Below are 55804 nucleotides of genomic sequence, written 5' to 3' on the forward strand. Positions count from 1 at the left end.
GATCTGCGAGAACACCCGTGTCGATGCGCTGTCGGGGGATGTGGATGTGGTTGTCTATGCCGAATTCCCGGATGCCAAGGCACTGGCCGCCTATAAGGCGCATCCGATCTACCAAGAATCCATCGATATCGTGCGGCCCCTGCGCGATATGCGCGTGCCTGCGGACTTTTAAGGCCCGCCATGACTGCCGCTCGCGTTCTTTTCGACACTGGCCCGCTGGGGCACGGCACGGCCTTCACCGCGCCGCGGCGGATCATCAGTGCCGAGACCCCGGCTGAGGTGCCTGCCGCCTTTGCGGCACTTGAAGCGGCGCAGGAAAGCGGCGCGTGGTTGGCGGGCTATGCGAGTTACGAGTTGGGCTATCTTGGATCGCACAAGCTGCACGAGTTAATGCCTGCGGCGCGCGGGCTGCCCCTGCTGCGCTTCGGCGTTTTTGATGCGCCCGAGGCTTATGGCTTTGCCGAAGAGGCGGGTGATGCCAGCCTGTCGGACCTCACGCCGGATTGGGATTTTGCGCAGTATCAGGCCGCTTTTACTGAGGTGCAGGACTTCATCAGCGCCGGGGACATCTATCAGGCCAATCTCACCTTCGGGATGGAGGGGCGCTATACCGGGACGCCCGCCGCACTTTATGCCCGACTGCGCCAGCGGCAAAGCGTGGCACATGGCGCTTTCGTCGATCTTGGCGGGCCTGTGCTGCTGTCACGCTCGCCGGAGCTGTTCTTTGCGCTCACTGCCGAGGGGCAGCTCACCGCCCGTCCGATGAAGGGCACGGCGCGGCGTGGGCGGGATGCTGCGGAGGACGCGAAGCTGCGCGGCGACCTTGCGGTTTCGGAAAAGAACATGGCCGAGAACCTGATGATCGTGGACCTTTTGCGCAACGACATCAGCCGGATCGCCGAGGTGGGCAGTGTCAAGGTGCCGAAACTGTTCGAGATCGAGACCTATGAGACCCTGCATCAGATGACCTCGCGCATCACGGCGCAGGTCTTGCCCGGCAAGCGGCTGACCGACCTCTTTCACGCTCTGTTTCCCTGCGGCTCGATCACCGGAGCCCCCAAGATACGCGCGATGCAGATCCTGCGCGCTTTGGAACCGGCCCCGCGCGATGCCTATTGCGGGGCAGTGGGCTGGATCGCCCCCACGGGTGCGATGCAGTTCAACGTGGCGATCCGCACGGCGACCTGTTACCCGGAGGGGCGGCTGCGGCTGAACGTGGGCGGCGGCGTGGTGCATGACAGCACGGCCGAGGATGAATATGCCGAAGCGCTGCTGAAGGCGCGTTTCGCCACGCTGGCTTAGAAACGATAGCGGTGCAGCCCGCCGCCGTGGTCGCGCAGCCATTGGCGCGGCGCCTGATAATCGCCGTAGATCCGCGTGACCTCGGCCCAGAAGGCGGGGGAATGGTTCATCTGCGCCAGATGCGCGACCTCATGGGCGGCGACATAGTCCAGCACCTCGGGCGGGGTCATGATCAGCCGCCAAGAGAACATCAGCGCCCCGTCGCTTGAACAAGACCCCCAGCGAGAGCGCGTATCGCGCAGGGTGATGCGGGCATAGGACTTGCCCAGCAGCGCGGCATAGTCGTCACAAGCCCCGGCGAGGCGGTCGCGCGCCACTTCGCGCAGATGCGCCGCCAGACGTTTGCCCAAGCTTTCCTCGGGGCCGGGCACGAGGATCTCTTCGGGGCCGATCCGCACGCCCCTCCCCTGCCCGCCGCGCACGCGCAGCAGCTTGCCGCCCACCGGAAGCTCTGCGCCGGGGGCCACGATCACATCCTCGCCCCGCGCGGCGAGGTGTTGGCGAATCCAGTCCTGTTTGCTTTCGGCAAAGGCCAGCGCCTCACGCTCCGCCAGCCGTTTCGGCATCGTCAGAGTTACCCGCCCGTCCAATTGCGAGATGCGCAGCGAGATGCGCCGCGCGCGCGCCGAACGGCGCAGGATCAGCGGAATCGGCGGGTTGCCGGGCAGCACAGGGTCTTTCATTACCGGAGCAACGTCCCTAGATAGAGGCCAAAGCCTTTGACAGTGCCCCCCTCATATGGCACTTGGCCGGAATCATCTACACGCAACAGCAATATTATAAAGGGGTGTTTCATGCCCAACGAAGAATGGGGAACCAAGCGCCTGTGCCCCACTACGGGCAAGCGCTTCTATGACCTCAACAAGAATCCGATCATCAGCCCCTACACGGGCGAAGAGGTCGAGGTCGACAACGCCAAGTCGCGCATGATCGCGGCGGACGCCGAGGATGCGGTCACAGCCAAAGCCAAGAAGGGCGACAAGGTTGATGAGGAATCCTTGGTCGATGACGATGACGCGGTCGACGTGGATCTGGACGACGACATCCTCGACGATGACGACGATGATGACGATACAGTACCGCTCGACGACCTCGCCGATGTGGCGTCGGACGACGAAGATTAATTAATCGGCGGCGGGGTCAATTTTCCGCTTGATCCCGCCTCCGCCAGCGCCTAGACAGCGCCACAGAACGACCCGGATCACACGATCACGATCCACGATGGGGCCTTAGCTCAGCTGGGAGAGCGCCTGCATGGCATGCAGGAGGTCAGCGGTTCGATCCCGCTAGGCTCCACCATCATCCACTGCTTCGAATCTTGATATGCTTCGCCCGATAGATGGGCTGACTGACGCGCATCCGCTGCGCGGCTACTCTGAGTCAGCGGTTCGATCCCGCTAGGCTCCACCAAGCCTTTTGCAAAGCAAAAGGCGTCGCGCGGCAGTCGCTTCGCAGAAGCGATGAGAGCGCAAATTCACCCTACTCAAAATCGGACACTGCTAGCGCCTAGCTGCATACGATGCTTTGCGATCGTTTCCTGAGGGTCATCTCCTGCCCGCAGGCAGGCGATGGCCCGGCGCCTGCGACTTGTTTCCGGCCCGGGGGGCAACTTCAACCGATTAAAAAATCGCCCGCCGGATCAGGTTCAACCCCGCCACCATCAAGACCACCAAAGTCATCTTGCGAAACAGCACCGGATCGACCCGATCCATCACCTTGCTGCCGAGCCAAACGCCCAGCATCACCGGCAGAATCAACAGCGCCGAGAAGGGCCAGGTCTGCGCGTTCAGAACGCCCGAGCCGATATGCGCGACGAGCAGCGCCACCGCGCCCAGCCCGTAGATCACTCCTTGGATCCGCATCTGGTCATGTTTCGCGGTCCCGAGCGCGGTGAGATAGGCCACCGTGGGCGGCCCCCAGATGCCGGAAATCCCCCCGACGGCCCCGGCAAATCCGCCAACCAGCGCCTCGACCTTCGTCGACCGCTGCGCCAGATGGAACTGATGTTTCGACAGTTGCAGCAGCGCAAAGAGCACCACCGGCACGCCGATCATCAGCAGCATCACCGTCGCTGGCACCAGCCGCACCATCTGGGCCGACAGCACCAGCATCACGCCACCGCAGAGCAGAAACACCCAGAACAGTTTGATCGACCGCAACGCGGCCTGCGGCCCCTGCCGCAGCGCTTGGAAGGCATTGGCCAGCACCGTAGGCAGAATCAGCCCGGCCAAGGCCAGATCGGGCGCCATGAAGGTCGTGAGACCGGAAATCAGCACCAATGGCAGGGCAAAGCCTACCACGCCTTTGACGAAGCCGCCGCAAAGACCGATTGCAAGTGCAGCATAAAATTCGAATGGGGTGAGAAAGGGGAAAATACTGTTCATACCGTTACATAGCACCCTCCTCCGGGGCCGCACGCGAAAAACGACTGCGCAAGATTAGAACAAAACGCCGCAGCAAAACGTATCTTTGTTGTGCTGCGACTGCGAAAGGGCTATGCCTATCCCAAGCAAGAAAGGACAGCCCATGGCACATGACGGTCAGGACATGACGATGCATCGCGTAATTCTCGACGATCTGATCGGGCAGACCGGCGCGGCCTTGCCGCCGCTCGACCAGTTGCTCGAAACCGCCACCGCCGCCGTCCGTGCGCAGGTGAGCGACAGCGGTCGCGTCTCGGCCAAACTGATTGAGGCCAATCAGACCGCCGCCCACGGGCTTGCTTGGCTCGCCACCTATGTCCAAGCCCTTCGGCAGATGCAGCTTTGGGCCGAACGGCTGCAAGCCGAGGGGCGTTTTGGTGAGGTGGAGCAACTGCTGCACCAGATCGCCTTTGGCGAATACCTCTGCCAAATCTGCGGCGGCATCCAGATGAACCAAGGGGAGATGCTGCGCCTGCAAGATCTGGGGCTGAATGCCGAGGATGAGGCGGCACTCGACAGCCCTGCGATCAGCAGCCTGACCCGCGCGGGCAACACCCAAGCCGCGCGCAGCCGTCTGGTCGAACTGATGCAGGAACGCAGCGCCGATGTGACCTTTGGCGTCAGCGGTCTGGATGAAGAGCTTGAGATGATCCGCGACCAGTTCCGCCGCTACGCGGTCGAAAAGGTCGAGCCGCACGCCCATGATTGGCACCTCAAGGATGAGTTGATCCCGATGGAGGTGATCGAGGAACTGGCCGAGATGGGCGTCTTCGGCCTGACCATCCCCGAAGAATACGGCGGTCTGGGCCTGACCAAAGCCTCGATGTGCGTAGTCAGCGAAGAACTGTCGCGCGGCTATATCGGAGTCGGCTCGCTCGGCACCCGCTCGGAAATTGCCGCCGAACTTATCCTCTGCGGCGGCACCGAGGCGCAGAAAGAGAAATGGCTGCCCCGCATCGCCAGCGCCGAAACCCTGCCCACGGCGGTCTTTACCGAGCCGAACACCGGCTCCGACCTCGGCAGCCTGCGCACCCGCGCGGTTAAGGACGGGGATGATTACAAGGTGACCGGCAACAAGACATGGATCACCCATGCCGCACGGACCCATGTGATGACCCTGCTGGCGCGGACGGACCCGGAGACGACAGACCACCGTGGGTTGTCGATGTTCCTCGCCGAGAAAACGCCCGGCGATGATGCCAATCCCTTCCCCACGCCCGGCATGACCGGCGGTGAGATCGAGGTACTGGGCTACCGCGGGATGAAGGAATACGAGCTTGGCTTCGACGGTTTTGAGGTGAAGGGCGAGAACCTCCTCGGCGGCGAAGAGGGGCGCGGCTTTAAACAGCTGATGGAGACCTTCGAGAGCGCCCGCATCCAGACCGCCGCCCGCGCCATCGGCGTGGCACAATCGGCGCTGGATATCTCGATGCAATACGCCCAAGACCGCAAGCAATTCGGCAAATCGCTGATCAACTTCCCCCGCGTCTCGGGCAAACTGGCGATGATGGCGGTGGAGCTGATGGTGGCGCGGCAGTTGACCTATTACAGCGCGTTTGAGAAGGACGCCGGGCGCCGCTGCGACGTAGAGGCGGGCATGGCCAAACTGCTCGGCGCGCGGGTCGCATGGGCGGCAGCCGACAATGGCTTGCAGATCCACGGCGGCAACGGTTTTGCTCTGGAGTACAAGATCAGCCGAGTGCTTTGCGACGCGCGAATCCTCAACATTTTTGAGGGTGCCGCCGAGATTCAGGCGCAGGTTATCGCCCGCCGCCTTCTGGGCTGATCTGCCGGGGTTGCAAGCGCCGCGGATGTCAGGGACATAGGCGGCGCTTCACTCCAAAGGACAGCCCATGCGCAGCTTTCTGATCCTCGCCGCCCTCAGCGCCCTGCCGCAATGCCAAGGCGATGAAACCGTCCGCGCCTATGGCGCGGGCGACAAGACTTGGCATCTGGTGGAGTTGGACGGCGAGCCCTTCGACGCCCGCGCGACCCTGACCTTCCCAGAGACCGGCAAGATCGCCGGGCAGGCCCCCTGCAACGCCTATAGCGCCGCGATGACGGTGCCCTACCCGTGGTTCGACACAGGCCATATCGCCGTCACCCGCCGCGCTTGCCCCGACCTTGCGGGCGAGACGGCGTTCTTGGATGCGCTGACAGAGGTGACCATTTCAGACGTGCTGGGCGACACGATGATCCTATCGGACGACAGCGGCGAACGTCTGGTTTTCAAAGCCGCCGACTAAAGGCATCGACAAAGCGTGCGCGGGCTTCCGGCAGGGGTTTGCCGCCCAAGTCCCGCGCCAGATGCACGGTCAGGAAATGCCCCGTCGTCCGCAGCCCCTGCGCCACCTCAGCATCATTGCCCGCGCCGCCGCGCAGCACAGGCGGCAAAGGCAAAAGCCGGTCCGCCCACTCCCCCGCCCCCTTGGCCGAGACTGCGCGCCCGGTCTTGGGGGAGACATAGATCAGCCCCTCGGTCGCCCCTGTCACCGCACAGGCATCGAGGTCGAGCGCATAGCCCATTTCCTCCAGCAACCGCAGTTCCCACTTGAGGTAGGCCAGCGGCCAGACATCGCCCTGCCCCAACATATCCAGCAGCGCCTCGGTCCGCTGGTAAAGCGCCGGATGAGGCTCGCGTTCGGGCAGGCAAAAGGCCAAGAGCGCGGTGACCGCATTCAGCCCCGCCAGCGCCAGACGGTCCTGCATCGCCACGGCGGCACGGCTGCGCAAAGGCTCGACGGTGAAGGCGCCGATGTGGTCCTCCAGCCGCGCGCGCCACGCCACGTCAAGCTGCGCACCAGGTTGTAGGCTGGGGGCGATCTTGCGGCTGGTGCCGCCACGGACGACGCCCGCGTGGCGTCCCTGAGCGGGGGTGAAAACCTCGATGATGGCAGAGGTCTCGCCATGTCGCCGCGCGCTCAGCAGGATGCCCTGATCGCGCCATTCCATCAGGCGAACCCCGGCTCGTCCAGAAGGTGCCGGCCCTGACGGTCCTCGACCTCGATCACCCAGAGGTCCGGGTCGAAGCTGCGTTGGCGGGTGACCGTGGCATCGACCTCACCCTCGTCACCCGCGGCCAATTCGACCCAACGGCGCGCGCCGCTCATCAAATCGAAAGACCGCTGGAACAGCACCGCGCGGCCATTGAGGGTGGAGAGTTTCACCAGCACCGCGCCGCCGGTGTCATCGCCATGCGCGACAACGAAGGCGGGGATGTCCTGCAACCTGAGCCGCGCGAGATAGGCATCGACCCAGAAGCGCGCAGTCAGGCGGGCCATGGCAGACCTTTGGCGTCAGTCATTGCCATCTTTGAAATCCAGGCCCATCTCGGAATAGCGCTCGGCCTCTTCCAGCCAGTTGGCGCGGACCTTCACTTGCAAAAACAGATGCACCTTGCGGCCAAGGAACTCTTCAAGCTCCTCGCGCGCGGCCTTGCCCACGGCCTTGATGGTCTCGCCGCGGTTGCCCAGCACGATGCCCTTGTGGCCGTCGCGCACGACATAGACCAACTGGTCGATCCGGGCGGAGCCGTCCTTGCGCTCTTCCCAGTTCTCGGTTTCGACCGTGAGCTGGTAGGGCAGTTCCTGATGCAGGCGCAGGGTCAGCTTCTCGCGCGTGATCTCGGCGGCGATGTTGCGCATCGGCAGGTCGGCGATCTGGTCTTCGGGATAGAGCCACGGGCCTTCCGGCACCTCGCCCGCCAGCCATTCGCGCAGCGTGTCGGTGCCATGACCGCGCTCGGCGGAGATCATGAAGGTCTCGGCAAACTCAAACCGCTGGTTCATCTTCTCGGCCAGCCCCAACAGCACCGGCGCCTCGACCCGGTCGATCTTGTTGATCGCCAGCGCCACCCGGCGGCCCTTGGCGATGTTGCCAAGCTCTTCGAGGATGCGTTCCACGCCTTCGGTCACGCCGCGGTGCGCCTCGATCAGCAGCACGATCACATCGGCATCCGCCGCGCCACCCCAGGCGGCGGCGACCATGGCGCGGTCCAGACGGCGGCGGGGCTGGAAGAGGCCCGGCGTGTCGACGAAGACCAATTGCGCATTGCCCTCCATCGCCACGCCGCGAATGCGGGCGCGGGTGGTCTGCACCTTATGCGTCACGATCGAGACCTTGGCCCCGACCATGCGGTTCAGCAGGGTGGATTTGCCCGCGTTGGGCTCTCCGATCAGGGCGACGAATCCGGCACGGGTGGTCATGTGTTGCTCTCCAATTGCCGCAGCAGCGTGCTGGCGGCGGCCTGTTCGGCGGCGCGTTTCGAGGGCGCGGTGGCGGCCGCCTCGGCCCCGTTGTCCAGCCGCGCGGTAATGGTAAAGACAGGCGCGTGATCCGGCCCGCTGCGGCCGGTCTGCACGTAGCGCGGCGGGTTCAGCCCGCGCGCCTGCGCCCATTCCTGCAAAGCGGTCTTGGCGTCGCGCGCATCTTCCTTAACGGTCTTCAGCCGGTCGCCCCAAAGCCGCAACACCAGTTCCTTGGCCGCCTCGAAGCCCCCGTCGAGGTAGACCGCCGCGATCACCGCCTCGATGGCGTCGCCCAGAAGCGCCTGCTTGCGCCGCCCGCCCGAGATCATCTCAGACCGACCGAGCTTGAGCACCTTGCCCAGATCAATCTCACGCGCCACATCGGCGCAGGTTTCCTTGCGCACCAATGCGTTGAAACGCGGGGCCAACTGCCCCTCGGTGGCACCGGGATCAAGCGCCAGCAGCGCTTCGGCCATGACGAGCCCCAGCACCCGGTCGCCCAGAAACTCCAACCGCTGGTTGTCGTCGCGGTTGGCCGAGGACATGGAGGCATGGGTCACCGCGCGCACCAGCAGCTCCGGCTTGGCAAAATGGTGGCCAATCCGTGTCTCGAAGGCTTTGAGGTCTCCGCTCAGTTTCATCTGACTGCTTCGAAGAAGCGATCGCCGCGCCATGTCCAGAAGAACAGCATCGAACGCCCGGCAGAGCTGAACATGATGCGATCCGCGCGGCCAATGAGGTTTTCAAAGGGCACGAAACCCACACCCCCGGCGCGCTGCGCCAAGCGGCTGTCGGCAGAGTTGTCGCGGTTGTCGCCCATGAAGAAGTAATGCCCCTCGGGCACGGTGTAGACGCCCGTGTTGTCCGACTGCTGATTGGTGATGTTCAGGGTCGGGTAGGACACGCCATTGGGCAGGGTTTCAATCTGGCGGCTTTTCACGCAGGCCGCCCCCTGGCCCACGGGGCCGTTCTCACAGCGCGGGCGCAGTTGTTGCGGGCCTTGCGGGGCCATGACCTCTTCGAAAGTGCCCGCATCTTCGACCTTAACCGGGGTGCCGTTCAGGCTGATGACACCGTTTTTGATCTGCACTTTGTCCCCCGGCAGGCCAATCAGGCGCTTGATATAGTCGCGGCCCGAGACAGGGTGACGGAAGACCACCACATCGCCGCGCTCTGGCTCAGAGCCGAAAAGACGCTCGTTATCGCCATCAAAGACACCGCAGACATCCTTGGCGTCAATCTCGATCCCGACACCGGGCAGCATCAGGCTGGGGCATGAGGCATAGGAATAGCCGTAGGCCATCTTGTTCACGAAGAGGAAATCACCGATCAGCAGCGTCTCTTTCATGGAGCCGGAGGGGATCCAGAAGGGCTGGAAGAACAGGGTCCGAAAGACACCGGCGATCAGCAGCGCCCAGAAGATTGTCTTGATGGTTTCGACAAAGGCGTTGCCGGTTTTTTCCTTAGCAGCCATGCGGCGCTCCTGACATATCGATTTGGGGTTACATGCGGGGCCGTGCGGGCCAAGTCAAGTGACGCGGGGCCGGATCGGCCTGCACCGCGTGCATATGACGCGAAACGGCGGCGCAGGCCACCCTAACGGACCGGATCGGCAAGAGGGCGCGCTTCGATCACCACGAAAGCCTGCGCCCAAGGGTGATCGTCGGTCAGGGTGACATGGATGATCGCCTCATGCCCCGGCGGGGTCATCGCGGCGAGACGGTCGGCGGCCCAACCGGTCACCTCCATCACGGGTTGGCCGGTGCGCAGATTGCTGACCGCCATGTCGCGCCATGCAATGCCCATGCGCAGCCCGGTGCCAAGCGCCTTTGAGCAGGCCTCTTTCGCGGCCCAGCGTTTGGCATAGGTGCCCGCCACATCGCGCCGCCGCTCGGCCTTGCGTTGCTCGACCTCGGTGAACACCCGATTGCGAAACCGGTCGCCGAAACGATCGAGCGTGGCTTGGATACGCTCGATATTTGCCAGATCAGTACCGATGCCGAGGATCATTGAGTGCCATTCTTGCCGCGAGACGGGGCCGATGGCCCTTTGCCCACAGTAGATCACGCGGCGTAAGCGAGGAAAAGCGGCAATCCAACGCGAAAACGCCGCCCCGCTGAGGCGGGACGGCGTTCAAACGCGCGGCAAAGCGCGGCGCTTAGGCTGCGGCGTGGCGGGCCTTCTGGGCTTTCGCCTCGTCGATGGCGCGCTGAACGGCGGCGCGCTGTTCGGTCAGGAACTCATAGCCGGGGCGGCCAGCCGTGGCTTTGATCGCGTCGTCGTAGTTTTCGACCAGAGCGGATTCGCCATTGACGATCTCGTCATAGACCGCCTCGTCATCCCCGGTCACCGCGTCGCGCAGTTTCAGCCATCCACGGTGGGCTGCTGCGGCGGCGGAGCCTTCTTCCGAGACATCGACGCCATCGGCGCCAAGCTGGCGGTGCAATTCTGTATGGAACTTCTCGCGTTCCGCGATGCGCTGGTCGAAGAAGCCGACGAAAGCCGCCTCATCCGAAACCTGCTTGCGGGATTCACGATAGCCGTCGCGGCTGTCGATCAGGCGGGTGTGCAGTTTCTTCAGTGTGTCGATATGGTCGCTCATTGGTGCCTCCTTAGGTTTGTTAACCAGTCTGGCGGCCCAACGCAGTCAAAGCCGCTTTAGGTCCAGAGGGAGGCACCCTTTGAGAGATTTTCCGCCACCGGCGGGGGCCGCGCTCAGCCCTCGCGGGCCTCATCCATCAGGCGGCGCATCTCGGAAATCGCGGGTTCCAACCCGAGAAAGATCGCCTCTCCGATCAGGAAATGCCCGATGTTAAGTTCACGCACCTCGGGGAAAGCGGCGATCGGAGTGACGGTGTCATAGGTCAGCCCGTGGCCCGCGTGCACCTCAAGCCCGAGAGAGGCGGCGAAACGCGACATTTCGCGCAGCTTGTTAAGCTCGACATCCGCCTCATCCCAACGGCCCTCGGCGAAGGCATCGCAATAGGCGCCGGTGTGCAATTCGATCACCTCTGCGCCGATGCGGTTGGCGGCTTCGATCTGTGCACGCTCGGCTGCGATGAAGATCGACACCCGGCTGCCCGCCTCGCGCAGGGGCGCGATGAAATGGGCCAGCTTGTTCTCCTCCCGCGCGACTTCCAGCCCGCCCTCGGTGGTCCGCTCTTCGCGCTTTTCGGGCACGATGCAGACAGCGTGGGGCTTGTGGCGCAGGGCGATCTTTTGCATCTCCTCCGTCGCGGCCATCTCGAAGTTGAGCGGGACCGACAACACCTCCATCAAACCTTCGATATCGGCGTCGGAGATATGCCGCCGGTCTTCGCGCAGATGCGCGGTGATGCCATCGGCCCCGGCCTTTTCCGCGATCTTGGCCGCGCGCAGCGGGTCGGGATAGGCGCCGCCCCGCGCGTTGCGCACAGTTGCCACATGGTCAATATTCACGCCCAATCTCAGCTTTGGTTGATCCGCCATCTCGATTCCCCTTGCATCTCTTGCCCCGACCATAGGTCGGAACTTTCGCCAACCCCATAGGGGGAAGCGGTTTTTCCCGAAAATTGATGGCGCGACAGGATCAGTCGGCGTGGCGCTTGGCGTCGGCCTTTTGCGCGGCCTTATGTTTGAGCGCCTCGAACTTGGCTTTGATCATGCCGCGCCGCCGCTTTTGATAGGCGCGCAGCACCGGGACCGAGATGTAATAGGCGATGGAGGCGCAGATTATTCCCGGCAGGATGCCCCCGATCAGATAGGGATAAAAGACCTGATGGAAAAACACCGTCAGCCCGGTCCAATCCATCTGGGTATCGGTAAAGATCGCGACGAAATTCTCTTGCAGATCGCGCCCGGCGTCGAGAAACTTCCCCCCGAACGAGCGGTGCGCCGTCGGTGCCACGGGCGCGCCGAGGATCCAATGCCCGGTTTGCAGGGCCGCGATGCCAATGGGCACATAGGTCAGCGGGTTGCCAAAAAAGGTGGCCATCAGCGCGGCAAGAATATTGCCGCGCATCACCCGCGCGATCAGCGCGGCCACGATGAAGTGCAGGCCGTAGAAGGGCGTGAAGGTGGTAAAGACCCCGGCCCAGATGCCGCGCGCAATGCGCTCGGGGCTGTCGGGCAGCCGCCGCATCCGGTGTTTGACATAGTGAAACGCACGCGTCCAACCGCCGCGCGGCCACAGAAACTCGGCCAGCGCGCGCAGGGTCGGTTTCGGATCGCGGCGTTTGAAAATCAAGTCTCAGGTCCAGTATCGGCGTTTCGTCTGCGCAGGGTCAGGCGGTCTTTCCCATGCTCATATTGCGGTGCCTGCTGACATCGGCGACCTCACTCTCGGCTTCGAGCGTGGACATCAGCGAATGCAGGTGACTTACGTCTCTGAGATCCACATAGACCACCAGCCGGTAAAAGTCAGGCTTGCGCTCCACAAACTCAAGATCCGAAATATTGGCCGAGGCTTCGCCGATCAAGGTGCAGACCCGCCCAAGTACGCCCGCGCCATTGCCGATGGTGATGTCCAAGGCGCAGGTATAGACCGCCGGGTGGCTGCCATCGTGCCAACGCAGATCGAGCCAGCGTTCGGGCTGGTCTTCGTATTCCGACAGGCGGTCGCAGTCGATCGAATGAACGGTCACGCCCTTGCCGCGGAAGGTGATGCCGACGATCCGCTCACCGGGCAGCGGGGTGCAGCAGGGGGCGCGGTCAAAGCTCTGCCCCGGCTCAAGCCCGACGACCGCGCGGCGCACGTCGATCTGTTCGCCCTTTTGCGGGGCAAGGTCGGGATAGACGCATTCCACCACTTCGCGGCCCGTGAGTTCGGAACTGCCAAGCCGCGCAAGCACCTCGTCGGGGCCATTGAGCCGCATGTTCTTGGCCACGGTATGCAGCACCTTATCGGTGGCCTTTTTGCCAACCTGCGCAAAGGCCGAGCGCGCCAATTCGCGGCCCAGTTTGATAAAGCGTTCGCGGTCAACCTCGCGCAGGGACCGCCGGATCGCGGACTTGGCCTTGCCCGTGGTGGCAATGTCGAGCCATGTCACCTGCGGCGTCTGACCCTGCGCGGTGGTGATCTCAATCGACTGGCCGTTCTTGATCCGGGTCCAAAGCGGCACGCGCATCCCGTCGACCTTGGCCCCCACACAGGCATTGCCGATCCGGGTGTGGATCGCATAGGCGAAATCAATCGGCGTGGCGCCGCGCGGCAGTTTCACCACGTCACCTTTGGGCGTGAAGCAAAAGACCTGATCGGCGTACATCTCAAGCTTTACCGCTTCGAGGAAATCTTCGTGATCGGTCTCGGCGTCGAACTGCTCGGTCAGCTGGCTGATCCACTTGGCGGGATCGACGGCAAAGGGGTTTCGGCTGCGCACACCGTCGCGGTAGGACCAATGCGCGGCGACGCCGGTCTCGGCCACATCATGCATCTGGCGGGTACGGATCTGCACCTCGACCCGCTTGCCGTCGCGGCCTGAAACGGTGGTGTGAATGCTGCGATAGCCGTTGGTCTTGGGCTGGCTGATGTAATCCTTAAACCGCCCCGGCACCGCCCGCCAGCGGCGGTGAATCGCCCCGAGGGTGCGGTAGCAGTCTTCCTCAGAGGCGGTGATGACCCGAAAGCCGTAGATGTCGGACAGGCGCGAGAAGCTTTGCTCCTTCTCCTCCATCTTGCGCCAGATCGAATAGGGTTTCTTGGCCCGGCCAAAAACCTCGGCTTCGATATCGGCCTTCTCCAACTCCACCCGCATGTCGCCGGTGATGCGCTGGATCACATCGCCGGTGTCGCGTTGCAGGGTGATGAAACGGCGAATGATGGAGGCGCGCGCCTCGGGGTTGAGCACCCGAAAGGCGAGGTCTTCGAGTTCTTCGCGCATCCACTGCATGCCCATACGGCCCGCCAACGGCGCGTAGATGTCCATCGTCTCCCGCGCCTTTTTGATCTGCTTGTCCGGGCGCATGGATTTGATCGTGCGCATGTTGTGCAAACGGTCGGCGAGTTTGACGAGGATGACGCGCAAGTCCTTGGACATCGCCATGAAAAGCTTGCGGAAATTCTCGGCCTGTTTGGTCTCGGTCGAGTTCAGCTGAAGGTTGGTCAGCTTGGTGACACCATCGACCAATTCCGCCACTTCGCCGCCAAAGAGGCTTTGCACCTCGGCATAAGACGCTTTGGTGTCTTCAATGGTGTCGTGCAGAAGAGCGGTGATGATCGTCGCATCGTCAAGCTGCTGCTCCGTGAGGATCGCGGCGACAGCGACGGGATGGGTGAAATAGGGCTCACCGGAATGACGAAACTGCCCCTCATGCATCCGCGCCCCATAGTCGAAAGCGGCGCGGATCAAGGGTTCGTTGGTACGCGGATTGTAGCCTTGAACGAGAGCGATCAGGTCGTCGGCAGTAATGTCGGCGCTGTTCATGCCATCTGCCTCATAGCCCCGGCCGGGGCGCGGGGGTTAGCCCTGCCCCTGTGCGGCCATCAACTGGCGCAGCAACATTTCTTCGGACATGCTGTCTTCTTCGGGCTTGTCCTCTTCGGCACCCATCAGAAGCGCCATGGCGTCTTCTTCGGGCTCATCGACTTCGATCTGGCTTTGGTTGCTTTCGATCAGCCGCTCGCGCAGGTCATCGGCCGACTGTGTTTCTTCGGCGATTTCGCGCAAGGAAACGACGGGGTTCTTGTCGTTGTCACGGTCAACGGTCAGCTGCGATCCGGCAGAGATCTCTCGGGCACGATGCGCGGCCAGCATGACGAGTTCGAAACGGTTCGGAACCTTATCCACACAATCTTCGACGGTGACGCGGGCCATGAAGCCTCCAATATCTCATTTGCTGCCAGAAGTGCGGTATTTAAGCCGCCTCGGGCAGATTTACAAGCCGTTATTGCAGCCGCCGCACCTCGGCACGATCCCGCTTAGGCAGGGCTTCGAGCAGGGCGCGCACCGGCTTTCCAAGCAGCGGATGCACCCAATCGGGGGCCACATCAGCCAGAGGCACCAAGACGAAAGCGCGATCCTGTAGCCGGGGATGTGGCAGGATCAATTGATCCGGTGTGCGGCCGATCTGCGCCTCCAAGGGCAAATCGCGCCACATCTTGTGGGTCTGGCGGTCAGGCAACACGATATCATCGCAGGCCAGCAGATCCAGATCCAAGGTCCGCTGCCCCCAGCGTTGCACCCGTTCGCGCCCCATCTGCGCCTCAATCCGGTGCAAGACGCCAAGCGCCTTTTGCGGTTCCCAGGGCGCTTCGAGCCATGCGGCGGCGTTCACATAGTCCGGCCCCGCCCCTGCGGGAAAGGCCGGTGTATGATAGAATGCACTAGTGGCGCGAATCACCGCGCCAGACGTTTGCAATAGCTTTAACGCCGATTTCAGCGTTTCCCGAGGGTTACCCACGGATGATGCAAGGTTCCCGCCAAGCGCAACCAGAAGACTATACTTTCGTATAGGCTCTCTACTGCTTAATTCCATATCCCCGGGGTCTTGCGACATCGTTAAAAAGCCTTAGTTATGCACCCTGATGTGGGGGCATCGCCAGAGGTCACGGATTTGTTAATCCGCGGCAATTACAGTTCAAACCGGGAATACGGCGAAGCCTGCCGAAAGGATAGTTTAATGTTCTACAAAGATGAGCGGTTGGCGCTTTTTATAGATGGCTCCAACCTCTACGCCGCGGCAAAGACGCTGGGCTTCGACATCGACTACAAGCTGCTGCGGCAGGAGTTCATGCGCCGCGGCAAGCTGCTGCGCGCCTTCTACTACACCGCGCTGTTGGAAAACGATGAATATTCGCCGATCCGCCCGCTTGTCGACTGGTTGAACTACAACGGCTTTTCCATGGTCACGAAACCGGCCAAGGAATACACCGACAGCATGGGCCGCCGCAAAGTCAAAGGCGACATGGACATCGAACTGGCCGTCGATGCGATGGAACTTGCCCCGCGCGTCGATCACATCGTGATCTTCTCTGGTGATGGTGATTTCCGCCCGTTGGTAGAAAGCCTGCAACGCCAAGGCGTGCGCGTCTCGGTCGTTTCCACGATCCGCAGCCAACCGCCGATGATCTCGGATGACCTGCGCCGCCAAGCAGACAACTTTATCGAGCTTGACGATCTGCGTGATGTGATCGGCCGCCCGCCGCGCGACCCCGCACCGCACGAATAAAAGACGCAACTCCGTTTCGCGCAGAACCATGCCGCCCCCGTGCGGCAGCGGCCTTACTGTGCGTAGCGTCAGGATGATGGGCATACAAATACCAGGCCAGCGACTGCGGCGTCACTGGCCTGTGAAATTTTTAAAATACCCCAGGGAAGATACAATACAGCACATGAACCCATGCGTTCCCCTTGATCCCATACTACCTGCTCCCGTAGAAGTAGACGATCCCCCGAAAAAGGGGGGAAAGTGAGGGAAGATGCTGTTCGATGCCGCAGTACGTTTGGAAAAGCTGCAAGATGTAAGCGCGCTTTGGGATGGGATCGTAAAGACTTTCCGAGAGGCCGGCTTTACCCACGCCGTCCACATCAGTGTCGGGGCGGATTTTAAAGATGCCCAGTTCCTGTCCACCATCCCCGATCTCTACGATGATCTCCCGCCCGAGGATGACCCATTCCTGCACCATTCGTGCAACAGCTATGATGTCCTGACGATCGGCCAAGCCTTCGTGCACCTCTACCCCGATGTCACCCCGTCCGAGCATTCGCTAATCGCCCGCGCAGGCCGCGAAGGGCTGCATGCCGCCTTTGCCGTGCCGATGCGGCTGAAGGGCTCCGAACGTTTTGGCGGTTTCATCGTTGGCAACGGGATGGAGGCCGAAGCCTTCGAACGCGCCTTTAGCGATATTGCCGAGGATCTGCGCCTCTTCTGCCTGCTGATGCACCGCCGGATCGAAGACCTGACCGGCACCGCGCCCCTGCCCCTGCCCGAGAACCCCTCTGCCTTCGGCAAACTCAGCCCGCGCGAAGCCGAAGTGGTGAACCTGCTGGCCCATGGCTACTCCCGCCAGCAGACCGCGCATCGCTGCAACCTCTCGATCCATACCGTGTCGGACTATGCGAAATCCGGCTACCGCAAGCTTGGCATCCGCAACCGGGCGCAGGCGGCAGCATTGGTCCACGCCACGGCGGGCGAGCCTGCGCCCAAGTCGGACTGACGGGCTGGACGAAGCGGGCCCAAGCCCTTACCTCTGCGCCAACCGTCCGGAGATTTCGCCATGACCAAACCGCCTCTTACCCTCTACCTCGCCGCGCCGCGCGGATTCTGTGCGGGCGTGGACCGGGCGATCAAGATCGTCGAAATGGCGATCGAGAAGTGGGGTGCGCCGGTCTATGTACGCCATGAAATCGTGCACAACAAATTCGTCGTCGACGGGCTGCGCGACAAGGGCGCGGTCTTTGTCGAGGAACTCTCCGAATGCCCCGACGACCGCCCGGTGATCTTTTCCGCCCATGGGGTGCCGAAATCCGTGCCCTCGGCGGCGCAGGCGCGCAACATGATCTATGTCGATGCCACCTGCCCGCTGGTCTCCAAGGTGCATATCGAGGCGCAGCGGCACGCGGATGCGGGCCTTCAGATCATCATGATCGGCCATGCGGGCCACCCTGAGACGATCGGCACCATGGGCCAGTTGCCCGAAGGCGATGTGCTGCTCGTGGAAACGCCTGAGGATGTGGCCAGCGTCACCGTGCGCGATGAGGAGCGTTTGGCCTATGTCACCCAGACCACGCTCAGCGTCGATGACACCGCCGATATCGTGGCCGCCCTACAGGCGCGTTTCCCCGCCATCATCGGCCCGCATAAAGAAGACATCTGCTACGCCACGACCAACCGTCAGGAAGCGGTCAAGGCCATGGCGCCCAAATGCGACGCGATGCTGGTGGTGGGCGCGCCGAATTCCTCGAACTCCAAACGGCTGGTCGAAGTCGGCGCCCGCGCGGGCTGCGCCTATGCGCAACTGGTGCAGCGGGCCGAAGACATCGACTGGCGCGCGCTGGAGGGCATCGGCAGCATCGGCATCACGGCGGGCGCATCGGCCCCCGAAGTGCTGATCAACGAGGTGATCGACGCCTTCAAAGCGCGCTACGACGTGACCACCGATCTGGTCGAAACCGCGCAGGAAAACGTGGAATTCAAGGTGCCGCGCGTTCTGCGCCAACCCGCCTGATTGACCGCCGCGCGCCAGCCGCCTAAACCGCGCTGGAAACTGCCGGAGATACCCATGCCTGACCTCTACGCCTATACTGACGGTGCCTGTTCGGGCAATCCCGGCCCCGGCGGCTGGGGCGTGCTGATGCGCGCGAAGGAGGGCGACAAGATCGTCAAGGAACGCGAGTTGAAGGGCGGCGAGGCGCAGACCACCAACAACCGCATGGAGTTGATGGCCGCGATCTCGGCGCTGGAATCGCTCAGCCGACCGACCGAGATCACGCTGGTGACCGATAGCAACTACGTCAAGAACGGCATCACCGGCTGGATCTTCGGCTGGAAAAAGAACGGTTGGAAGAACGCGGCCAAAAAGCCGGTCAAGAATGCCGAGCTTTGGCAACGGCTGGACGCCGCGAACGCGCGGCACAATGTGACGTGGAAATGGGTCAAGGGCCACGCCGGCCACCCCGAGAACGAGCGCGCCGATGAACTGGCCCGCGCGGGCATGGCGCCGTTCAAACCCGGTGGCAAGAAGTGACCCTGCTGGCCCTGCTGGACTATGCCGCCGTGCTGGTCTTTGCCATCACCGGTGCGCTTGTCGCCAGCCGGGCGCAGCTTGATATCGTGGGTTTTGCCTTTATCGCCTGCCTAACCGCCGTGGGCGGCGGCACGATCCGCGACCTCTTGCTCGACCGCAACCCGATCTTCTGGATCGAGACGCCCAGTATGCTCGGCGTGGCCATCGTGGCGGCGCTGGTGGTGTTTTTCACCGCCCACTTGCTCGAAAGCCGCTTTCGCACTCTGATCTGGCTCGACAGTCTGGCGCTGGCTGTCGCTGTCGCGGCGGGTGTCGGTGTGGCGATGGCGCAAGAGCAATCCGCGCCGATCATCATTGTCATGGGCATGATCACCGGCTGTATGGGCGGTCTGATGCGCGATGTGGTGGTGGGGCAGCTGCCGCTGGTGCTGACCCAAGGCGAGCTTTACGCCACCGCGGCGCTCTCTGGTGCCGCCGTCGCCGTGCTGCTGGCGCCCTATTTCGATGGCACGCTCTACCCGCTGCTGGCCTGCGCTGCGACGACTTGGGTGCTGCGTGCCGGGTCACTCTATTTTGGCTGGCATCTGCCGGTCTACAAAAGCACCCCGCCCAAAAGCTGAACGCTCGGCCTTAGCTCAGACGCACACCTGTCGCGATCTGCGCCCCGCGTTGGAACACATCCGCCTCCTGCACGCCTTTGCCCGCGCGCTGTAGCCGCGTCAGCCGCACCGCCCCGTCGCCGCAGGCGATGCGCAACGCCTCCGACAGCACCTCGCCCGGCGCGCCGGTGCCCTCGTCCAGCACCGAGCCGAGGACTTTCACCCGCTGGCCGTCAAGCTCGAACCACGCGCCGGGAAAGGGCGAGAGCCCGCGGATCAGACGATCCACCTCGACCGCCGGGCGGGTCCAGTCGATGCGCGCTTCGGCCTTGTCGATCTTGGCCGCATAGGTGACGCCCTCTTCGGGCTGAGGCTGCGGCGTCAGATCGGTCAGGTGCGACAGCGCCTTGTTGATCGCCACCGCGCCCATGGCGCTTAGCCGGTCATGCAATTGCGCCGTGGTCTCAGCCTTGCCGATCTCGGTCTCTTCGCACAGCAGCACCGGTCCGGTATCAAGCCCCGCTTCCATCTGCATGATGCACACGCCGGTCTTTTCGTCGCCCGCCATGATCGCACGGTGAATGGGCGCCGCCCCGCGCCAGCGCGGCAGCAGGCTGGCGTGGATGTTGAGGCAGCCATGTTTCGGCGCGTCGAGAATGGGCTGCGGCAGGATCAGACCGTAGGCCACGACCACCGCCGCATCGGCCTCAAGCGCGGCGAACTCCTCCTGCGGCTCGGGGTGTTTGAGCGATACCGGATGGCGCACCCGCAGACCAAGCGCCTCGGCGCGCTGCTGCACCGGGCTGGGACGGGGCTTCTTGCCGCGCCCGGCGGGGCGGGGTGGCTGGCAATAGACCGCGCAGATCTCATGCCCGGCCTGCACCAGCGCATCGAGGATCGGCACCGAGAAATCGGGCGTGCCCATGAAGATCAGTCGCATCTGTTCACTCCTGCCGGACAGCACCTTGGAGAGCGCCGTCAGCCGTTCTGTTTGCGGGCCTTGCGCAACAGCATGTCGCGCTTGGTTTTGCTGAGGTTGTCAAAATACATCTTGCCCGCCAGATGGTCGATCTGGTGCTGCACGCTCACCGCTTCCAGCCCGACGAAATCACGCTCCACCTCGGCCCCCGTCTCATCGAGAAAGCGCACCTTCACCCCGCGCGGGCGGCGGATCACGGCGCTGAAACCGGGCAGATTGGGGCTGGCCTCCTCGTAAGGATGCAACACGGCAGAGGCATCTACGATCACCGGGTTCGCCAGCCGGATGCGTTTGTTGCGCGCTTCCGAGGCATCGACGACGGCGACCTGCAACATCACCCCAATCTGCGGCGCGGCAAGGCCGACGCCGGGCATGGCGTCCATCGTCTCGATCATATCATCCCAGAGGGTGCGGATTTCATCCGTCACCGTCTCAATCGGGGCGGCGGGGCTGCGCAGGCGTTTGTCGGGCCATGGAACATAGCGGCGTAGGGTCATTGGGCGTTGAACTCCGCAATCTTGGCCGCGCGGGTCTCCGCATCGAGGTGGTCGAAGGTCACCACGCCATCGAGGTGATCCATCTCATGCTGCGCGATCAGCGCAGAGGCGCCTTCCATGCTCTGCACATAGCGGCCACCGTTGAGGCCGGTCCAGACCATCTGCACCTGCGCGGGGCGCGAAATATCGGTGCTGATGCCGGGGATGCTAAGACAACCTTCGGTATTGGTCACCCGTTCTTCGCCGATCTCTTGAAACATCGGATTGATGCAGACCAACGGGTCGGACTTGCCCTCTTTCCACCCCGCATCCATCACGAAGATACGCAGCATCGCGCCCACCTGCGGCCCGGCAAGGCCACGGCCCGGGGCGGCATACATCGTCTCAAGCATATCTGCGGCGAGGCGTTCGATCTCTGGCGTGATCTCTTCGACCGGGGCGCAGATTTCGGCCAGACGCGGATCGGGCCAGCGGAGAACCTCCAGCACGCTCATCCGCGCGCCAGCTCGCGCTTCAGCTTGACCATCTTGCGGGTGATCATCTGACGCTTCAGCGGCTTGAGGTAGTCGATGAAAAGCTTGCCGTCGAGGTGGTCGATCTCATGCTGAACGCAGGTCGCCCAAAGCCCGTCGAACGCCTCCTGCTGCTCTTTCCCATCGCGGTCGAGCCAGCGCACCTCAACCTCCGCCGGGCGGGTCACCTCGGCATATTGATCAGGGATGCTGAGACACCCTTCTTCATAGGTGTTGAGCCCGTCCGAAGAAGCCACGATTTCGGGGTTGAACATCAGCAAGGGCCGGGGCGCTTCGCCCTCTTCCTTGACGCAATCCAGCACGATGACCCGGCTCGACACGCCGATCTGCGGCGCGGCAAGGCCGATGCCCGGCGCATCATACATGGTGGTCAACATATCATCGCCCAGCACACGCAACTCGTCGCTCAGATCGGCGACGGGGGCTGCGGCTTTCTTGAGCCGTGGATCGGGGTGCAAAAGGATCGGGCGTTTCATCCCGCTCATTTAGGCCATGCCCGTGCATCGCGCAACCGGGGGCTTGCAGCGCCTGCGGCAGCCGTTAGCTTGGCCGCAATATCAGGAGAGACCAGCATGAGCTTTGACGACATCATCGACCGGCGCGGCACCCATTGTGCGAAATGGGACAAGATGGAAGCGATCTATGGCGTGCCTGCGGATACCGGCATCGCCATGTGGGTGGCCGACATGGATTTTCGCCCCCCGCAGGTGGTGCAGGACGCGCTTCAGGCCCAGATCAACCACGGGGTGCACGGGTATTTCGGCGACGACAGCAAATACCTTGCCGCGATCCAATGGTGGATGGAAAACCGCCACGGCTGGAAGGTCGACGCCGAGGCGATCTTTACCACGCATGGCTTGGTGAACGGCACCGCCATATGCGTCGATGCCTTCACCCAGCCCGGCGATGGGGTGGTGCTGTTCACCCCGGTCTATCACGCCTTCGCCCGCGTGATTAACGCCGCCGAGCGCCGGGTGGTGGAATGCCCGCTGACCAATGCCTCGGGCCGTTACGAGATGGATTTCGACGCCTATGACGCCTTGATGACCGGGGATGAGAAGATGGTGATCCTCTGTTCGCCGCATAACCCCGGCGGGCGGGTCTGGAGCCGTGAGGAACTGCAAGGCGTGGCCGACTTCGCCAAGCGGCACGATCTGGTGCTGGTCTCGGATGAGATCCACCATGATCTGGTGATGCCGGGGCACAAGCATATCCCCATGGCCCAGATCGACGGGATCGAGGACCGTCTGGTGATGATGACCGCCACGACCAAGACCTTCAACATCGCGGGCGGCCACACCGGAAACGTCATCATCCACGACCCCAAGCTGCGCGCGCGCTTTGCGCGGCGCATGGCGGCCTTGGGCGTGTCGGCCAACTCATATGGGCTGATCATGGCAACCGCCGCCTATTCGCCCGAGGGGGCCGCTTGGGTCGACAAGCTGACCGCCTATCTCGATGGCAACCGAAAGCTGTTCGACGAGGCGGTGAACGCGATCCCGGGGCTGCGCTCGATGCCGCTGGAATCGACCTATCTGGCTTGGGTGGACTTTTCGGGCACCGGCATGGCGCCCGCAGAGTTTCAGGACCGTGTCGAGAAAAGCGCCGCCATCGCCGCCAACCACGGCGCCACCTTTGGCACGGGGGGCGAAAGCTTCATGCGCTTCAACCTCGCCACCCCGCGCGCGCGGGTCGAGGAAGCCTGCGAGCGGCTGGCCAAAGCTTTCAGCGATTTGCAGTAACGAAACGGCGCGGCGGGGCGGCCCCGCCGTGCCGCCCTTTCAGGCGCGGCTGTCTTCGATCAGACCCAGCGGCGCATCGGCGGGGCGCTCGAAGTCAAGCGGCGGACGGTCCGCCACGGCGGTGGCGCGTTTGAACTCATAGCGCATCTCGCCCGCTTCTTCCTCGCTCGCCACGATGAGACATTGGAACAGATGCAGGCTGCCGTCATAGAGATCGACCAGCCCGCGCAGCTTCGGCGCATCCTGTGCATCGACGGAGAAACCGGTCTTCCACATGCGCAGCACGCGGTAGACATCACCGCCCACCTCAAGCCGCAGGCGCGCCCCTTTGCGCAGGCTTGCCATCCGCGCGGCATCCAGCCCCGCCTGTATTTCTTTCGACAGAAATTCTTCCATGCGCAATCCCCCCACTGATGCCTCTAAGCTGGCGGATAGCGTAGAAAATTCAAGTTAAGAATTGATGACGTATGGGCAGTCTGCATCAGCGCAGAGCGGCTGCGCGCCTATGAAGATGGGCGGCCCTCGCGCCCTGCCCTAGATATACCCTCAAACGCGGAAAGGAGAACAAGATGGGCCTATTGGTTGACGGCAAATGGCAAGACAAATGGTATGACACCAAATCCTCGGGCGGAAAATTCGAGCGCAGCGAGGCCAAGTTTCGCAACTGGGTCACCGCCGATGGCAGCGCCGGACCAAGCGGCGAAGGCGGGTTCAAGGCAGAATCGGGCCGCTACCATCTCTACGTCAGCTATGCCTGCCCATGGGCGCATCGCGCGCTGATCTTCCGCCGGTTGAAGGGGCTTGAGGATCACATCGGCGTCTCTGTCGTACATCCCGATATGCTGGGCGAGGGCTGGACCTTTGACACGGATTTCCCCGGTGCCACGGGCGACACGCTCTTCGGCCTGCCCTATGCGCGCGACATCTACACCCGCGCCGATCCCAATTTCACGGGCCGCGTCACCGTGCCGATCCTCTGGGACAAACAGCGCGAGACCATCGTCAGCAATGAAAGCGCCGAGATCATCCGCATGTTCAACAGCGCCTTCAACGCGATCACCGGCAACAGCGATGACTATTACCCCGCCCCCCTGCACGACCGCATCGAAGAGGTGAACGCCCGCGTCTATGACACGCTGAACAACGGCGTCTACAAAGCTGGCTTCGCCACCACGCAAGAGGCCTATGACGCTGCCGTGCACCCGCTCTTCGACACGCTGGATTGGATCGAACACATCCTGTCGCAGAACCGCTACCTTGCGGGCGCGCAGATGACCGAAGCCGACTGGCGGCTCTTCACCACGCTGGTACGCTTCGACAAGGTCTATCATCTGCACTTTAAATGTAACCGCCACCGGATCGTCGATTACCCGAACATCTGGGCCTATACGCGCGAGCTCTATCAGGTGCCGGGCGTGGCCGAGACGGTGAACTTCGACCATATCGTGCGGCACTATCACTACAGCCATGACACGATTAACCCGCACCGCATCATCCCGATCAATCCGGTGCTGGACTTCAACGCGCCGCACGGGCGCGGCTAACCTCCCCTCCCCCTGCCCCCGTGGAAGGCGCTTGATCGCGCAGCGCTTTTGCGCTTTCACCGCAGCGACGACGGCAGGGGGATGATCATGCAAAAGCCAGACCAGCGCGACCACGGCGGCGGTGTCGATGCGGCAGCGGCGCGTTTCGGCGGAGCGCGGTCGGATTGGATCGATCTTTCCACCGGGATCAACCCCGCGCCCTACCCGATACCTGCCCTGTCTGCGGGCGCATGGACCGCCCTCCCCGATGCCGCGGCGCAAGACGCGCTGCTGACCGCCGCCCGCGGCTTTTGGCAGGTGCCCGAAGAGGCCGCGATCCTTGCCGTGCCGGGGGCCTCCTCGGCCATCGCGCGGATCCCGGCGCTGGCCCCGAAGGGCCGCGTGCGCATCCCCGGGCCGACCTATAACGAACATGCCGCCAGCTTCGCCGAGAATGGCTGGCAAGTGGTCGAGGCGGGCGAGGCCGAAGCCGCCGTTCACGTCCATCCCAACAACCCCGACGGGCGGTTGTGGTCCTTGGCACAGACGACAGCCCCGCTCAGCATCATTGATGAGAGCTTTTGCGACATCACGCCCGATGCCACCCTGATGGCGCAGGCCACGGTGCCCGGCGGGCTGATCCTCAAAAGCTTTGGCAAGTTCTGGGGTCTGGCCGGGCTGCGGCTGGGGTTCGTGATCGGCGATCCGGCCTTGGTGGCGCGGCTTGAACAGATGCTGGGGCCGTGGCCGGTCAGCGGCCCCGCGCTGCATATCGGCGCGGCGGCGCTGCGCGATGAAACATGGGCCGAGGCCACGCGGGCGCGGCTGGGGGCCGAGGCCACGCGCCTCGACGGGCTGATGACCACAGCAGGCGCGCAGATCGTCGGCGGCACCCCGCTTTTCCGGCTCTATGAGGTCGATGAAGCGCAGGCTTGGCAAACCCGCCTCGCCCAGCACCAGATCTGGAGCCGCGTCTTCCCCTACAATCCGCGCTGGCTGCGCCTTGGCCTGCCGCCCTCGATAGGTTGGGCGCGGCTGGAGCGGGCGCTGGCATGAGCACAGCGGCGATCCTCGCGCTGGCCATGCTGCTGGATGCAGCACTTGGTGAGCCGGACTGGCTCTGGCGTCGCCTGCCGCATCCGGCGGTGCTGATGGGGCGGCTGATCGGCTGGGGAGATCGTCGGCTGAACCACGGCCAAACCCGCCGCGCCAAGGGCGTGGCGCTGCTGCTGGCGCTGATGATCGGGGCCGCGCTGCTTGGCTGGGCGCTCAGCCTTGCTGGCCCCCTCGTCGAGATCATCCTCACCGCCATCCTGCTGGCGCAACGTTCCCTCGTCGAGCACCTGCGCGCCGTGGCCGACGGGCTGCGCCAATCCTTGCCCGCAGGGCGCCGCGCCGTGGCGATGATCGTCAGCCGCGACACCGCCGCGATGCCGCCAGAGGGCGTCGCCCGCTCGGCCATCGAAAGTGGCGCGGAGAACCTCAGCGATGGGATCATCGCCCCTGCCTTTTGGTTCCTGCTGGGCGGTCTGCCGGGGCTGCTGGTCTACAAAATCGTGAATACCGCCGACAGTATGATCGGCTATCGCACCCCGCGCTATGCCGATTTCGGCTGGGCCGCGGCGCGGATGGACGACCTTCTGAACCTCGCCCCCGCACGGCTCACCGCGCTGCTGATCGCCCTGCCCGGCGGGGTTTTGCACCGCTGGCGCGACATCAAAGCCGATGCGGCGCTGCACCGCTCGCCCAATGCCGGTTGGCCGGAAGCCGCCATGGCGCGGGCCATAGGTGTGGCCCTCGCCGGTCCGCGCAGCTATGATGGGCGGGTGCAGCAGTTTCCTTGGGTGCATGGCGCGGGGGCGCGCGTCATCGGACCTTTGGAGATCGATGCGGCCATCACCCGCCTCTGGCAGGCATGGTTGGTGATGTGGGCAATCGCCCTAGTTCTGGCCTGTCTGTGACAAAGAGGTATCCATGCGCCCCACGTTTCTCGCCGCTGCCCTTGCGGCCCTCACCCTTCCCGCCAGCGCCTATGCGCAAGCCAAATGCGGCGGGGATTTCTCCAGTTTCATTGCCGATGCCAAGGCCCAGGCCGTGGCGAACGGTGCGGACCCCGCCAAGGCCGAGCGGTTCTTTGCCGGCCTGCGCCAAGACCCCGCCGTGCTGCGGGCCGATCAGGCCCAAGGGGTGTTTCAAAAACCCTTCATCGAATTCTCGCGCCGCCTGATCTCGGAAAACCGGATCAACCGGGGCCGCGCCATGGCCGAGAAATACGACACCGTCTTCGACCGGGTAGAAGCCGAGTATGGCATCAGCCGGGGTGTGCTCTTGGCCTTCTGGGCGTTCGAGACGGATTACGGCGCAATCCAAGGCGACTTCAACACCGCCAACGCGTTGGCGACCCTTTCCCATGACTGCCGCCGCCCCGAACTGTTCCGCCCGCAGCTTTTCGCGGCGCTGGAGCTTTTCGAGCGCGGTGCGTTCGACCCCGCCACCACCACCGGCGCTTGGGCCGGTGAGATCGGGATGGTGCAGATGCTGCCCCGCGACATCCTAGAGAACGGGGTCGATGGCGATGGCGACGGCGCGGTCTCGCTCAAGACCTCCGCCCCCGATGCGCTCTTGTCCGGTGCCAAGATGTTGCAAAGCCTCGGCTGGCGCGCGGGCGAGCCTTGGTTGGCCGAAGTCACCCTGCCGCAGGATTTCGACTGGTCGCAAACCGGGCTGGAGACCACGAAACCCGTCAGCGAATGGCAGGCGATGGGTGTCTCTCCCCGCAACGGGCCGTTGGCCGAGGGGCTGACCGCCTCCGTCCTGCTGCCGCAGGGGCGTGGCGGGCCTGCTTTCGTCGCCTATCCGAACTTCCGCGTTTATTTCGAGTGGAACCAGAGCTTCACCTACGTGATGACCGCCGCCTATTTCGCTACAAGGCTGGAAGGCGCGCAGGTCTATGACGCGGGCCACCCGGCCCCCGGTCTCGACGGCGAGGCGATGAAAACGCTGCAACGCAAGCTGCAGTCCATGGGCTATGACGTGGGCGATGTGGATGGCATCCTCGGCTCCGGCACCCGCGGTGCGGTGCGGGCCGAACAGGAACGTCTCGGCATGCCCGTCGATGGCTGGCCCACGCCTGAGTTGCTGAACAAACTGTAAGGAGAAGACCCCGATGGCCCTCAAGAAAACCGCCGCGCAAATGGTCGCCGAAGCCCGCGCCCGGATCGAAGAGATCGACAGCCCCGAGGCCATCGCCATGCTCGACGACGAAAACGTGCAATTCGTCGACCTGCGTGACCCCCGCGAACGCGAACGCACCGGGTTCATCCCCGGTGCCTTCCACTGCCCGCGCGGCATGTTGGAGTTCTGGGTCGACCCCGACAGCCCCTATTTCAAAGAGGTCTTTGCCCAAGACAAGAAATTCATCTTTCACTGCGCCTCTGGCTGGCGCTCGGCCATCTCGGTCGCGACGCTGCAAGACATGGGGTTTGACGCGGCCCATCTGAAGGACGGTTTCGGCGGCTGGGAAAAAGCGGGCGGCCCGATCGAGAGATCTTGATGGACAGGCTTTGATCTGGCCTCCCCCACGTAAAGCTGCCACAAGTTTTGCAACGTCAAAGGAGAGACAGAATGACCGAGATCAAACGCCACCACACCAACACCCGTATGAGCCAGATCGTCGAGCATGGCGATGTGATCTACCTTGCCGGTCAGGTCGGTACGGCGGGGGCGGATGTGGCCCAACAGACCCAAGATTGCCTTGATAAGGTCGACGCCCTGCTGGCCGAAGTCGGCAGCGACAAGACCCGCATCCTGCAATCGACCATCTGGCTGGCCGACATGGCCGATTTCGAAGCCATGAACGCCGTCTGGGACGCATGGGTGCCCGAGGGCCAAGCCCCCGCCCGCGCCTGCGGCGAGTCCAAACTCGCCACGCCGGAATATCTGGTCGAAGTGCTGGTGATCGCCGCCAAGGCCTGAGCCATTCCCCCGCGCCCTGTCACGGGGCGCGGGGCTTTGCCGGACCCCCAGATGACCCCCTGCACCCTCACCGCCCTGTCGGACCTCGCCACGCTCAACGTCGATACGATCATCGACGTGCGCGCGCCAAAGGAGTTTGCCGAGGATCATCTGCCCGGGGCCATCAACCTGCCCGTGCTGTCGGATGCCGAGCGCGCCGAAGTGGGCACGATCTACAAGCAGGTCAGCCCCTTTGACGCGCGCAAGATCGGCGGGGCGCTGGTGGCGCAGAACACCGCGCGGCATTTGCAAACGGCGCTGGCGGATAAAGACGGCGGCTGGCAGCCGCTGGTCTATTGCTGGCGCGGCGGGCAACGGTCGGGGGCATTCTCGACGATCCTCGATCAGGTCGGTTGGCGCGTGCAGCTTCTGCGCGGCGGCTACCGCAGCTATCGGCGGCTGGTGGTCGCGGCACTCTACGACACGCCCCTGCCGCATCGGCTGATGCTCATCGAAGGCGGCACCGGCACGGCCAAGACACGGCTGTTGCATCATCTGGCGCAGGTGGGCGCGCAGGTGCTTGACCTCGAAGGGCTGGCGCAGCACCGCGGCTCGCTTTTCGGTGCGGTGGACGGCGGGCAGCCGCATCAAAAGATGTTCGAATCCCAGCTCGCCCAAGCGCTATTGCCGCTCGACCCCGCGCAGGTGACATGGGTCGAAGCCGAGAGCAGCAAGATCGGTGACATCACCCTGCCGCCCGCGCTGTGGGCCGCGATGCGCGACGCGGCGCGGGTTGAGATCGCCGCCTCCTTGGCCGCGCGGGCGGATTTTCTGTGCCGGACCTATGATGACCTGACCACCGACCCCGCCATGCTGGAAAACCGCATCGACAAGCTGCGGCCCTATCATAGCGGTGAGACGATCACCCAGTGGCAGACCCAAGCCCGCGCGGGCGATTGGGCCAGCCTCGCCGAAGGGCTGATCGGCCAGCATTACGACCCGCGCTATGCCAAGGCCGCCAGCCGCAACCCTGCCCCGCGCGCCCGGCTGACGCTCGACCGGCTTGATGACAGCACATTGGCCGAGACCGCCGCCACGCTGCACAGCCGTTTCACCGCAGGCGGATAGAGGGCAGGCCCGTCTCAAGCCGCCCGATGATATGGCCCGCCAAGCCTTCGGCCATGAACCGCGCCTGCGCCGCTTTCGCGGCATCCTCGGGCAAGGCCGCCAGCAGCCCCCCGGCGGTTTGCGGATCGTGGAAAAGCGGGTTCACCGGGTCTGCCGCCGCAATCGGGGCATCTGCCTGATTGACCGCCAGCAAGGAAGAGGCCACCCCCTGTTCCGACAGCGCCTGCGCGCCGGGGTAGATCGGCACCGCCTCCGCCCAAAGCTCTGCCGCCAATCCCGAGGCACGGCAGATCGCTTGCACATGTCCGGCAAGGCCAAAGCCCGTCACATCCGTCATCGCATGGGCCTTGCCCAAAATCTCCGCCGCCCGCGCCTGCGGTCTGGCCATGACGCCAAGCGCTTCGGCCACCACCCGCCCCGGCGCGGTCCCTGCCATATGACCTGCAAGGATCACCCCCGACCCGATGGGCCGGGTCAGCATCAGCACATCGCCCGGCTGCGCGCCGCCGAGGCCGATGGGCCTCGCGCCCCGCGTGCCGGTGACCGTAAAGCCGATGGTCAGTTCCGCGCCCATGGTCGTATGGCCACCCACGATCTGCGCGCCTGCACCCGTCATCACCTCCTGCGCGGCCACCGCGATCTCGCGCAGGGTCCGGGCCTGCAATTCGGGCGACATGCGCGGCAGGATGATCGAACTCAACGCTGCCTGCGGCGTGGCGCCCATCGCCCAGACATCGCCCAGGGCGTGCACCGCCGCGATCCGCGTCATGAGGGCCGGGTCTTCGACAAAGCCGCGCAGGTGATCCGTGCTCATCACCTGAAAGCCGCCGCCGGGGCGGCGCAGCACCGCCGCATCGTCGCCCGCGCCGGTGAGCACATCGCCCGAGACGGGCGGCTGCACTTCGGCCAAGAGATCGCCCAGCACCGCGCCGCCCACCTTGGCCCCGCATCCACCACAAAGCGGCTTGCCCGCCAGCGCCTCCTGCACGCCCGAGGCCACCGGGCCCGTCAGTGCATCAGCCTTCATCGCGGGCAGGTCATCGAGCCCGTCCATGAACTTCCGGTCGATCCGGTCCTTCCACCGCCACAGCAGCGCACCGCCGAGGGCCAGCCCGTTCCGCTCCGCCACGGCGGCTTTCTTGCCGAGTGAGATCAGCTTGAGATAATGCCGCTGCGGTTTGAACGCCCGCCGTGCCCCGCCGCTGAGCGCCGCGCGCAGGTTGTCGTGCAGCACCGGCGCCGCCCGCACGGCAAAGACACCGGCCTTGGGGCGCGGGCTGGCCTCCATATGCGCGCAATCGCCGACGGCGAAGAGCCTGTCATCCTCTACCACCCCCAGATCGGCCCCGACGCGGATGAACCCCGCGTGCAGCGGCAGATCGGTCTGGGAAAGCCAGCCCTGCGGCACCGCCCCCGCCGCCCCCACACAAAGCGCCGCAGGGATCGGCGCGCCATCCGCCAAGAGCACCTGCCGGTCGGTGATCTGCGTGACCTTAGCCTCAAGCGCCACGGTTACCCCAAGCGCCGCCATCTGCCGCCGCACCATCGTCTCGGTCCGTCGGGCCATGCCGGAAAGCTGCGGCCCATGCTCCACCACCGTCACCGCTGGCTGCCCCCCCGCCTCGCGCAGGGCAAAGGCCATCGCCATGGCAAGCTCGCAGCCCGCCACACCGCCGCCGATCACCGCCACCTCGGGCGGCTGCTCCCCTGCCCTGACCGCCGCCAGAAACGCACGCCAACGCGCGGCATAGAGATCGAGCGGCTTGGCCCCGACCGCGTGTTCGGCAAATCCCGGCAGGTCCATCTTGGCCGTGATGCCTACGTCGATCGACGCCACATCATAGGCTACGGCCCCCCGCCCTTCGACCGTGATCTCCCGCGCCGCGCGGTCGATCCCCGTCGCTTCCCCAAGGATCAACCGCGCCCCGGCGTGGCGACAAAGGCGCATGAGGTCGATCTCCAAGGCATCGCGGTCGTAATGCCCGGCGATATGACCGGGCAGCATGCCGGTATAGGGCGCGGTGGGACCGGGGTTGATGACGGTCAGCCGCGCGCCGGGCAGCGGGTCCATCCCCCATTTGCGCAGCACCAGCGCATGGGCGTGTCCGCCCCCCACCAGCACCAAATCTCGCGTCAGGGGCAGATCGCTGTGCACCAGATTGCCTCACTCTCTCTTTCCGCTTTGGCTTATAGCTACCCCAAGCCGCCCGCCCGCGCCATCGGCCTTACCGAGATGTGAGCGGGCCGGATCAGAGCTAAAATGGCACTTCCCCGCCCATTCGGGCCCGGAAAGCCGCCAAACCGGTAAAAAGGGTGACAATTCGCCACAAAACCCCCATGTACATTCCATTCCCGACCCTCTACCGACGGTCGGATTCCTTGCCGTGGCTGGTAGCACCCCACGTGCCCGCCCCCCGCACAACGTTCAAGACAGGACAGCCTTCGTGATCCAGACTATTGCCGATGCCCTTGCCCAACAGGGTTATGAAACACTTACCGCCGTACAGGAGGCCGTCACAGACCCCGCGCTGAACGATCAAGACCTTCTGGTTTCGGCCCAAACCGGGTCGGGCAAGACGGTGGGCTTTGGCCTTGCCATCGCGCCGACGCTTCTGGGCGAGGACACGCATTTCGGCCAAGCGGGCGCACCGCTGGCGCTGATCATCGCGCCCACGCGCGAATTGGCCATGCAGGTCAGCCGCGAGCTCACATGGCTGTACGGCAAGGCGGGCGCGGTGGTCACCACCTGTGTCGGCGGCATGGACAGCCGCACCGAACGCCGCGCGCTGGAGCGGGGCGCGCATGTGGTCGTCGCCACGCCGGGGCGTCTGTGTGACCACATCAAGCGCAACAACATCGACCTCGATTCCCTGCGCGCCGTGGTGCTGGACGAGGCCGACGAGATGCTCGACCTCGGCTTTCGCGAAGACCTTGAGTTCATCCTGTCGGAATCCCCCGAGGAGCGCCGGACGCTCTTGTTTTCGGCCACGGTGCCGGCGGCCATCGCCAAGCTGGCGCAATCCTACCAGCGCGACGCGCAGCGGATCACCACCGTGGGCGAGACCAAGCAGCACAGCGACATCGAATACCGCGCGCTGAACGTGCATCCGCGCGGCACCGAGAACGCAATCATCAACGTGCTTCGCTTCTACGAGGCCAAGAACGCCATCGTCTTTTGCAACACCCGTGCCGCCGTGGCGCGGCTGACCACGCGCTTCACCAACCGCGGCTTCTCGGTCGTGGCGCTCTCGGGTGAGCTGACGCAATCCGAGCGCACCAATGCGCTGCAGGCGCTGCGCGACGGGCGCGCCCGTGTCTGTATCGCGACGGATGTGGCGGCCCGCGGCATCGACCTGCCGAACCTCGAACTGGTGATCCACGCCGACCTGCCCAGCAACTCCGACACGCTGCTGCACCGTTCGGGCCGCACCGGACGCGCGGGGCGCAAGGGGGTCTCGGCGCTGATCGTACCGCCCAAGATGCGCAGCAAGGCGAACCGGCTTCTGGGCTGGGCCAAGCTGAAAGTGGAATGGGCCGCCCCGCCCTCCGCCGCCGAAGTGAACGCCGCCGATGAGGCGCGCCTGCTGGCCGATTCCGCATGGGTTGAGCCTGCGCCCGAGGATGCGGCGGAATTCGTCACCTCGCTGGTCGAGAAATTCAGCGCCGAGCAATTGGCCACCGCCTTCGTCAACCTCTACCGCAAGCGGCAATCCGCCCCGGAAGAGCTGAGCGACCCCGGCGCGCCGGGCGAGGACAAGCCGCGCCGCGATTTCGGCCCTTCGGTCTGGTTCTCGATCTCCACCGGGCGCAAGGATGGGGCCGAGCCGCGCATGTTGTTGCCGATGCTCTGCCGCCGGGGCGACCTGACCAAGGACGACATCGGCGCGATCCGCGTGCAGGACAGCCACAGTTTCGTGGAGGTGGCCGAAGCCTCGGTGCCCGGCTTGCTCGACGCGCTCGGCGGCGACATGAAGCTGGAAGACGGCGTGGTGCTGACCAAGCTGGACAAAGCGCCCGATCTGCCGCGCGGCCCCAAGCCCGGCAGCAAACGCGGCCCGAAACCCGGCGGTTTCAAAGGCGACCGCGGCCCCCGCAAACCGCGCGGCGATTATGACCCGGATGCCGCCCCCGCCCCGCGCAAACCCCGCGCGAAATCCAGCGATGGCCCCGGTGCCGCGTCTTTCGACAAGCCGAAATACGACAAGCCCAAATTCGACAAACCCCGCGCGCCAAAAGGCGAACGCCCACCAAAGTCGCACAAGACCGAGCGTAGCCCGATGAAACCCGGCGCGACGCCCAAGCCCAAATCGGGCGGTGACACGAGCGGCAAGCCCAAGGCAAAGGCCGTTTGGAAAAAGGAAAAGCCCGCGGGCGCTGCGCCGCGCAAGGGCAAAGGCAAACCGACCACCTCGGCCACCACGCCGGGCGGCGAAAAGACCTACAAACGGGCCTCCGACCCGTCCAAACGTTTCACCCCGCCGAATAAGATCGGCAAACAGGGCGGCAAGGGCGGCCCGAAATCGAAATAAGATCAAACGCCGGGGCCTCACCCCGGCGTTTTTGCATCCCGCGCCATTTCCTGAAAGAAATCGCCCCCTCTGGCCTCACCGAAGGGGGCAAACTGGCACTACTGGATCCTATCCATTCGCGGTGTTCTTGGAACAGTATCTCCCGCCTTTGCGCGGGCTTCATTCGTGGGCTCGACCCACCCGTAGAGAAAGGTTTGCCCCATGGACGGCAATTTCAACGAGAACGACATCTCCCGCGTTGTCGAAGCCGACCGCGCGCATATCTGGCACCACCTGAGCCAGCACAAACCCTATGAAACCACCGACCCGCGCATCATCGTCGAAGGCCGCGGCATCCGGGTCTGGGACCAAAAGGGCAAGGAACACCTCGACGCCGTCTCGGGCGGGGTCTGGACGGTGAACGTGGGCTACGGCCGCGAGAGCATCGCCAACGCCGTGCGCGACCAGTTGATCAAGCTGAACTATTTCGCGGGCTCCGCGGGTTCGATCCCCGGCTCCCATTTCGCCGAGAAGCTGCTCGACAAGATGCCGGGGCTGGACCGCGTCTACTATTGCAACTCCGGCTCCGAGGCGAATGAGAAAGCCTTCAAAATGGTCCGCCAGATCGCGCATAAGCGCTACGGCGGCAAGAAGCACAAGATCCTCTACCGCGACCGCGACTACCATGGCACCACCATCGGCTGCCTCTCCGCCGGCGGTCAGGACGAGCGCAACGCGCAATACGGCCCCTTTGCGCCGGGCTTCGTGCGGGTGCCGCACTGCCTTGAGTATCGCGCCTTCGAGCAGGACGGCGCCCCGCTGGAGAACTACGGCATCTGGGCCGCCGATCAGATCGAAAAGGTGATCCTCGCCGAAGGACCGGAAACCGTCGGCGCGCTCTGTCTTGAGCCGGTCACGGCAGGCGGCGGCGTCATCACCCCGCCCGAAGGCTATTGGGAGCGCGTGCAGGAGATCTGCCGCAAATACGACATCCTGCTGCATATCGACGAGGTCGTCTGCGGCGTGGGCCGCACCGGCACGTGGTTCGGCTACCAGCAATACGGCGTGCAGCCCGACATGGTGACCATGGCCAAGGGTGTGGCCTCGGGCTATGCCGCCATCGCTTGTCTGGTCACGACCGACGCCGTCTTCGACATGTTTAAGGACGATGCCAGCGATCCGCTGAACTACTTCCGCGACATCTCGACCTTTGGCGGCTGCACCGCGGGGCCGACCGCGGGGATCGAGAACATGCGCATTATTGAGGACGAGGGCCTGCTCGAGAACACCACCAAGATGGGCCACTACATGCTGGAGCAGCTTCACGCGCTGGCCGACAAGCATAAAGTGATCGGCGACGTGCGCGGCAAGGGGCTGTTTCTGGGGGCCGAACTGGTGACCGACCGCGACAGCCGCGCCCCGGTCGAGGAAAAGCGCATTCAGGCCGTCGTCGGGGACTGTATGGCCCAAGGGGTGATCATCGGCGCCACCAACCGATCCCTGCCCGGCAAGAACAACACCCTGTGTTTCTCGCCCGCGCTGATCGCCACCCGCGATGATATTGATGAGATCATCGCCGCTGTGGATGGTGCATTGGACCGGGTTTTCACTTCGGCATAAAACCGCGCTTTCAGGCGTGTGACAGGCGGCATCGGTTGACCCGGTGCCGCCTTCGTCTATCTAAATCCCTGTCTTGCCCGAACATGACAACAGATGGAAAATTTCCGCGCATATCCGCGTTGAAAATTTTTCTTAACATCCATCGCTTTCGCGGGAACCTCTTCCAATCCCCCCGCGTTGGCAAATGAGTAACTTGGGAGAAAGACATGAAGAAATTCCTTATCGCCGTTCCGCTGGTCGCCACGCTTGCCGCTTGTAACGGCACCACGCCCAGCCAAGGTGCCCTGACAGGTGCAGCCCTCGGCGCAGCCACAGGTGCTGCTGTTTCAGGCGGTGACGACAAGGTTCAAGGCGCAATCATCGGCGGTCTCGCAGGTGCGGCGGCTGGCAACTACATCGGCCAGACACAATCCGGCAAATGCGTTTATCAGAACGCCAATGGCCAGCGCTACGTCGCGGCTTGCCCGTAATCGGCTGACATCGCGCGTTTTCGCGTTATCAGGGCTTCGACCATCGGTCGGAGCCCTTTTTCGTTTCCGCCTCTCCCCCATCTTGGCATCGGCATGATTTGATCCTAACAGGGGTCAAGCGCCCAAGGGCGTGGGGAGGAACCATGACCACATTAACCGATATCGCGATCCTGCTGATCGCGGCCTTTGGCGCGGGGGTGTTGAACACCATCGCCGGGGGCGGCACCTTTCTGACCTTTCCCGCGCTGGTCTTTACCGGCATGCCCCCCGTGGCCGCCAATGCGACCAGCGCCGTAGCGGTGTTTCCGGGCTACCTTGCGGGCGCTCTTGGCTTTCGCCGCGAGCTTGGCTGCATCGACCGCCGCGCCCTGCTGCGGTTGTGCCTTATCACGCTGGCGGGCGGCGTGGTCGGCTCGGGCTTGCTTCTGATCTCTTCCAACGCGGCCTTTTCCGTCGTCGTACCTTTCCTGCTGCTTGCGGCGACGCTGGCGTTTCTACTGGGCGACCGCATCCGCGCCTTCGCCGCCGCCCATGCCCGCTCTGTGACGCCTCAGGGCGCGCTCGGCCTTTTCGTGGTTAGTGTCTATGGCGGCTATTTCAACGGGGGTTTGGGCATCGTTCTGCTGGCCCTCTTCGCGCTTTGGGGGATGACCGATCTACACGGGATGAACGGGCTCAAGACCGGGCTGAGCTTCGTGCTCTCCTCGATTTCCGTGGCGGTCTTTGCTCTGGCCGGTCTGGTCGCATGGCCGCAGGCGCTGCTGATGATGCTGGCGGCCACGGCGGGCGGCTATGCTGGCGCGCCCTTGGCGCGGGCCTTGCCGAAACAGACCGTCCGCTGGCTGATCGCCGCCATCGGGTTCGGCATGAGCGCGGTGTTCTTTTGGCGCCTCGTGGCGGGCTAGCCCACCACCCGCGCCGCGCCGCTTTCGGGATCGAAAAGCACCAAGGGGTGATCCGCCCGTTCGATCCGGCCCAGCCCCATGTCATTGCGCAACAGCGCGACCGGCCCCGAGGTGGCCCGCGCGAGCGCCCCCTCCAGCGGCTCCCCCACCGCATGGGTCAGCACATGCACCGCGCGGCCCATTTCAAGATCCGCCCCCGCCAGCGTGCCATCGGCCAAGGTCAACCGCCCCTCGGCACGGTAAACCTCCCGCTCGTTGAGGGTGAAGCCCGTGATATCCGACCCCGCCGTCGCCATGGCATCGCTGACAAGGAAAATGCCCGAAGGTTTGGCCGCCAGCGCGGTGCGCATGGTCGCGGGATGCACGTGGATACCATCGGCGATCAGCCCCGCATGGCCCCCCTTCCGCGACAGCGCCGCCCCGACCAGCCCCGGCGCGCGATTGCCCATCTGGCTCATCGCGTTGAACAAATGGGTCACGCAGGCCGCGCCCGCGTCGAAGGCCGCCATGCAAGTCTCGTAATCCGCATCGCTATGACCAAGCGAGACTATGACCCCCGCCTCGGCCATCGCGGCGATCTGCGCGGTGCTGGTGTTCTCCGGCGCGACCGTGACCATAAGGTTCGGCAGACGCGCGGCGGCGCGTAGGATCAGGGCGAGGTCCGCTTCACGCATCGGGCGGATCAGCGCCCCGTCATGCGCGCCCTTGCGCGAAAGCGCCAGATGCGGGCCTTCCAGATGTAGCCCAATGATGCCCGGCACCCCTTCTGCGATGGCATCGACAGCGGCCTCGATGGCCGCTTCGGTCTTCTCGGGCGTGTCGGTAATCAATGTGGGCAGCAGCGCCGCGACACCAGTGCTGCGATGCGCGTCGGCCATCCGCCGCAGGGTCGCCACATCGGGGCTGTCATTGAACATCACCCCGCCGCCGCCGTTGACCTGAAGATCGACGAAGCCGGGGCAAAGCACGCCGCCCGCACACCGCTGCGTTGCAACACCCTGCGGCACCTCTTCGGCGGTGAGGATGCGGCGGCTGCCGTCCTGCATCTGCGCCAGCACCTTGCCGGGGTGCAACCGCTTGCCGTCATGGATCTGCGCCCCGGTGAAAACCTTCGCGATCTCGCTCATCACAGAACCTCTTCCGCCGCGGCCTTGCAGGCCAGATGAAACGCCCCGTCCAGCGCCGTGCCCCGCGCCGCGATCCGGCCAGCCAAATGGTCTTCCGGCAGGAAAGGCGCGTAATGCGGGCCGACCCCGCCAAGCAGACAAAGCGGATCGCCGGGCGCAAAATCCAGCGCCTTCAACGCGCGGGTGTAATAGGCGGCACCCTCCCGCAACAACGCCTGCGCGTGATCGTCCCCGGCCTCAGCCGCCGCGATGACTTTGGGCGCGAATGCCGCATAATCCCCCGGCTGCGCCGTCAGGCTGAAGGCCACGAAAGCCTCAGGATCATCTCCGAAATCCGCCATCAAGGCGCGGGTCAGGTCGCTATGGGGCAACACCCCATCATGACATTGCAACGCCAGATCCAGTGCCCCGCGCCCCAGCCAAGCGCCCGATCCCTGATCCGCCAGATGAAACCCCCAGCTGCCGACATAGCGAAACGCCGCGCCATCCGTGGCGGCGACGATCGTGCCGGTGCCGATGGCCAAGACCCAGCCCCTGGCGCCTTCGCCAAGCGCGCCGACCACGCAGGCGGGGCGGTCATCCTCCGCGATGATCCGGGCATAGGGCAACGCCGCGCGCAGCCGCGCTGCGTCGCGGACGACGTTCATCCCGGCGAGGCCGAGAAAGGCGGTGGCCCCGGCAAGCGCCGCGGCAGGCAGCCCAGCCGAGACCGCCGCCGCTTCGACCGTGGCGCGGATATTCACAAGTGTCTGGTCCGGGTCATTGCCGATATTCGCCCGCCCGCCAGAGGCCCGGCCAAGGATACCGTCGCGCTGCGTGCCGATGGCCGCACGGCAACCGGTGCCACCGCCGTCCACGGCGATCAAAAGGGGGGCGGAAATGCTCATGCGATCGTTTTAGGCGAGGGGCCAAGCGAACGGAAGTGCGGGCGCGGCCCCGGGGGATAAATTGGGCCAGCCGTAATGCCAGATTGAACTCCCCCTAAGGCCAGCTTAACCTCGCCCCATGGCCCTGCCCGTCGAAACCTTTTTCCTGCGCCCCGATGCGCAAGGCACCCTGCAACAGCAGATCCAGCAGATGATCGCCCAAGGCATCCTCTCGGGCCGGTTCCAGCGGGGGGAGAAGCTGCCCTCGACCCGCAGACTCGCCGCGCATCTTGGTGTCAGTCGGATCACCGTGACCATCGCCTATACCGAGCTTTTGGCGAATGATTACCTCACCTCGCGCGGGCGGTCGGGGTATTTCGTCTCGGACAACGCGCCCGCTCCGCCCGCTTTCGCCCCCCGGGCCGAGGCGGATGATGCCATCGACTGGACCCGCGCCATCGGGCAGCGGTTCAGCGCCAATGGGCTGGCCGCCAAACCGCAGGATTGGGCCAGCTACCGCTACCCCTTCATCTATGGCCAAGCCGACCCGACGCTCTTTGACCATGCCAACTGGCGGCTTTGCGCCCTGCAAGCCCTTGGCCAGCGCGATTTCACCTCGATGACGACCGATTACTACGATCAGGACGACCCGCAACTGATCGAGTTCATTGCCCGCCATATCCTGCCCCGGCGTGGCGTCTCGGCCCGGCCCGAGCAGATCCTTATCACCCTTGGCGCGCAGAACGCGCTTTGGCTGACCGCGCAGGTGCTGCTGACCCAACGCCGCCGCGCCGTGCTTGAAGACCCGTGCTATCCGGCGCTGAGCGGTATTCTCAGCCAATCCCGCTGCCACATCACGCCCGTGCGGGTGGATCAAGACGGCCTCCCGCCCGAGGCGATCCCCCCCGATACGGATGTGATTTTCGCAACCCCAAGCCATCAATGCCCGACCAATGCGACCATGCCGATGGACCGCCGCCGCGCGCTGCTGTCCCGCGCCCGCGCGCTGGAGGCGCTGATCGTCGAGGATGACTATGAGTTCGAGATGTCCTTTCTCAAACCCGCCTCACCCGCGCTTAAATCGCTCGATGACGAGGGGCGGGTGATCTATGTCGGCAGCTTTTCCAAATCGCTCTTTCCGGGGCTGCGGCTGGGGTATCTGGTGGGGTCCGAACCCTTCATCCGGGAGGCCCGCGCGCTGCGCGCCTCGGTCCTGCGGCACCCGCCGGGGCATATCCAGCGCACCGCCGCCTATTTCCTGTCGCTCGGCCATTACGACGCCCAGATCCGCCGCATGGGGCTCGCGCTGCACGAACGCCGCCGGGTCATGGACGCGGCGCTAGAGACCCATGGTCTGCGCGTGTCGGGCCGGGGGGCCTATGGCGGATCGTCCTTCTGGATGCGCGCACCGGAGGGCGTGGACACGGCGGAACTGGCCGAGAACCTGCGCGCCCAGGATGTGTTGCTGGAGCCGGGCCATGCCTTTTTCGCCGGGGCCGAAAGGGCCACGAACTACTACCGGCTGGCCTATTCTTCGATCCCCGCCGCGCGGATCGAAGAGGGCGTCGGGCTGATCGCGCAAGAGATTGACCGCCTGCGCTGATCTGGCCTTAGGGCTGGCGCATTTCTGGCCCTAACCCCGGCCTGCACCTGCCCGTAATTTGCCGAGAGCTTTGCCCCATGCCCAAAGGATCGCGCGATGAAAATGACCACCGAAGAAGCCTTCGTCAAAACCCTTCAGATGCATGGGATCGACACGGCCTTTGGCATTATCGGTTCGGCCATGATGCCGATTTCCGACCTCTTCCCCGCCGCCGGGATCACCTTTTACGACGGCGCGCATGAGTGCAATTCGGGCATGATGGCCGATGGCTACACCCGCGCCTCGGGACGGATGTCGATGATGGTGGCGCAAAACGGGCCGGGCATCACCAATTTCGTGACGCCGGTGAAAACCGCCTATTGGAACCACACGCCGCTTTTGCTGGTCACCCCGCAGGCGGCGAACAAGACCATCGGCCAAGGCGGCTTTCAGGAGGTCGAGCAGATGGCGCTGTTCCGCGACATGGTCGCCTATCAGGAAGAGGTCCGCGACCCCAGCCGCATCGCGGAGACGCTGAACCGCGTGATCCTGCAGGCCAAGCGCCACTCCGCGCCCGCGCAGATCAACGTGCCCCGCGATTTCTGGACGCAGGTGATCGACATCGAGTTGCCCGCCATCGTCGAGTTCGAGCGCCCCTCGGGCGGGGAGACGGCGATTGCCGAGGCGGCGGAACTGCTCTCGAAGGCGAAATTCCCGGTGATCCTGAATGGCGCGGGTGTGGTAATCGGCGGCGCGATCGACGACGCCCGCAAACTGGCCGAGCGGCTCGATGCCCCGGTCTGCTGCGGCTATCAGCACAACGACGCCTTCCCCGGCTCGCACCCGCTCTCGGTCGGACCGTTGGGGTACAACGGGTCCAAGGCGGCGATGGAGTTGATCGCCAAGGCCGACGTGGTGCTGGCGCTTGGCACGCGGCTCAACCCCTTCTCGACCCTGCCGGGCTACGGCATCGACTATTGGCCGCGGGATGCCAAGATCATTCAAGTCGACATCAACCCCGACCGCATCGGCCTCACCAAGCCAGTGAGTGTCGGCATCGTCGGCGATGCGGGCAAGGTGGCCCGCAGCCTGCTCGACCGGCTGAGCGATAGCGCCGGTGACGCGGGCCGCGAGGAACGCCGCAACGTGATAGCCCAGACCAAATCGGCATGGGCGCAGGAACTGACCTCGATGGACCACGAAGACGACGACCCCGGCACCACATGGAACGAACGCGCGCGCCACCGCGAGCCGGAAAAGATGTCGCCGCGCATGGCATGGCGCGCGATCCAGAAGGCGCTGCCGACCGAGGCGATCATCAGTTCCGACATCGGCAACAATTGCGCCATCGGCAATGCCTACCCGACTTTTGAGGCGGGCCGCAAATACCTCGCCCCCGGCCTTTTCGGCCCCTGCGGCTACGGCTTCCCAGCGATCTGCGGCGCCAAGATCGCCTGCCCGGACACCCCCGTGGTGGGCTTTGCCGGCGACGGTGCCTTCGGCATTTCGATGAACGAGATGGTCAGCGTGAACCGCGACGACTGGCCCGCCGTGACCATGGTGATCTTCCGCAACTACCAATGGGGCGCGGAGAAACGGAACACGACGCTTTGGTTCGACGACAATTTCGTCGGCACCGAACTGGCGCAGGAGGTCTCTTACGCCGGAATCGCCAAGGCCTGCGGGGTCGAAGGCGTTCAGGTCTCGACCATGGAGGAACTGACCGAGGCGCTCGACCGCGCGATGAAGGCGCAGATGAATGACAGCAAAACCACCTTCATCGAGGTGCTGCTCAATCAGGAACTGGGCGAGCCCTTCCGCCGCGACGCGATGAAGAAACCCGTCTCCGTCGCCGGGATCAGCCGGGATGACATGCGCCCGCAACGGGTCTGAGCCATGGCGCTGGTGCTCGTCGTCAATGCAGGGTCGTCGTCGATCAAGGCGGCGGTCTTTGACGGCGGGCTGTTTGAAACCCTGCGGATCGAGGCGCAGGGCATCGGCCAGACCGGCGCGCTGCGTGTGGGAAAGGCTCCGCCAAAGCCGCTTGCGCTGCCCGATCATCGCACCGCCTTCACCGCCATTCTGGCGGGACTTCGTGACGCCGGGGTCGCCTCCGCTGACCTCAGCGCTGCCGCACATCGCGTGGTGCATGGCGGCCCGGACTTGGCCAAGACGACGGAGGTCACCCCCGCCGTGCGTGCCGCCATCGCCGCCGCCGTGCCACTGGCCCCGCTTCACAATCCGCATCACCTCAGCGCCATCGACGCGCTGACGGCGCTGATGCCCGAGCTGCCGCAATTCGCGGCCTTCGACACGGGTTTTCACCGCACCAACCCGGCAGTCGCGCGGCGCTACGCGCTGCCCGAAAGGCCCGCGACCGCCGATCTGCGCCGCTACGGCTTCCACGGCATCAGTTACGAAAGCCTCGTGCGGAATTTCACCGCCCAAACCGGCGCCCCCCTGCCCGACCGCCTGCTGGCGCTGCATCTGGGCAATGGCGCCTCGCTTTGCGCGATCCACGAAGGGCAATCGGTGGCCACGACCATGGGGTTCTCGCCCTTGGGCGGGCTGACGATGGGCACCCGCGCGGGCGAAATCGACGCGGGCGCGGTCCTGCATCTGGTGGGCGATCTCGGGCTCAAAGCCACGCAGAGATTGCTGCACCACGAAAGCGGGTTGCTCGGCCTGTCAGGCCAGACCGCCGACATGCGGCAATTGGCGGAGAGCGACTGCGAAAGTGCCCGCTTCGCCCGCGAACATTTCTGCTACTGGATCACCCGTCAGGCCGGGTCGATGATCGCCGCCATGGGCGGGCTCGACGGCATCGCCTTCACCGGCGGGATTGGCGAGAACGATTTCGAGGTGAGGGAAAAGGTTCTTGCAAACCTTCGCTGGGCGGGAAATATTCCCTTATGGGTCATCCCCGCCGCCGAAGAGAAACATATCGCGCGTCAAGCGCTTGCCCTGCTGAAAGCCCCCGCCCCCTCATGACGCATTCCCAGCCGCCGCTCGATCTGTCGCCCAAGGTCTCGGACGAGGTCCGCCGCACGACCTGCTACATGTGCGCCTGCCGCTGCGGCATCAACGTGCATATGAAGAAGGGCAAGGTCGCCTATATCGAGGGCAACCGCGACCACCCGGTGAACCGCGGCGTGCTCTGCGCCAAGGGCTCGGCGGGGATCATGCAGCACAATTCCCCCGCGCGCCTGCGCAACCCGATGAAACGCGTGGGCCCCCGCGGCTCGGGTGAGTTCGAGGACATCAGCTGGGGGGAGGCGCTGCAGATCGCCACCGACTGGCTGGAGCCGCTGCGCCATGAGGCGCCGGAGAAACTCGCCTTCTTCACCGGGCGCGACCAGTCGCAGAGCTTCACTTCGCTTTGGGCGCAGGCCTTCGGCACGCCGAACTACGCGGCACACGGCGGCTTCTGCTCGGTCAACATGGCCACGGCGGGGATCTACACCATGGGCGGCGCCTTCTGGGAGTTCGGCCAGCCCGATTGGGACCATACCAAGCTTTTCATGCTGTTCGGGGTGGCCGAGGATCACGACAGCAACCCGATCAAGATGGGGCTGGGCAAGCTGAAGGCGCGCGGCGCGCGGGTGATCGGGGTGAACCCCATCCGCACCGGCTACAACGCCATCGCTGACGATTGGGTCGGCATCACGCCGGGCACCGATGGGCTGTTCATCCTGTCGCTGATCCACTGCCTGATGAAGGCCGGGCGCATCGATCTCGACTACCTCGCGCGTTACACCGACGCGCCGGTGCTGCTGAACGGCGACCCGAAGTCGCCCGAGTTCGGCCTGCAACTGCGCGACGCGGAGGGCAAGGCGCTGGTGATCGACCGCAAGACCCGCAAGCTCACCCCCTTCGACCAGCCCGGCGTGCGCCCTGACCTGTCGGCCACCTATCGCGCGGGCGGGATCACGCATCGCCCGGTGTTCCACCAGATGGCCGAAGAATACCTCGGCGAGACCTACACCCCCGAGGCCGTGGCAGATCGTTGCGGCATCCCCGCCCCGCGCATCCGCGCCATCGCCGCCGAACTGGCGCGCGTGGCCTTCGACGAGGCCTTTGAGATCGACCAGCCCTGGACCGATTTCCGCGGCGAACGGCACGAGAAAATGACCGGGCGCCCGGTGTCCTTCCACGCCATGCGCGGCATCTCGGCCCATGCCAACGGCTTCCAGACCTGCCGCGCGCTGCATGTGCTGCAAATCCTCCTCGGCACCGTGGAGGTGCCGGGCGGTTTCCGCTTCAAACCGCCCTACCCCAAACCCGCCACGGCGCATCCCAAACCGCATTGCAAGGCCACGCCCGGCGGGCCGCTCGACGGGCCGCATCTGGGTTTCGTGCAAGGCCCCGACGATCTGGCGCTGTGCCCTGATGGCAGTCCCGCGCGGATCGACAAGGCGTTTACATGGGAGAACCCGATGTCGGCCCATGGGCTGATGCATATGGTGATCTCAAATGCGCACGCGGGCGACCCCTACAAGATCGACACGCTGTTTCTCTATATGGCCAACATGTCGTGGAACTCCTCCATGAACCCCGGCGGGGTGATGGAGATGCTGACCGATACGGATGAGAACGGCGACTACGTGATCCCGCGCATCATCTATTCCGACGCCTATTCGTCGGAAATGGTCGCCTATGCCGACCTGATCCTGCCTGACACGACCTATCTGGAGCGTCACGACTGCATCTCGCTGCTGGACCGCCCGATCAGCGAGGCCGATGCCGCCGCCGACGCGATCCGCTGGCCGGTGGTGGAACCCAACCGCGATGTGCGCGGCTTCCAATCGGTGCTCTGCGACCTTGGCGCGCGGCTGGACATGCCCGGTTTCGTGACCGAGGATGGCAGTCAGAAATACCGCGACTACGCGCATTACATCACCACCCACGAACGCCGCCCCGGTGTCGGACCGCTGGCCGGTTTCCGAGGGGAAGACGGCAGTCAAAGCGGCCGCGGCGCCCCGAACCCTGAGCAGATTGACCGCTACATCGAGAACGGCGGCTTCTCGACTCATCATATTCCCGCCGAGGCGCAGTACTACAAACCGTGGAACGCCGCCTATCAGGACTGGGCCGTGGGCATGGGGATTTATGACGCACCGCAGCCCTATCTCTTCTCGCTCTACGTGGAGCCGCTGCGCCGCTTCCAACTGGCCGCCGAGGGCTACGGCGACCGCCAGCCCCCGGAGCATCTGCGCGCGCGCATCAAGCAGTTCATGACGCCGCTGCCGCATTGGTACGAAAGCGACCCCGAGGGCACGCAGGGCTACGATGTTCACGCCCTCACCCAACGCCCCATGGCGATGTATCATTCATGGGGCAGCCAGAACGCTTGGCTGCGGCAGTTGCATGGGCGCAACCCGCTCTACCTGCCCACCGCGATCATGCGGGCAAAGGGTCTGAAGGACGGCGATTGGGCGCGCGTGACCTCGCCCCATGGCGGGATCACCGTGCCGGTGATGGAGATGGCCGCACTGAACCCCCATACCGTCTGGACATGGAACGCCATCGGCAAACGCAAAGGCGCATGGGCGCTGGACAAGGATGCCCCGGAGGCGACGAAGGGCTTCCTGCTCAACCACCTGATCCACGAGCTTCTGCCGCCCAAGGGCGATGGCCTGCGCTGGTCCAACTCCGACCCGATCACCGGACAGGCCGCGTGGTTCGACCTCAAGGTCCATATCGAAAAGACCGCGCCCCCCGCCGAGGCTCAACCGGAGATCCCGCCGCAACGCTCCCCTGTGCCGCCTGCGCCGCGCGACATCGCGTGGAAGGTGGGCAAATGACACCCCACGCCGCAAGAACGGCCCTTCAGGACCGCCAGAGATGACGACGCTACCGCAACAGACCAACCGCAAACTCGGCCTCGTGATCGACCTCGACACCTGCGTCGGCTGTCATGCCTGCGTGATCTCCTGCAAGGGCTGGAACACCGAGAATTACGGCGCACCCCTGTCGGACCAAGACGCCTATGGCAGCGATCCTTCGGGCACCTTCCTTAACCGCGTGCACAGCTACGAGGTCCAACCCGAGGCGGGCGCGGCGCAGCTGGTCCATTTCCCCAAATCCTGCCTGCATTGCGAGGACGCGCCCTGCGTCACCGTTTGCCCCACTGGCGCGAGCTACAAGCGCGCCGAGGACGGCATCGTGCTGGTCAATGAAAGCGATTGCATCGGTTGCGGCCTTTGCGCCTGGGCCTGCCCCTACGGCGCGCGCGAGATGGATCAGGCGGCGGGCGTGATGAAGAAATGCACCCTTTGCGTCGACCGTATCTACAACGAGAACCTGCCCGAAGAAGACCGCCAGCCCGCCTGCGTGCGCACCTGCCCCGCGGGCGCGCGGCATTTCGGCGACCTGGGCGATCCCGACAGCGCGGTCAGCCAGTTGGTGGCAGAGCGTGGCGGCGTGGACCTGATGCCCGAACAGGGCACGAAACCGGTCAACAAATACCTCCCGCCGCGGCCGCGCGACACGCTTGGCCCACCCGAGGGCGAGATCGACGTGCTGGCCCCCTTCCTCGCCCCGATCGACAGCGGCCCCAAGGGGTTCCTCGGCTGGCTCGACCGCACTTTGGAGAAGCTCTGATGCATCCGGCGCCTTCCGTTATCCTGTTCAGCAGCCTGTCGGGCATGGGTTTTGGCCTGCTGGCGTGGCTCGGGATCGGCCTGCCTGCGGTGACCGGCTGGGTCGCTTTCGTCTTCTTCGCGCTGGCCTATCTCTTGGCCGTGGGCGGGCTGATCGCTTCGACCTTTCACCTTGGCCATCCAGAGCGCGCGCTCAAGGCCTTCACCCAATGGCGCAGCTCTTGGCTCAGCCGGGAGGCTTGGGCCTCGGTCGCGGCCTTGTTGACCATGGCAGCCTATGGCACGGGGTTGGTGTTTTACGACACGCAGCTCTGGCCCTTGGGGGTGATCGGTGCGGCGCTGTCGCTACTGACGGTGCTGACCACGGCAATGATCTATACCCAGATGAAAACCGTGCCGCGCTGGCATAGCGTCATGACGCCGCTGAATTTCCTATCGCTCAGCATCGCGGGCGGTGCCCTGCTGGCGGGGCAGGTGACGGCGGCGATGATCCTGCTGGCGCTCGCCGGGGCGGTGCAGATCGCCACATGGTGGCACGGGGATCGGGCGTTTGCCGCCTCCGCCAGCGATATTGCGAGCGCGACGCGGCTGGGAACGCGGGGCAGCGTCCGCGCCTTTGAGCCGCCCCATACCGGCACCAACTACCTGTTGCGGGAATTCGTCTATCAGATCGGGCGCAAACATGCGCTGAAACTGCGGGTGATCGCGATTGCGCTGATGGTGCTGCTGCCGCTGCTGCTGCTCTTGTCGCCCGTGTTTCACCACCTTGCCGCCGGTCTTGCGGTGCTCAGCCATGCGGCAGGGGTGCTGACCGCGCGCTGGCTGTTCTTTGCCCAGGCCGAACATGTGGTCGGCCTCTACTACGGCAAACGCTGAACGCAAAAGAGGGGGTGTCTCCACCCCCTCTTCGTATCGGCCAGCCCGTTTAGATTAGGCTTAATTCATCAGACCCGCATGGCGCAGGGCCGCATCGACCAGTTCCTTGGTCGGGTCGGTCAGCTCCGTGAGCGGCAGGCGCACCTCGTCCGAGCAAAGGTCGAGACGCGACATGGCGTATTTCACGCCCACGAGCCCCGGCTCGGTAAAGATCGCCTTGTGCAGCGGCATCAGACGGTCCTGCAATTCAAGCGCCTTGGCATAGTCGCCCGCAAGGCAGGCGGCCTGCATCTGCGCCACAAGGCGCGGCGCGACATTGGCGGTGACCGAGATGCAGCCGACGCCGCCTTGGGCGTTGAACCCATGCGCCGTGGCGTCTTCGCCGGAGAGTTGGCAGAAATCCGGGCCGCAGGCGAGGCGCTGATCGCAGACGCGCGCCAGATCGCCGGTGGCGTCCTTGACGCCGACGATGCGCGGCAACTGGGCCAGTTCGCCCATCGTTTCGGGCATCATATCCACCACCGAACGGCCGGGGATATTGTAGATGATGATCGGCAACTCGCAGCAGTCATGCACGGCGGTGAAATGCGCCACCAGCCCGCGCTGCGTCGGCTTGTTGTAATAGGGCGTCACCACCAACAGCGCATCCGCGCCGACTTTCTCGGCATGGCGGGCAAGACGGATGCTTTCGACCGTGTTGTTCGACCCGGCGCCCGCGATGACCGGAATGCGGCCCGCGACGGCTTTGACCACCTCTTCGACGACGGTCTCATGCTCGGCATGGCTCAGCGTTGGGGATTCGCCGGTGGTGCCGACGGGGACAAGCCCGCTCGACCCTTCGCCGATGTGCCATTCGATAAGTTTCTTGAGCGTATCCAGATCCAGCGCGCCGTTGCGAAACGGCGTGACGAGGGCAGGCAGAGAGCCTTTGAACATGTGCACGCTCCTTAAGTGCTGGCCGGCGGAAACCGGACTGGATGAGGGCTTTTGCGGGCGCTACGGTTTGATAAACGGTGCCCAAGCCATATGTTGCAAGGCTCTAGCCTCGGAGACGTAGGAAATGCAAGCGATGACGCGCCTGATGGCGATCCTCATGAGTGTTTTTGTCCTGACCGTGCCTGCGGAGGCGCAGCGGCCACGGCCTTTGGGCTGGGCGATGGATGCGATGCGCAGCGGCAATTGGGACGCCGCCGCGGCACTGGCCGCCCGTGATGGGCAGGTCGCCGCCGATGTGATCGAATGGCACCGGCTGCGCGCCGGGCGGGGCACCTATGCCGACGCGCGCGACTTCCTGAACCGCAGACCCGACTGGCCCGGTGAGGCATATCTGCGCAAACAGACCGAAGAAGCGGCCATCGAACAATCCGAAAGCGATATTCTGGAATTCTTCTCGGCCATGGCGCCACAGACCCCGCGCGGCGTGCTGGCCCATGCCGCGGCGCTGATCAACAGCGGCCAGCGCGGTGAGGCCGAGGCGAATCTCGTGTTGGCGTGGCGCACCATGCCGATGAACGCCACCAGTCAGGCGCTGTTTGTCGAAGCGCATGGCAGCCTATTGGCCCCGCATCACGCGGCTCGGCTGGAAGAGATGCTCTGGCAGCGCGAACATTCCGAAGCGCGGCAGATGTTCGATCTGGTCTCAAGCGCCGATAAGGCGCTGGCCGAAACCCGCATCGCCCTGCAAAAGCTGGAAAGCGACGTGAACGCCAAGATCGACGCGCTTCCTGCATCCAAATCCGATGCGCCGGGGTTGGCGCATGACCGCTTTGAATGGCGCATCCGCAAGGGGCTGCGCGAGGATGCCAAGGATTTGATGCTGGCGCGCTCGACCTCGGCTGCCGCTCTGGGCCAGCCCCCCAAATGGGCCAACCGCCGCCGCGCCTTGGCGCGGGATGAAATGCGCAATGGCGATGCGCAGACGGCCTACCGGCTCGCGTCGCAGCATTTCCTGACCGATGGCTCGGACTATGCCGATCTCGAATGGCTCTCCGGCTATATCGCGCTGCGGTTCTTGGGCGACCCCACCACCGCTCTGGGCCATTTCCAGAGCCACGACACTGCCGTGGACTCCCCCATCAGCCAAGGCCGCGCAGGCTATTGGCAGGGCCGCGCGTTGGAGGCGATGGGCGATGCCGAAGGCGCGGCTCAAGCCTATGCCATGGGAGCCAAATACCAAACCTCCTTCTACGGGTTGCTGGCCGCCGAACGGGGCGGCATTCCCTTTGACGAAAAGCTCGCAGGCGCGGCACCTGATCAAGACTGGCGCAGCTCCCCGCTGGCCCGTGCGCCGCTGTTCGAGGCTGGATTGCTGCTTCAAGCCTCGGGCGAGCTTTCCACCGCCGAACGGTTCTGGACCCATTTGGCCGAGCAACTCGTCCCCGAAGACATCGCTCTGCTGGGGCAAGCCGCCATCGACGTGGGTCAGCCTCATATCGCGGTGATGATCGGCAAACGCGCGGCGCAGCGCGGGCTGGAGGTGCCCGCCCCCTATTATGCGCTGCACAGTCTGGTGGAGAAAGACCTGCCAATGGCGACCGAGATGACCCTCGCCATCGCGCGGCGTGAAAGCGAATTCGACCCCAATGTGCAAAGCGGCGTCGGCGCGCGGGGTTTGATGCAGATCATGCCGGCCACGGCGCGGGACGTGGCGCGCGATCTGGGCATCTCAGGCCAGCACACGACGGACCGGCTGACCGCCGACCCCGATTACAACGCGCGGCTCGGCGCGACCTATCTGTCGCAGATGGCCGGACTTTTGGACGGCAATGTCTCCATGATGTCGGCGGCCTATAACGCTGGCCCCAGCCGCCCGCGCCGCTGGATGTCGACCTATGGCGACCCGCGCAAAGGCGAGATCGACATCGTCGATTGGATCGAAATGATCCCTTTTCGCGAGACGCAGAACTACGTCATGCGGGTGACCGAAAGCCTGCCGGTCTATCGCGCCCGTCTGGGCAAAGACCCGCTGCCGATCCCCTTTAGCGAAGAGTTAACCGGGTCGACGTTGAAGGCGTTCGCGCCATAGGGTGAACAGCCCCGCCGCCACGATCATGCCCGCGCCCAGCACCACGCTGGGGCGCAGCACCTCGTTGAAGACCGACAGTCCGATGATCACGGTAAAGATCAGCTGCGTATAGGCAAAGGGCTGCACCGCGCTGGCCTCGGCCACCTCGTAGCAGCGGATCAGCAGCCAATGGCCCGTGACCCCGGTGATGCAAAGCGTGCCCATCAACAGCCAGTTGCCCGGCGTCATCGGCTCCCAAAACCAGATGCCCACCGCCGTCATGACCGCCGCGCCGGTGACGCCGGTCCAAAAGAAACTCGTCGCCGTCGTGTCGCGCCGCGCGACATAGCGGGTCAGCAGGCCATAGACCGCGAACATCGCCGCCCCAGCCAGCGGGATCGCGGCGGCCGGTTCCACCACCCGAAGCCCGGGTTGCAGGATCACCAGCACCCCGACAAAGCCCACACCAATCGCCGCCCACCGCCGCCAGCCGACTTTCTCGCCCAAGATCGGACCAGAAAGCGCCGCCACCAGAAGCGGGTAGCAGGTAAAGACCGCATGGCTCTCGACCAGCCCCAGAATGGTGAAGCCCAGCACCATGGTGCAAATCTGCGCCGAAAGCAGCACGCCGCGCAGGATTTGCACCGCAGGCTGTGTCGTGGCGGCGGCGCGGCGGATGCCGCCCGCCTTGCGCAGCGCCAGTGCGATGACGAAGGCCGCGAAAAACCAATAGCGGATCATCACCACCATCAGCACGTTGTAATTCTCGGCCAAATGGCGCGAGAGCCCGTCTTGAACGGCAAAGACCATCGTCGTGGCGATCATCAGCATGATGCCGAGCGGGATGTTGTTGGACTGGCTCATGCGGGCATCCGCGCGCGGGTCATATGGCGCTTGCGGCCATAGCCGGGGATGCGGGCAACCTCGAAACCGCCCGCGGCGAGCGCCCGGCGCACGAAGCCTGCGGCGGTATAGGTCGCCGCACTGCCGTCCGGTGCGGTATGGCGTGCCACCTCGGCCATCAGTTCATCGCCCCACAGTTCCGGGTTCTTGGCCGGTGAAAACCCATCAAGGAACCAAGCATCGGCCAGACCCTGCCACGCAGGCAGGGTCTGGCGTGCGTCTCCGATGATGATCTCGGCCCGCAGGCCGGGCAGTTCCAACACGCCACCCGTGCCATCCCACGCCGCCGTCAGCGCATCGCGCCGCCCGTCGAGCGCGGGAAAAGCCGCATGGGCCTGCGCCATATCCTCAGGCCGCATCGGGTAGGCTTCGAAACTTGTAAAATGCAGCGGCCCGTCATGGCCCGCCCGCCTCCACGCATCCCAAGCCAGCAGCAGGTTCAGCCCGGTGCCAAAGCCAAGCTCGGCAATGTGAAAGCCGGGGCGAAACCGCTCGGGCAGATCATTGCCCGCCAGAAAGACATAGGCCGTCTCAGCCGCGCCATCCTCCAAGCTGAAGTAGGGGTCATCGAACTGGGTCGAGACGGGCACTTGGCCCGCGCGCCACGTGATTTGGGCATTCTGGTCTGGCACGGCACGTCCTGCTAGAGGGGGAAGAAGTCGCGCAGACACTGCGCAAGCTGGCGAGGAATGGCAATGGTGGATGTAACCGTAAGAGGGGCCGGAATTTTTGGCCTATCTGTGGCTTGGGCCTGCGTCCGGCGCGGGGCGGCAGTGCGTGTGGTCGATCCGTCAGGACCGGCGGCGGGGGCGTCGGGCGGGATCGTGGGCGCGCTGGCGCCGCATGTGCCGGAAAATTGGAACGCCAAGAAAGCCTTTCAACTGGAAAGCCTGCTCAGCGCCGAAGCCTTCTGGGCCGAGGTCGAGGCCGTGGGCGGTCGCGCGCCCGGCTATATCCGCAGCGGGCGGTTGCAGCCGGTGGCAGATGACGCAGCCCTCGCGCTGGCGCGGCAGCGGCAGGACACGGCAGCCGAGCTTTGGCAAGGCCGCGCCCGGTGGGAGCTGATCCGCGCCGAGGGCAGCGACTGGGCCCCGCAGAGCCCCACGGGCTGGCTGATCCGCGACACGCTAAGCGCCCTCGTCCACCCGCACCAGGCCTGTGCGGCACTGGTCGCGGCGCTGGCGGCCAAAGGCGTTGAGATCGTGGCCGAGGCGCCCGAGAAGGGTCTGACCCTCTGGGCCACTGGGGTCGCGGGGCTGGAGGCGCTGAATGCGGGCCATCCGCGTTTGGTCGGCGCGGGCATCAAAGGGCAAGCCGCGCTCTTGCGGCTGGACCGGAGCGGCGCGGCGCAGCTTTTTGCCGATGGGGTCCATGTGATCCCGCATCTGGATGGCACGGTGGCTGTGGGCGGCACCACTGAGCGAGAATATGACAGCCCTGACGGCACCGATGCACAGCTCGACACGGTGATCGCCAAGGCCCGCGCGGCGGTGCCCACGTTGCAAGACGCGCCGATCGTCGAACGCTGGGCCGGGCTGCGCCCGCGCAGCCGCAGCCGCGCGCCAATGCTGGGGCCGTGGCCGGGCAAGCCGGGGCATTACATCGCCAACGGCGGCTTCAAAATCGGCTTCGGCATGGCCCCGAAAGTGGCAGGGGTGATGGCCGATCTTCTGCTCGAAGGGCGCGATGCCATCCCCGAGGGTTTCAGGGTCGAGGACAACCTTTAGGCCAACAAAAAACCCCGGCCAGTGGCCGGGGTTCTCTGTCACTCGCAACGTGCGGTTTAGCGCGCGTTGGGCAGGATCACGATCTCGACCCGGCGGTTTTGCGCTTTGCCGGCGGCGCTCAGGTTGCTTGCCACGGGCTGGCTTTCGCCACGGCCGAATGTCTGCAAACGCTGCTGCGGCACGCCGTTGGACAGAAGGATGTTGCCCACGGCCTGCGCGCGACGCTCGGAAAGCTGCTGGTTATAGGCCGCTTCGCCATCGCTGTCGGTGTGGCCGACGACTTGCAGGGTGGAGCTCTGATAGATGTTCACGTTCTGCGCCAACGCGGCCAGATCGTCGCGCAGGGCGGGCGATACGCTGGTGCTGTCGGTCGCAAAGAGGATATCTTGCGGCAGGGTTACGATCAGACGGTCGCCGGTGTTGGTGATCACCACACGGCTGTCCATCGCGGCGCGCAGCTCGGCCTCTTGTTTATCGAGCGAATAGCCGACGCCTGCACCGATGGTGCCGCCGATCAAAGCGCCCTTCAGCGCGCCTTTGCCGTCACCTTCGGAAATCGCACCGGCAAGGGCCCCGACGCCCGCACCGATCAAAGCGCCATTCTTGGTCCGCTGGTTGGGATCGCCATTGCCGGGTTGCATCGGCTGCGTACAGGCACCCAGTGTCATCGCGCCAGCCAGAGCGGCGGCCAAAGTCATCTTCGAAGAAATCATGTCTACTGCCTTCATCTTTGCGGCCCCGTTCGGGCGGGGCATCTTGACGTGAACGCAATATAGGCACGCAAAGTTCCCACGAACATTACATATAACCGTTATTCGGCAGAAACCCGCCCAGAGGGAGCCGTTTGCGCCTCTGCCCGCGCCGCCTCGAAGGCGAGCATGGCGCGTTTCACCGGCAAGCCCCAGTGGTAGCCGCCCAAGCCCCCGCTTTTGCGCAGCGCCCGGTGACAGGGGATCAGCCAACTCACCGGATTGCGCCCAACTGCCGTGCCCACGGCACGCACGGCGCGGGGGCTGCCGATGCTCTGTGCGATTTCGGAATAGGTGGTCACCTGCCCCGAGGGAATGCTCAGCAACGCCTCCCAGACCTTGATCTGAAACGGCGCACCGATGAGGTAGAGCGGCGCCTTCGTCTCGGGGTCTTTCCGCCGCCCAAAGGCCGCGTCGACCCATGCCTGCAACCGCGCGGGGGCCTCCACGAAATCGGCGAGCGGCCAGCGGCCACAAAGATCCGCCATCGCCGCATCCTCCCCCACTTCCGACGACAGCGCGAGCCCGCAGATGCCCTTGTCGGTGCCCATCACCAGTGTCGGACCGAAGGGGCTGTCGAACCGGCCCCAATAGATCGTCAGCCCCGCCCCCTTGCGGGCAAACTCACCGGGGCTCATCGCCTCCCAGCGCAGGAAGAGGTCATGTAACCGCCCGCCACCCGAGAGCCCCAGTTCATGCGCCGCCGCCAGCGTGGTGAAACGGTCGCGCAGCATGACCTTGGCCTGATCCAGCATCAGATACTGCTGGTAACGCTTGGGCGAGACCCCCACCCAGCGCGAGAACAGCCGTTGGAAATGGGCGGCGGACATGCCCATTTCGCCCGCGATCCAATCGAGTTGCTTGGGGTCTTCGGCCTCGTCGATCAGGGCGATGGCGCGGCGCATCACCTGATAGTGGTATCCCTGATCTTCGGGCGCGGGAGAGAGTTTTGCGATCTGTGTCATGCCGCAAGATTAGCCGCGCCCCTGCCCCCGCGCGACCCGTTTCTTGCGCCATCGCAGCCCAAGCCCCGCCGCCGCTTGCCCTGCCGCGCCATTCATCGCATACCCTGAGCCATGGCCCGCCAACTTGATTATCATACCATCCGCGAGATCTTTGCACGTTTGCAACAGGCCGAGCCTGAGCCCGAGGGCGAGTTGGAACATGTGAATGTCTATACGCTTGTCGTCGCCGTGGCGCTGAGCGCGCAATCGACCGACGCGGGCGTCAATAAGGCGACGCGCGAGCTGTTCAAGATTGCCGACACGCCGCAAA

Annotated in this window: 58 protein-coding genes and 1 tRNA gene (2 of these 59 only partly in view); 32 read left to right on the forward strand and 27 right to left on the reverse strand. The window is 64.7% G+C overall.

From position 1 onward, the window contains the following. Together ACGYLC_RS00615 and ACGYLC_RS00620 are read left to right on the forward strand one after the other, a co-directional pair. Positions 1-172: the 3' portion of a Dabb family protein gene (locus ACGYLC_RS00615; protein ID WP_394421032.1), read on the forward strand. It extends 122 nt beyond the left edge of the window; the window shows 172 of its 294 coding nt (coding positions 123-294); the start codon falls outside the window, past its left edge; its stop codon occupies positions 170-172. Positions 173-180: 8 nt separating this feature from the next. Next, positions 181-1302 (forward strand): aminodeoxychorismate synthase component I, encoded by a 1122-nt coding sequence (locus ACGYLC_RS00620; protein ID WP_394421033.1) that lies wholly within the window; start codon positions 181-183, stop codon positions 1300-1302. Here ACGYLC_RS00620 and ACGYLC_RS00625 read toward each other — a convergent pair. Further along, entirely contained in the window at positions 1299-1985 is a 687-nt protein-coding gene (locus ACGYLC_RS00625) for a M48 family metallopeptidase (protein WP_394421035.1), read from the reverse strand. The genes ACGYLC_RS00620 and ACGYLC_RS00625 overlap by 4 nt on opposite strands. Positions 1986-2096: 111 nt before the next feature. On the opposite strand from ACGYLC_RS00625, the gene ACGYLC_RS00630 reads away from it, so the two are divergent. Continuing rightward, positions 2097-2426 carry a TIGR02300 family protein gene (locus ACGYLC_RS00630; RefSeq protein WP_394421037.1) on the forward strand — a complete coding sequence of 110 codons (330 nt, stop codon included), beginning with the start codon at positions 2097-2099 and terminating at the stop codon, positions 2424-2426. Positions 2427-2525: 99 nt separating this feature from the next. Then, positions 2526-2601: transfer RNA gene (locus tag ACGYLC_RS00635), tRNA-Ala, on the forward strand. 320 nt (positions 2602-2921) lie between these two features. Here ACGYLC_RS00635 and ACGYLC_RS00640 read toward each other — a convergent pair. Then, positions 2922-3686 (reverse strand): sulfite exporter TauE/SafE family protein, encoded by a 765-nt coding sequence (locus tag ACGYLC_RS00640; RefSeq protein ID WP_271688395.1) that lies wholly within the window; start codon positions 3684-3686, stop codon positions 2922-2924. A gap of 142 nt (positions 3687-3828) precedes the next feature. Here ACGYLC_RS00640 and ACGYLC_RS00645 point away from each other — a divergent pair, with 142 nt between their 5' ends. Both ACGYLC_RS00645 and ACGYLC_RS00650 read left to right on the forward strand, forming a co-directional pair. Then, on the forward strand, positions 3829-5511 hold the full coding sequence (locus ACGYLC_RS00645; protein WP_394421039.1) for an acyl-CoA dehydrogenase family protein: 1683 nt from the start codon (positions 3829-3831) through the stop codon (positions 5509-5511). 67 nt (positions 5512-5578) lie between these two features. After that, complete coding sequence (locus tag ACGYLC_RS00650) at positions 5579-5971, forward strand: META domain-containing protein (protein WP_271692483.1); 393 nt, start codon at positions 5579-5581, stop codon at positions 5969-5971. Here the strand turns inward: ACGYLC_RS00650 and recO are convergent. The 12 genes from recO to folK all read right to left on the reverse strand — a co-directional run bounded on the left by recO (position 5955) and on the right by folK (position 15445). Then, a complete protein-coding gene (gene recO / locus ACGYLC_RS00655; RefSeq protein ID WP_394421040.1) occupies positions 5955-6677 on the reverse strand; it encodes a DNA repair protein RecO in 723 nt (240 codons plus the stop codon). The two genes, ACGYLC_RS00650 and recO, sit on opposite strands and share 17 nt — an antisense overlap. Further along, positions 6677-7006, reverse strand: a complete 330-nt coding sequence (locus tag ACGYLC_RS00660; protein WP_394421041.1) for a DUF1491 family protein — start codon at positions 7004-7006, stop codon at positions 6677-6679. The genes recO and ACGYLC_RS00660 overlap by 1 nt, the downstream gene beginning before the upstream one ends. A gap of 15 nt (positions 7007-7021) precedes the next feature. Further along, entirely contained in the window at positions 7022-7930 is a 909-nt protein-coding gene (era, locus tag ACGYLC_RS00665) for a GTPase Era (protein WP_394421043.1), read from the reverse strand. After that, positions 7927-8613: a ribonuclease III gene (rnc, locus tag ACGYLC_RS00670; protein ID WP_394421045.1), complete on the reverse strand. Its 687-nt coding sequence runs from the start codon at positions 8611-8613 to the stop codon at positions 7927-7929. Before rnc ends, era begins: the two co-directional genes overlap by 4 nt. Beyond that, positions 8610-9446, reverse strand: coding sequence for a signal peptidase I (lepB, locus tag ACGYLC_RS00675; protein WP_394421046.1), 837 nt, complete (start codon positions 9444-9446; stop codon positions 8610-8612). The genes rnc and lepB overlap by 4 nt, the downstream gene beginning before the upstream one ends. Positions 9447-9568: 122 nt before the next feature. Continuing rightward, positions 9569-9982: a holo-ACP synthase gene (gene acpS, locus ACGYLC_RS00680; protein WP_394421048.1), complete on the reverse strand. Its 414-nt coding sequence runs from the start codon at positions 9980-9982 to the stop codon at positions 9569-9571. Positions 9983-10130: 148 nt separating this feature from the next. Further along, on the reverse strand, positions 10131-10574 hold the full coding sequence (locus ACGYLC_RS00685; protein ID WP_394403350.1) for a PA2169 family four-helix-bundle protein: 444 nt from the start codon (positions 10572-10574) through the stop codon (positions 10131-10133). A 113-nt stretch (positions 10575-10687) separates the two neighbouring features. Further along, positions 10688-11440 (reverse strand): pyridoxine 5'-phosphate synthase, encoded by a 753-nt coding sequence (locus ACGYLC_RS00690; RefSeq protein ID WP_394421050.1) that lies wholly within the window; start codon positions 11438-11440, stop codon positions 10688-10690. Positions 11441-11540: 100 nt separating this feature from the next. Continuing rightward, positions 11541-12197 carry a DUF2062 domain-containing protein gene (locus ACGYLC_RS00695; RefSeq protein ID WP_394421052.1) on the reverse strand — a complete coding sequence of 219 codons (657 nt, stop codon included), beginning with the start codon at positions 12195-12197 and terminating at the stop codon, positions 11541-11543. 37 nt (positions 12198-12234) lie between these two features. After that, positions 12235-14373: a RelA/SpoT family protein gene (locus ACGYLC_RS00700; protein WP_394403358.1), complete on the reverse strand. Its 2139-nt coding sequence runs from the start codon at positions 14371-14373 to the stop codon at positions 12235-12237. A 36-nt stretch (positions 14374-14409) separates the two neighbouring features. Beyond that, positions 14410-14763 carry a DNA-directed RNA polymerase subunit omega gene (rpoZ, locus tag ACGYLC_RS00705; RefSeq protein WP_067264606.1) on the reverse strand — a complete coding sequence of 118 codons (354 nt, stop codon included), beginning with the start codon at positions 14761-14763 and terminating at the stop codon, positions 14410-14412. A gap of 70 nt (positions 14764-14833) precedes the next feature. After that, the gene (folK, locus tag ACGYLC_RS00710; RefSeq protein WP_394421054.1) at positions 14834-15445 is read right to left on the reverse strand and encodes a 2-amino-4-hydroxy-6-hydroxymethyldihydropteridine diphosphokinase; all 612 of its coding nucleotides are present in this window, start codon (positions 15443-15445) and stop codon (positions 14834-14836) included. 123 nt (positions 15446-15568) lie between these two features. On the opposite strand from folK, the gene ACGYLC_RS00715 reads away from it, so the two are divergent. The 5 genes from ACGYLC_RS00715 to ACGYLC_RS00735 all read left to right on the forward strand — a co-directional run bounded on the left by ACGYLC_RS00715 (position 15569) and on the right by ACGYLC_RS00735 (position 19255). After that, on the forward strand, positions 15569-16117 hold the full coding sequence (locus tag ACGYLC_RS00715) for an NYN domain-containing protein (RefSeq protein ID WP_394403362.1): 549 nt from the start codon (positions 15569-15571) through the stop codon (positions 16115-16117). Positions 16118-16367: 250 nt separating this feature from the next. Further along, positions 16368-17105 (forward strand): helix-turn-helix transcriptional regulator, encoded by a 738-nt coding sequence (locus ACGYLC_RS00720; RefSeq protein WP_394403364.1) that lies wholly within the window; start codon positions 16368-16370, stop codon positions 17103-17105. A 60-nt stretch (positions 17106-17165) separates the two neighbouring features. Next, the gene (gene ispH / locus ACGYLC_RS00725) at positions 17166-18116 is read left to right on the forward strand and encodes a 4-hydroxy-3-methylbut-2-enyl diphosphate reductase (RefSeq protein ID WP_394421056.1); all 951 of its coding nucleotides are present in this window, start codon (positions 17166-17168) and stop codon (positions 18114-18116) included. 54 nt (positions 18117-18170) lie between these two features. Beyond that, complete coding sequence (rnhA, locus tag ACGYLC_RS00730; protein ID WP_394421057.1) at positions 18171-18635, forward strand: ribonuclease HI; 465 nt, start codon at positions 18171-18173, stop codon at positions 18633-18635. Continuing rightward, positions 18632-19255, forward strand: a complete 624-nt coding sequence (locus ACGYLC_RS00735) for a trimeric intracellular cation channel family protein (RefSeq protein WP_168612655.1) — start codon at positions 18632-18634, stop codon at positions 19253-19255. The genes rnhA and ACGYLC_RS00735 overlap by 4 nt, the downstream gene beginning before the upstream one ends. A gap of 10 nt (positions 19256-19265) precedes the next feature. Here the strand turns inward: ACGYLC_RS00735 and fmt are convergent, their stop codons facing one another. From fmt to def (ACGYLC_RS00755), 4 genes are read right to left on the reverse strand one after another with little or no spacing between them, the layout of a single operon-like run. Beyond that, positions 19266-20174 carry a methionyl-tRNA formyltransferase gene (gene fmt, locus ACGYLC_RS00740; protein WP_394421059.1) on the reverse strand — a complete coding sequence of 303 codons (909 nt, stop codon included), beginning with the start codon at positions 20172-20174 and terminating at the stop codon, positions 19266-19268. A gap of 38 nt (positions 20175-20212) precedes the next feature. Then, positions 20213-20710, reverse strand: a complete 498-nt coding sequence (def, locus tag ACGYLC_RS00745) for a peptide deformylase (RefSeq protein ID WP_394403823.1) — start codon at positions 20708-20710, stop codon at positions 20213-20215. After that, positions 20707-21204, reverse strand: a complete 498-nt coding sequence (def, locus tag ACGYLC_RS00750) for a peptide deformylase (protein WP_394421061.1) — start codon at positions 21202-21204, stop codon at positions 20707-20709. The genes def (ACGYLC_RS00745) and def (ACGYLC_RS00750) overlap by 4 nt, the downstream gene beginning before the upstream one ends. Next, positions 21201-21719 (reverse strand): peptide deformylase, encoded by a 519-nt coding sequence (gene def, locus ACGYLC_RS00755; protein WP_394421063.1) that lies wholly within the window; start codon positions 21717-21719, stop codon positions 21201-21203. Before def (ACGYLC_RS00755) ends, def (ACGYLC_RS00750) begins: the two co-directional genes overlap by 4 nt. A gap of 96 nt (positions 21720-21815) precedes the next feature. Between def (ACGYLC_RS00755) and ACGYLC_RS00760 the strand changes: the two genes are divergently transcribed. Beyond that, positions 21816-22985 (forward strand): MalY/PatB family protein, encoded by a 1170-nt coding sequence (locus ACGYLC_RS00760; RefSeq protein ID WP_394421064.1) that lies wholly within the window; start codon positions 21816-21818, stop codon positions 22983-22985. A 39-nt stretch (positions 22986-23024) separates the two neighbouring features. On the opposite strand, the gene ACGYLC_RS00765 is transcribed toward ACGYLC_RS00760, so the two are convergent. Further along, positions 23025-23381 carry a hypothetical protein gene (locus ACGYLC_RS00765; RefSeq protein WP_394403828.1) on the reverse strand — a complete coding sequence of 119 codons (357 nt, stop codon included), beginning with the start codon at positions 23379-23381 and terminating at the stop codon, positions 23025-23027. A gap of 173 nt (positions 23382-23554) precedes the next feature. Between ACGYLC_RS00765 and ACGYLC_RS00770 the strand changes: the two genes are divergently transcribed. The 7 genes from ACGYLC_RS00770 to mnmH all read left to right on the forward strand — a co-directional run bounded on the left by ACGYLC_RS00770 (position 23555) and on the right by mnmH (position 29590). After that, positions 23555-24529 (forward strand): glutathione S-transferase family protein, encoded by a 975-nt coding sequence (locus tag ACGYLC_RS00770; protein ID WP_394421065.1) that lies wholly within the window; start codon positions 23555-23557, stop codon positions 24527-24529. 81 nt (positions 24530-24610) lie between these two features. After that, complete coding sequence (gene cobD, locus ACGYLC_RS00775; RefSeq protein WP_394421067.1) at positions 24611-25564, forward strand: threonine-phosphate decarboxylase CobD; 954 nt, start codon at positions 24611-24613, stop codon at positions 25562-25564. Further along, positions 25561-26469 carry an adenosylcobinamide-phosphate synthase CbiB gene (gene cbiB / locus ACGYLC_RS00780; RefSeq protein WP_394421069.1) on the forward strand — a complete coding sequence of 303 codons (909 nt, stop codon included), beginning with the start codon at positions 25561-25563 and terminating at the stop codon, positions 26467-26469. The genes cobD and cbiB overlap by 4 nt, the downstream gene beginning before the upstream one ends. A gap of 13 nt (positions 26470-26482) precedes the next feature. Beyond that, on the forward strand, positions 26483-27661 hold the full coding sequence (locus tag ACGYLC_RS00785; protein WP_394421071.1) for a lytic murein transglycosylase: 1179 nt from the start codon (positions 26483-26485) through the stop codon (positions 27659-27661). 13 nt (positions 27662-27674) lie between these two features. Next, a complete protein-coding gene (locus ACGYLC_RS00790) occupies positions 27675-28061 on the forward strand; it encodes a rhodanese-like domain-containing protein (protein ID WP_394421072.1) in 387 nt (128 codons plus the stop codon). 71 nt (positions 28062-28132) lie between these two features. After that, entirely contained in the window at positions 28133-28483 is a 351-nt protein-coding gene (locus ACGYLC_RS00795) for a RidA family protein (protein WP_067265627.1), read from the forward strand. Between the two features lie 51 nt (positions 28484-28534). Continuing rightward, positions 28535-29590: a tRNA 2-selenouridine(34) synthase MnmH gene (gene mnmH / locus ACGYLC_RS00800; protein WP_394421074.1), complete on the forward strand. Its 1056-nt coding sequence runs from the start codon at positions 28535-28537 to the stop codon at positions 29588-29590. Here mnmH and selD read toward each other — a convergent pair. After that, positions 29574-31745: a selenide, water dikinase SelD gene (selD, locus tag ACGYLC_RS00805; protein ID WP_394421076.1), complete on the reverse strand. Its 2172-nt coding sequence runs from the start codon at positions 31743-31745 to the stop codon at positions 29574-29576. The genes mnmH and selD overlap by 17 nt on opposite strands. Positions 31746-32034: 289 nt before the next feature. On the opposite strand from selD, the gene ACGYLC_RS00810 reads away from it, so the two are divergent. The 4 genes from ACGYLC_RS00810 (at position 32035) to ACGYLC_RS00825 (ending at position 37093) form a co-directional block, all read left to right on the forward strand. Then, on the forward strand, positions 32035-34119 hold the full coding sequence (locus ACGYLC_RS00810; protein WP_394421078.1) for a DEAD/DEAH box helicase: 2085 nt from the start codon (positions 32035-32037) through the stop codon (positions 34117-34119). Positions 34120-34320: 201 nt separating this feature from the next. Next, complete coding sequence (locus tag ACGYLC_RS00815) at positions 34321-35718, forward strand: aspartate aminotransferase family protein (RefSeq protein WP_394421080.1); 1398 nt, start codon at positions 34321-34323, stop codon at positions 35716-35718. Between the two features lie 206 nt (positions 35719-35924). Then, a complete protein-coding gene (locus ACGYLC_RS00820) occupies positions 35925-36188 on the forward strand; it encodes a glycine zipper 2TM domain-containing protein (protein WP_394397831.1) in 264 nt (87 codons plus the stop codon). 143 nt (positions 36189-36331) lie between these two features. Further along, positions 36332-37093 (forward strand): sulfite exporter TauE/SafE family protein, encoded by a 762-nt coding sequence (locus ACGYLC_RS00825; protein WP_394397833.1) that lies wholly within the window; start codon positions 36332-36334, stop codon positions 37091-37093. On the opposite strand, the gene nagA is transcribed toward ACGYLC_RS00825, so the two are convergent. Together nagA and ACGYLC_RS00835 are read right to left on the reverse strand one after the other, a co-directional pair. After that, positions 37090-38220, reverse strand: a complete 1131-nt coding sequence (gene nagA / locus ACGYLC_RS00830; RefSeq protein ID WP_394421081.1) for an N-acetylglucosamine-6-phosphate deacetylase — start codon at positions 38218-38220, stop codon at positions 37090-37092. The two genes, ACGYLC_RS00825 and nagA, sit on opposite strands and share 4 nt — an antisense overlap. Continuing rightward, positions 38220-39107 (reverse strand): BadF/BadG/BcrA/BcrD ATPase family protein, encoded by an 888-nt coding sequence (locus tag ACGYLC_RS00835; RefSeq protein ID WP_394421083.1) that lies wholly within the window; start codon positions 39105-39107, stop codon positions 38220-38222. The genes nagA and ACGYLC_RS00835 overlap by 1 nt, the downstream gene beginning before the upstream one ends. A gap of 118 nt (positions 39108-39225) precedes the next feature. Between ACGYLC_RS00835 and ACGYLC_RS00840 the strand changes: the two genes are divergently transcribed. From ACGYLC_RS00840 to ACGYLC_RS00865, 6 genes are all read left to right on the forward strand, one after another. Then, a complete protein-coding gene (locus ACGYLC_RS00840; protein ID WP_394421085.1) occupies positions 39226-40689 on the forward strand; it encodes a PLP-dependent aminotransferase family protein in 1464 nt (487 codons plus the stop codon). Between the two features lie 96 nt (positions 40690-40785). Next, a complete protein-coding gene (gene xsc / locus ACGYLC_RS00845; protein ID WP_394421086.1) occupies positions 40786-42561 on the forward strand; it encodes a sulfoacetaldehyde acetyltransferase in 1776 nt (591 codons plus the stop codon). 3 nt (positions 42562-42564) lie between these two features. Then, entirely contained in the window at positions 42565-43659 is a 1095-nt protein-coding gene (locus tag ACGYLC_RS00850; RefSeq protein WP_394421088.1) for an acetate/propionate family kinase, read from the forward strand. After that, positions 43656-46472, forward strand: a complete 2817-nt coding sequence (locus ACGYLC_RS00855; protein ID WP_394421089.1) for a molybdopterin oxidoreductase family protein — start codon at positions 43656-43658, stop codon at positions 46470-46472. The genes ACGYLC_RS00850 and ACGYLC_RS00855 overlap by 4 nt, the downstream gene beginning before the upstream one ends. 40 nt (positions 46473-46512) lie before the next feature. Continuing rightward, positions 46513-47271 (forward strand): 4Fe-4S dicluster domain-containing protein, encoded by a 759-nt coding sequence (locus ACGYLC_RS00860; protein ID WP_394421091.1) that lies wholly within the window; start codon positions 46513-46515, stop codon positions 47269-47271. Further along, on the forward strand, positions 47271-48146 hold the full coding sequence (locus ACGYLC_RS00865; protein WP_394421092.1) for a dimethyl sulfoxide reductase anchor subunit family protein: 876 nt from the start codon (positions 47271-47273) through the stop codon (positions 48144-48146). The genes ACGYLC_RS00860 and ACGYLC_RS00865 overlap by 1 nt, the downstream gene beginning before the upstream one ends. A 60-nt stretch (positions 48147-48206) precedes the next feature. Here the strand turns inward: ACGYLC_RS00865 and dapA are convergent, their stop codons facing one another. Further along, positions 48207-49082 carry a 4-hydroxy-tetrahydrodipicolinate synthase gene (gene dapA, locus ACGYLC_RS00870; RefSeq protein WP_394397851.1) on the reverse strand — a complete coding sequence of 292 codons (876 nt, stop codon included), beginning with the start codon at positions 49080-49082 and terminating at the stop codon, positions 48207-48209. Between the two features lie 124 nt (positions 49083-49206). On the opposite strand from dapA, the gene ACGYLC_RS00875 reads away from it, so the two are divergent. Next, positions 49207-51171, forward strand: coding sequence for a transglycosylase SLT domain-containing protein (locus ACGYLC_RS00875; RefSeq protein WP_394421095.1), 1965 nt, complete (start codon positions 49207-49209; stop codon positions 51169-51171). Here ACGYLC_RS00875 and ACGYLC_RS00880 read toward each other — a convergent pair. Beyond that, positions 51136-52014 (reverse strand): DMT family transporter, encoded by an 879-nt coding sequence (locus tag ACGYLC_RS00880; protein WP_394397855.1) that lies wholly within the window; start codon positions 52012-52014, stop codon positions 51136-51138. The two genes, ACGYLC_RS00875 and ACGYLC_RS00880, sit on opposite strands and share 36 nt — an antisense overlap. Further along, entirely contained in the window at positions 52011-52685 is a 675-nt protein-coding gene (gene mnmD / locus ACGYLC_RS00885; protein WP_394397857.1) for a tRNA (5-methylaminomethyl-2-thiouridine)(34)-methyltransferase MnmD, read from the reverse strand. Before mnmD ends, ACGYLC_RS00880 begins: the two co-directional genes overlap by 4 nt. A gap of 57 nt (positions 52686-52742) precedes the next feature. On the opposite strand from mnmD, the gene ACGYLC_RS00890 reads away from it, so the two are divergent. After that, positions 52743-53780: an NAD(P)/FAD-dependent oxidoreductase gene (locus tag ACGYLC_RS00890; RefSeq protein ID WP_394421096.1), complete on the forward strand. Its 1038-nt coding sequence runs from the start codon at positions 52743-52745 to the stop codon at positions 53778-53780. A gap of 56 nt (positions 53781-53836) precedes the next feature. On the opposite strand, the gene ACGYLC_RS00895 is transcribed toward ACGYLC_RS00890, so the two are convergent. Next, complete coding sequence (locus ACGYLC_RS00895) at positions 53837-54493, reverse strand: OmpA family protein (RefSeq protein WP_394421097.1); 657 nt, start codon at positions 54491-54493, stop codon at positions 53837-53839. A 98-nt stretch (positions 54494-54591) separates the two neighbouring features. Continuing rightward, positions 54592-55494: a methylated-DNA--[protein]-cysteine S-methyltransferase gene (locus ACGYLC_RS00900; protein ID WP_394421099.1), complete on the reverse strand. Its 903-nt coding sequence runs from the start codon at positions 55492-55494 to the stop codon at positions 54592-54594. A gap of 111 nt (positions 55495-55605) precedes the next feature. Between ACGYLC_RS00900 and nth the strand changes: the two genes are divergently transcribed. Next, positions 55606-55804: the beginning of an endonuclease III gene (gene nth / locus ACGYLC_RS00905; RefSeq protein ID WP_394421101.1), read on the forward strand. 446 nt of this gene lie beyond the right edge of the window; the window shows 199 of its 645 coding nt (coding positions 1-199); it begins with the start codon at positions 55606-55608; its stop codon lies off the right edge, out of view.

The sequence above is a fragment of the Sulfitobacter sp. 1A12157 genome (genome assembly GCF_043557345.1).
In the GTDB taxonomy this organism is placed as follows: Bacteria; Pseudomonadota; Alphaproteobacteria; order Rhodobacterales; family Rhodobacteraceae; genus Sulfitobacter.

Coding starts and splice junctions, on each gene's coding strand:
- ACGYLC_RS00720 (WP_394403364.1), top strand. CDS start 16,368: ATGCTGTTCGATGCCGCAGTACGTTTGGAAAAGCTGCAAGATGTAAGC.
- ACGYLC_RS00630 (WP_394421037.1), top strand. CDS start 2,097: ATGCCCAACGAAGAATGGGGAACCAAGCGCCTGTGCCCCACTACGGGC.
- ACGYLC_RS00815 (WP_394421080.1), top strand. CDS start 34,321: ATGGACGGCAATTTCAACGAGAACGACATCTCCCGCGTTGTCGAAGCC.
- ispH (WP_394421056.1), top strand. CDS start 17,166: ATGACCAAACCGCCTCTTACCCTCTACCTCGCCGCGCCGCGCGGATTC.
- ACGYLC_RS00650 (WP_271692483.1), top strand. CDS start 5,579: ATGCGCAGCTTTCTGATCCTCGCCGCCCTCAGCGCCCTGCCGCAATGC.
- era (WP_394421043.1), bottom strand. CDS start 7,930: ATGACCACCCGTGCCGGATTCGTCGCCCTGATCGGAGAGCCCAACGCG.
- ACGYLC_RS00660 (WP_394421041.1), bottom strand. CDS start 7,006: ATGGCCCGCCTGACTGCGCGCTTCTGGGTCGATGCCTATCTCGCGCGG.
- nagA (WP_394421081.1), bottom strand. CDS start 38,220: ATGAGCGAGATCGCGAAGGTTTTCACCGGGGCGCAGATCCATGACGGC.
- ACGYLC_RS00850 (WP_394421088.1), top strand. CDS start 42,565: ATGGCGCTGGTGCTCGTCGTCAATGCAGGGTCGTCGTCGATCAAGGCG.
- ACGYLC_RS00880 (WP_394397855.1), bottom strand. CDS start 52,014: ATGAGCCAGTCCAACAACATCCCGCTCGGCATCATGCTGATGATCGCC.
- lepB (WP_394421046.1), bottom strand. CDS start 9,446: ATGGCTGCTAAGGAAAAAACCGGCAACGCCTTTGTCGAAACCATCAAG.
- ACGYLC_RS00795 (WP_067265627.1), top strand. CDS start 28,133: ATGACCGAGATCAAACGCCACCACACCAACACCCGTATGAGCCAGATC.
- folK (WP_394421054.1), bottom strand. CDS start 15,445: ATGTCGCAAGACCCCGGGGATATGGAATTAAGCAGTAGAGAGCCTATA.
- ACGYLC_RS00760 (WP_394421064.1), top strand. CDS start 21,816: ATGAGCTTTGACGACATCATCGACCGGCGCGGCACCCATTGTGCGAAA.
- dapA (WP_394397851.1), bottom strand. CDS start 49,082: ATGTTCAAAGGCTCTCTGCCTGCCCTCGTCACGCCGTTTCGCAACGGC.
- rnc (WP_394421045.1), bottom strand. CDS start 8,613: ATGAAACTGAGCGGAGACCTCAAAGCCTTCGAGACACGGATTGGCCAC.
- cbiB (WP_394421069.1), top strand. CDS start 25,561: ATGAGCACAGCGGCGATCCTCGCGCTGGCCATGCTGCTGGATGCAGCA.
- ACGYLC_RS00790 (WP_394421072.1), top strand. CDS start 27,675: ATGGCCCTCAAGAAAACCGCCGCGCAAATGGTCGCCGAAGCCCGCGCC.
- fmt (WP_394421059.1), bottom strand. CDS start 20,174: ATGCGACTGATCTTCATGGGCACGCCCGATTTCTCGGTGCCGATCCTC.
- ACGYLC_RS00875 (WP_394421095.1), top strand. CDS start 49,207: ATGCAAGCGATGACGCGCCTGATGGCGATCCTCATGAGTGTTTTTGTC.
- ACGYLC_RS00895 (WP_394421097.1), bottom strand. CDS start 54,493: ATGATTTCTTCGAAGATGACTTTGGCCGCCGCTCTGGCTGGCGCGATG.
- ACGYLC_RS00690 (WP_394421050.1), bottom strand. CDS start 11,440: ATGGCGGATCAACCAAAGCTGAGATTGGGCGTGAATATTGACCATGTG.
- ACGYLC_RS00770 (WP_394421065.1), top strand. CDS start 23,555: ATGGGCCTATTGGTTGACGGCAAATGGCAAGACAAATGGTATGACACC.
- rnhA (WP_394421057.1), top strand. CDS start 18,171: ATGCCTGACCTCTACGCCTATACTGACGGTGCCTGTTCGGGCAATCCC.
- ACGYLC_RS00785 (WP_394421071.1), top strand. CDS start 26,483: ATGCGCCCCACGTTTCTCGCCGCTGCCCTTGCGGCCCTCACCCTTCCC.
- recO (WP_394421040.1), bottom strand. CDS start 6,677: ATGGAATGGCGCGATCAGGGCATCCTGCTGAGCGCGCGGCGACATGGC.
- ACGYLC_RS00900 (WP_394421099.1), bottom strand. CDS start 55,494: ATGACACAGATCGCAAAACTCTCTCCCGCGCCCGAAGATCAGGGATAC.
- mnmH (WP_394421074.1), top strand. CDS start 28,535: ATGACCCCCTGCACCCTCACCGCCCTGTCGGACCTCGCCACGCTCAAC.
- rpoZ (WP_067264606.1), bottom strand. CDS start 14,763: ATGGCCCGCGTCACCGTCGAAGATTGTGTGGATAAGGTTCCGAACCGT.
- xsc (WP_394421086.1), top strand. CDS start 40,786: ATGAAAATGACCACCGAAGAAGCCTTCGTCAAAACCCTTCAGATGCAT.
- ACGYLC_RS00645 (WP_394421039.1), top strand. CDS start 3,829: ATGGCACATGACGGTCAGGACATGACGATGCATCGCGTAATTCTCGAC.
- ACGYLC_RS00825 (WP_394397833.1), top strand. CDS start 36,332: ATGACCACATTAACCGATATCGCGATCCTGCTGATCGCGGCCTTTGGC.
- ACGYLC_RS00700 (WP_394403358.1), bottom strand. CDS start 14,373: ATGAACAGCGCCGACATTACTGCCGACGACCTGATCGCTCTCGTTCAA.
- ACGYLC_RS00640 (WP_271688395.1), bottom strand. CDS start 3,686: ATGAACAGTATTTTCCCCTTTCTCACCCCATTCGAATTTTATGCTGCA.
- ACGYLC_RS00860 (WP_394421091.1), top strand. CDS start 46,513: ATGACGACGCTACCGCAACAGACCAACCGCAAACTCGGCCTCGTGATC.
- ACGYLC_RS00855 (WP_394421089.1), top strand. CDS start 43,656: ATGACGCATTCCCAGCCGCCGCTCGATCTGTCGCCCAAGGTCTCGGAC.
- cobD (WP_394421067.1), top strand. CDS start 24,611: ATGATCATGCAAAAGCCAGACCAGCGCGACCACGGCGGCGGTGTCGAT.
- ACGYLC_RS00820 (WP_394397831.1), top strand. CDS start 35,925: ATGAAGAAATTCCTTATCGCCGTTCCGCTGGTCGCCACGCTTGCCGCT.
- ACGYLC_RS00835 (WP_394421083.1), bottom strand. CDS start 39,107: ATGAGCATTTCCGCCCCCCTTTTGATCGCCGTGGACGGCGGTGGCACC.
- ACGYLC_RS00765 (WP_394403828.1), bottom strand. CDS start 23,381: ATGGAAGAATTTCTGTCGAAAGAAATACAGGCGGGGCTGGATGCCGCG.
- def (WP_394421061.1), bottom strand. CDS start 21,204: ATGAGCGTGCTGGAGGTTCTCCGCTGGCCCGATCCGCGTCTGGCCGAA.
- ACGYLC_RS00890 (WP_394421096.1), top strand. CDS start 52,743: ATGGCAATGGTGGATGTAACCGTAAGAGGGGCCGGAATTTTTGGCCTA.
- ACGYLC_RS00865 (WP_394421092.1), top strand. CDS start 47,271: ATGCATCCGGCGCCTTCCGTTATCCTGTTCAGCAGCCTGTCGGGCATG.
- def (WP_394403823.1), bottom strand. CDS start 20,710: ATGACCCTACGCCGCTATGTTCCATGGCCCGACAAACGCCTGCGCAGC.
- ACGYLC_RS00840 (WP_394421085.1), top strand. CDS start 39,226: ATGGCCCTGCCCGTCGAAACCTTTTTCCTGCGCCCCGATGCGCAAGGC.
- acpS (WP_394421048.1), bottom strand. CDS start 9,982: ATGATCCTCGGCATCGGTACTGATCTGGCAAATATCGAGCGTATCCAA.
- ACGYLC_RS00625 (WP_394421035.1), bottom strand. CDS start 1,985: ATGAAAGACCCTGTGCTGCCCGGCAACCCGCCGATTCCGCTGATCCTG.
- def (WP_394421063.1), bottom strand. CDS start 21,719: ATGAAACGCCCGATCCTTTTGCACCCCGATCCACGGCTCAAGAAAGCC.
- ACGYLC_RS00715 (WP_394403362.1), top strand. CDS start 15,569: ATGTTCTACAAAGATGAGCGGTTGGCGCTTTTTATAGATGGCTCCAAC.
- ACGYLC_RS00685 (WP_394403350.1), bottom strand. CDS start 10,574: ATGAGCGACCATATCGACACACTGAAGAAACTGCACACCCGCCTGATC.
- ACGYLC_RS00620 (WP_394421033.1), top strand. CDS start 181: ATGACTGCCGCTCGCGTTCTTTTCGACACTGGCCCGCTGGGGCACGGC.